At 37.3% G+C, this 57,671-nt stretch carries 58 protein-coding genes and 1 tRNA gene (1 of these 59 running past the window's edge); 58 read left to right on the top strand and 1 reads right to left on the bottom strand.

Going from position 1 to position 57,671, the window contains the following annotated elements; genetic code table 11:
* From CD003_RS21290 to rsmI, 9 genes are all read left to right on the top strand, one after another.
* Positions 1-184, top strand: the 3' portion of a protein-coding gene (locus tag CD003_RS21290; RefSeq protein WP_373558595.1) for a sigma factor G inhibitor Gin. The gene continues 23 nt to the left of window position 1, outside the view; the window shows 184 of its 207 coding nt (coding positions 24-207); its start codon lies off the left edge, out of view; the stop codon is at positions 182-184.
* A 164-nt stretch (positions 185-348) separates the two neighbouring features.
* Complete coding sequence (locus CD003_RS21285; RefSeq protein ID WP_096203273.1) at positions 349-1,785, top strand: aminotransferase class I/II-fold pyridoxal phosphate-dependent enzyme; 1,437 nt, start codon at positions 349-351, stop codon at positions 1,783-1,785.
* A gap of 24 nt (positions 1,786-1,809) precedes the next feature.
* Positions 1,810-2,454 (top strand): dTMP kinase, encoded by a 645-nt coding sequence (gene tmk, locus CD003_RS21280; RefSeq protein ID WP_096203272.1) that lies wholly within the window; start codon positions 1,810-1,812, stop codon positions 2,452-2,454.
* Positions 2,454-2,783 carry a cyclic-di-AMP receptor gene (locus CD003_RS21275; protein ID WP_096203271.1) on the top strand — a complete coding sequence of 110 codons (330 nt, stop codon included), beginning with the start codon at positions 2,454-2,456 and terminating at the stop codon, positions 2,781-2,783. Before tmk ends, CD003_RS21275 begins: the two co-directional genes overlap by 1 nt.
* Positions 2,784-2,803: 20 nt before the next feature.
* The gene (gene holB, locus CD003_RS21270) at positions 2,804-3,790 is read left to right on the top strand and encodes a DNA polymerase III subunit delta' (RefSeq protein ID WP_096203270.1); all 987 of its coding nucleotides are present in this window, start codon (positions 2,804-2,806) and stop codon (positions 3,788-3,790) included.
* A gap of 6 nt (positions 3,791-3,796) precedes the next feature.
* Positions 3,797-4,624, top strand: a complete 828-nt coding sequence (locus tag CD003_RS21265) for a PSP1 domain-containing protein (protein ID WP_096203269.1) — start codon at positions 3,797-3,799, stop codon at positions 4,622-4,624.
* Between the two features lie 15 nt (positions 4,625-4,639).
* Entirely contained in the window at positions 4,640-4,993 is a 354-nt protein-coding gene (gene yabA, locus CD003_RS21260; protein ID WP_096203268.1) for a DNA replication initiation control protein YabA, read from the top strand.
* 143 nt (positions 4,994-5,136) lie between these two features.
* Positions 5,137-5,910 (top strand): tRNA1(Val) (adenine(37)-N6)-methyltransferase, encoded by a 774-nt coding sequence (locus CD003_RS21255; RefSeq protein ID WP_096203267.1) that lies wholly within the window; start codon positions 5,137-5,139, stop codon positions 5,908-5,910.
* Positions 5,888-6,760, top strand: coding sequence for a 16S rRNA (cytidine(1402)-2'-O)-methyltransferase (gene rsmI / locus CD003_RS21250; RefSeq protein WP_096203266.1), 873 nt, complete (start codon positions 5,888-5,890; stop codon positions 6,758-6,760). Before CD003_RS21255 ends, rsmI begins: the two co-directional genes overlap by 23 nt.
* Positions 6,761-6,850: 90 nt before the next feature.
* Here the strand turns inward: rsmI and CD003_RS21245 are convergent, their stop codons facing one another.
* Positions 6,851-7,135: an AbrB/MazE/SpoVT family DNA-binding domain-containing protein gene (locus CD003_RS21245; protein ID WP_096203265.1), complete on the bottom strand. Its 285-nt coding sequence runs from the start codon at positions 7,133-7,135 to the stop codon at positions 6,851-6,853.
* 204 nt (positions 7,136-7,339) lie between these two features.
* Here CD003_RS21245 and CD003_RS21240 point away from each other — a divergent pair, with 204 nt between their 5' ends.
* The 49 genes from CD003_RS21240 (at position 7,340) to lysS (ending at position 57,242) form a co-directional block, all read left to right on the top strand.
* Entirely contained in the window at positions 7,340-8,305 is a 966-nt protein-coding gene (locus CD003_RS21240; RefSeq protein WP_096203264.1) for a DNA double-strand break repair nuclease NurA, read from the top strand.
* A 24-nt stretch (positions 8,306-8,329) separates the two neighbouring features.
* Positions 8,330-10,165, top strand: coding sequence for an ATP-binding protein (locus CD003_RS21235; RefSeq protein WP_096203263.1), 1,836 nt, complete (start codon positions 8,330-8,332; stop codon positions 10,163-10,165).
* 422 nt (positions 10,166-10,587) lie between these two features.
* Positions 10,588-12,570, top strand: coding sequence for a methionine--tRNA ligase (gene metG / locus CD003_RS21230; RefSeq protein WP_096203262.1), 1,983 nt, complete (start codon positions 10,588-10,590; stop codon positions 12,568-12,570).
* 84 nt (positions 12,571-12,654) lie between these two features.
* Positions 12,655-13,419 (top strand): TatD family hydrolase, encoded by a 765-nt coding sequence (locus CD003_RS21225; protein ID WP_096203261.1) that lies wholly within the window; start codon positions 12,655-12,657, stop codon positions 13,417-13,419.
* Positions 13,420-13,947: 528 nt separating this feature from the next.
* Positions 13,948-15,159: a G5 and 3D domain-containing protein gene (locus CD003_RS21220; RefSeq protein ID WP_096203260.1), complete on the top strand. Its 1,212-nt coding sequence runs from the start codon at positions 13,948-13,950 to the stop codon at positions 15,157-15,159.
* Between the two features lie 271 nt (positions 15,160-15,430).
* Positions 15,431-15,994 carry a ribonuclease M5 gene (rnmV, locus tag CD003_RS21215; RefSeq protein WP_096203259.1) on the top strand — a complete coding sequence of 188 codons (564 nt, stop codon included), beginning with the start codon at positions 15,431-15,433 and terminating at the stop codon, positions 15,992-15,994.
* Positions 15,987-16,871, top strand: coding sequence for a 16S rRNA (adenine(1518)-N(6)/adenine(1519)-N(6))-dimethyltransferase RsmA (gene rsmA / locus CD003_RS21210; RefSeq protein ID WP_096203258.1), 885 nt, complete (start codon positions 15,987-15,989; stop codon positions 16,869-16,871). The genes rnmV and rsmA overlap by 8 nt, the downstream gene beginning before the upstream one ends.
* 92 nt (positions 16,872-16,963) lie before the next feature.
* Positions 16,964-17,833, top strand: coding sequence for a sporulation peptidase YabG (gene yabG / locus CD003_RS21205; RefSeq protein WP_096203257.1), 870 nt, complete (start codon positions 16,964-16,966; stop codon positions 17,831-17,833).
* A gap of 232 nt (positions 17,834-18,065) precedes the next feature.
* Positions 18,066-18,332, top strand: coding sequence for a biofilm formation stimulator Veg (gene veg, locus CD003_RS21200; protein ID WP_096203256.1), 267 nt, complete (start codon positions 18,066-18,068; stop codon positions 18,330-18,332).
* Between the two features lie 114 nt (positions 18,333-18,446).
* Positions 18,447-18,626, top strand: a complete 180-nt coding sequence (locus CD003_RS21195; RefSeq protein ID WP_096203255.1) for a small, acid-soluble spore protein, alpha/beta type — start codon at positions 18,447-18,449, stop codon at positions 18,624-18,626.
* Positions 18,627-18,841: 215 nt separating this feature from the next.
* Positions 18,842-19,705: a 4-(cytidine 5'-diphospho)-2-C-methyl-D-erythritol kinase gene (gene ispE, locus CD003_RS21190; RefSeq protein ID WP_096203254.1), complete on the top strand. Its 864-nt coding sequence runs from the start codon at positions 18,842-18,844 to the stop codon at positions 19,703-19,705.
* Between the two features lie 61 nt (positions 19,706-19,766).
* Positions 19,767-20,636 carry a pur operon repressor gene (gene purR, locus CD003_RS21185; RefSeq protein ID WP_096203253.1) on the top strand — a complete coding sequence of 290 codons (870 nt, stop codon included), beginning with the start codon at positions 19,767-19,769 and terminating at the stop codon, positions 20,634-20,636.
* Positions 20,614-20,988, top strand: a complete 375-nt coding sequence (ridA, locus tag CD003_RS21180; protein WP_096203252.1) for a 2-iminobutanoate/2-iminopropanoate deaminase — start codon at positions 20,614-20,616, stop codon at positions 20,986-20,988. Before purR ends, ridA begins: the two co-directional genes overlap by 23 nt.
* A gap of 298 nt (positions 20,989-21,286) precedes the next feature.
* Complete coding sequence (gene spoVG / locus CD003_RS21175; protein ID WP_096203251.1) at positions 21,287-21,580, top strand: septation regulator SpoVG; 294 nt, start codon at positions 21,287-21,289, stop codon at positions 21,578-21,580.
* 270 nt (positions 21,581-21,850) lie between these two features.
* Positions 21,851-23,233, top strand: coding sequence for a bifunctional UDP-N-acetylglucosamine diphosphorylase/glucosamine-1-phosphate N-acetyltransferase GlmU (gene glmU, locus CD003_RS21170; RefSeq protein WP_096203250.1), 1,383 nt, complete (start codon positions 21,851-21,853; stop codon positions 23,231-23,233).
* A 15-nt stretch (positions 23,234-23,248) separates the two neighbouring features.
* On the top strand, positions 23,249-24,202 hold the full coding sequence (locus CD003_RS21165; protein WP_096203275.1) for a ribose-phosphate diphosphokinase: 954 nt from the start codon (positions 23,249-23,251) through the stop codon (positions 24,200-24,202).
* Between the two features lie 121 nt (positions 24,203-24,323).
* The gene (locus tag CD003_RS21160; RefSeq protein ID WP_096203249.1) at positions 24,324-24,947 is read left to right on the top strand and encodes a 50S ribosomal protein L25/general stress protein Ctc; all 624 of its coding nucleotides are present in this window, start codon (positions 24,324-24,326) and stop codon (positions 24,945-24,947) included.
* 204 nt (positions 24,948-25,151) lie between these two features.
* Positions 25,152-25,709 carry an aminoacyl-tRNA hydrolase gene (gene pth, locus CD003_RS21155; protein ID WP_096203248.1) on the top strand — a complete coding sequence of 186 codons (558 nt, stop codon included), beginning with the start codon at positions 25,152-25,154 and terminating at the stop codon, positions 25,707-25,709.
* Between the two features lie 141 nt (positions 25,710-25,850).
* Positions 25,851-26,081 carry an anti-sigma-F factor Fin family protein gene (locus CD003_RS21150; protein ID WP_096203247.1) on the top strand — a complete coding sequence of 77 codons (231 nt, stop codon included), beginning with the start codon at positions 25,851-25,853 and terminating at the stop codon, positions 26,079-26,081.
* A 220-nt stretch (positions 26,082-26,301) separates the two neighbouring features.
* The gene (gene mfd, locus CD003_RS21145; protein ID WP_096203246.1) at positions 26,302-29,847 is read left to right on the top strand and encodes a transcription-repair coupling factor; all 3,546 of its coding nucleotides are present in this window, start codon (positions 26,302-26,304) and stop codon (positions 29,845-29,847) included.
* Between the two features lie 279 nt (positions 29,848-30,126).
* Entirely contained in the window at positions 30,127-30,666 is a 540-nt protein-coding gene (gene spoVT, locus CD003_RS21140; RefSeq protein WP_096203245.1) for a stage V sporulation protein T, read from the top strand.
* Positions 30,667-30,802: 136 nt separating this feature from the next.
* Positions 30,803-32,404 (top strand): putative polysaccharide biosynthesis protein, encoded by a 1,602-nt coding sequence (locus CD003_RS21135; protein WP_179295665.1) that lies wholly within the window; start codon positions 30,803-30,805, stop codon positions 32,402-32,404.
* A gap of 2 nt (positions 32,405-32,406) precedes the next feature.
* A complete protein-coding gene (gene mazG / locus CD003_RS21130) occupies positions 32,407-33,876 on the top strand; it encodes a nucleoside triphosphate pyrophosphohydrolase (protein ID WP_096203243.1) in 1,470 nt (489 codons plus the stop codon).
* Between the two features lie 10 nt (positions 33,877-33,886).
* Complete coding sequence (locus CD003_RS21125; protein WP_096203242.1) at positions 33,887-34,156, top strand: RNA-binding S4 domain-containing protein; 270 nt, start codon at positions 33,887-33,889, stop codon at positions 34,154-34,156.
* 226 nt (positions 34,157-34,382) lie between these two features.
* The gene (gene yabP, locus CD003_RS21120) at positions 34,383-34,688 is read left to right on the top strand and encodes a sporulation protein YabP (RefSeq protein ID WP_096203241.1); all 306 of its coding nucleotides are present in this window, start codon (positions 34,383-34,385) and stop codon (positions 34,686-34,688) included.
* Entirely contained in the window at positions 34,685-35,284 is a 600-nt protein-coding gene (gene yabQ, locus CD003_RS21115; protein ID WP_096203240.1) for a spore cortex biosynthesis protein YabQ, read from the top strand. The genes yabP and yabQ overlap by 4 nt, the downstream gene beginning before the upstream one ends.
* A complete protein-coding gene (locus CD003_RS21110) occupies positions 35,284-35,664 on the top strand; it encodes an FtsB family cell division protein (RefSeq protein WP_096203239.1) in 381 nt (126 codons plus the stop codon). Before yabQ ends, CD003_RS21110 begins: the two co-directional genes overlap by 1 nt.
* Before the next feature lie 81 nt (positions 35,665-35,745).
* On the top strand, positions 35,746-36,240 hold the full coding sequence (locus tag CD003_RS21105; protein ID WP_096203238.1) for a S1 domain-containing RNA-binding protein: 495 nt from the start codon (positions 35,746-35,748) through the stop codon (positions 36,238-36,240).
* Positions 36,241-36,366: 126 nt separating this feature from the next.
* A tRNA-Met gene (locus tag CD003_RS21100) sits at positions 36,367-36,443 on the top strand.
* 312 nt (positions 36,444-36,755) lie between these two features.
* Positions 36,756-39,245, top strand: coding sequence for a stage II sporulation protein E (gene spoIIE, locus CD003_RS21095; RefSeq protein WP_096203237.1), 2,490 nt, complete (start codon positions 36,756-36,758; stop codon positions 39,243-39,245).
* A gap of 286 nt (positions 39,246-39,531) precedes the next feature.
* Positions 39,532-40,275, top strand: a complete 744-nt coding sequence (locus CD003_RS21090) for a VWA domain-containing protein (protein ID WP_096203236.1) — start codon at positions 39,532-39,534, stop codon at positions 40,273-40,275.
* A complete protein-coding gene (locus CD003_RS21085; protein WP_096203235.1) occupies positions 40,244-41,203 on the top strand; it encodes a protein kinase domain-containing protein in 960 nt (319 codons plus the stop codon). The genes CD003_RS21090 and CD003_RS21085 overlap by 32 nt, the downstream gene beginning before the upstream one ends.
* 58 nt (positions 41,204-41,261) lie before the next feature.
* Positions 41,262-42,014, top strand: coding sequence for a threonine/serine exporter family protein (locus CD003_RS21080; RefSeq protein ID WP_096203234.1), 753 nt, complete (start codon positions 41,262-41,264; stop codon positions 42,012-42,014).
* Between the two features lie 17 nt (positions 42,015-42,031).
* Positions 42,032-42,478, top strand: a complete 447-nt coding sequence (locus CD003_RS21075) for a threonine/serine exporter family protein (RefSeq protein WP_096203233.1) — start codon at positions 42,032-42,034, stop codon at positions 42,476-42,478.
* Entirely contained in the window at positions 42,462-43,865 is a 1,404-nt protein-coding gene (gene tilS / locus CD003_RS21070; protein WP_096203232.1) for a tRNA lysidine(34) synthetase TilS, read from the top strand. Before CD003_RS21075 ends, tilS begins: the two co-directional genes overlap by 17 nt.
* 50 nt (positions 43,866-43,915) lie before the next feature.
* Positions 43,916-44,458: a hypoxanthine phosphoribosyltransferase gene (gene hpt / locus CD003_RS21065; protein ID WP_096203231.1), complete on the top strand. Its 543-nt coding sequence runs from the start codon at positions 43,916-43,918 to the stop codon at positions 44,456-44,458.
* A 66-nt stretch (positions 44,459-44,524) separates the two neighbouring features.
* Positions 44,525-46,510, top strand: coding sequence for an ATP-dependent zinc metalloprotease FtsH (gene ftsH / locus CD003_RS21060; protein WP_096203230.1), 1,986 nt, complete (start codon positions 44,525-44,527; stop codon positions 46,508-46,510).
* A 96-nt stretch (positions 46,511-46,606) separates the two neighbouring features.
* Positions 46,607-47,374, top strand: a complete 768-nt coding sequence (locus CD003_RS21055) for a type III pantothenate kinase (protein ID WP_096203229.1) — start codon at positions 46,607-46,609, stop codon at positions 47,372-47,374.
* A gap of 365 nt (positions 47,375-47,739) precedes the next feature.
* Positions 47,740-48,606: an Hsp33 family molecular chaperone HslO gene (gene hslO, locus CD003_RS21050; RefSeq protein ID WP_096203228.1), complete on the top strand. Its 867-nt coding sequence runs from the start codon at positions 47,740-47,742 to the stop codon at positions 48,604-48,606.
* Between the two features lie 132 nt (positions 48,607-48,738).
* Positions 48,739-49,662 (top strand): cysteine synthase A, encoded by a 924-nt coding sequence (cysK, locus tag CD003_RS21045; RefSeq protein ID WP_096203227.1) that lies wholly within the window; start codon positions 48,739-48,741, stop codon positions 49,660-49,662.
* Positions 49,663-49,785: 123 nt separating this feature from the next.
* Positions 49,786-51,210 (top strand): anthranilate synthase component I family protein, encoded by a 1,425-nt coding sequence (locus CD003_RS21040; RefSeq protein WP_096203274.1) that lies wholly within the window; start codon positions 49,786-49,788, stop codon positions 51,208-51,210.
* Between the two features lie 24 nt (positions 51,211-51,234).
* Positions 51,235-51,831 (top strand): aminodeoxychorismate/anthranilate synthase component II, encoded by a 597-nt coding sequence (gene pabA, locus CD003_RS21035; protein WP_096203226.1) that lies wholly within the window; start codon positions 51,235-51,237, stop codon positions 51,829-51,831.
* Positions 51,816-52,676, top strand: coding sequence for an aminodeoxychorismate lyase (gene pabC, locus CD003_RS21030; protein WP_096203225.1), 861 nt, complete (start codon positions 51,816-51,818; stop codon positions 52,674-52,676). The genes pabA and pabC overlap by 16 nt, the downstream gene beginning before the upstream one ends.
* A gap of 16 nt (positions 52,677-52,692) precedes the next feature.
* The gene (gene folP / locus CD003_RS21025; protein ID WP_096203224.1) at positions 52,693-53,532 is read left to right on the top strand and encodes a dihydropteroate synthase; all 840 of its coding nucleotides are present in this window, start codon (positions 52,693-52,695) and stop codon (positions 53,530-53,532) included.
* A complete protein-coding gene (folB, locus tag CD003_RS21020) occupies positions 53,525-53,884 on the top strand; it encodes a dihydroneopterin aldolase (RefSeq protein ID WP_096203223.1) in 360 nt (119 codons plus the stop codon). The genes folP and folB overlap by 8 nt, the downstream gene beginning before the upstream one ends.
* Complete coding sequence (folK, locus tag CD003_RS21015; RefSeq protein WP_096203222.1) at positions 53,881-54,408, top strand: 2-amino-4-hydroxy-6-hydroxymethyldihydropteridine diphosphokinase; 528 nt, start codon at positions 53,881-53,883, stop codon at positions 54,406-54,408. The genes folB and folK overlap by 4 nt, the downstream gene beginning before the upstream one ends.
* Positions 54,360-54,566, top strand: a complete 207-nt coding sequence (locus tag CD003_RS21010) for a helix-turn-helix domain-containing protein (protein WP_096203221.1) — start codon at positions 54,360-54,362, stop codon at positions 54,564-54,566. Before folK ends, CD003_RS21010 begins: the two co-directional genes overlap by 49 nt.
* Positions 54,567-54,595: 29 nt before the next feature.
* Positions 54,596-55,597: a tRNA dihydrouridine synthase DusB gene (gene dusB, locus CD003_RS21005; protein ID WP_096203220.1), complete on the top strand. Its 1,002-nt coding sequence runs from the start codon at positions 54,596-54,598 to the stop codon at positions 55,595-55,597.
* Positions 55,598-55,739: 142 nt separating this feature from the next.
* On the top strand, positions 55,740-57,242 hold the full coding sequence (lysS, locus tag CD003_RS21000) for a lysine--tRNA ligase (RefSeq protein WP_096203219.1): 1,503 nt from the start codon (positions 55,740-55,742) through the stop codon (positions 57,240-57,242).
* Positions 57,243-57,671: the final 429 nt, after the last annotated feature.

The raw sequence follows: 57,671 nt of genomic DNA, 5'->3' as shown, positions 1-57,671 counted from the left end.
TGTCGCCGAAATTGGAGAAACTTGTTTAGTTTGTGAAGAGAAAAAAACATCAGGCATTCATTTATTTGAACACTTTATTTGTGAGTGCTGTGAAAGAAAAATGGTACTTACCGATACAAACGACGAATACTATCACTACTACTTAAAAAAACTTAGGAAAATAAAGCTACCAACGAGTGGTTAAAGCAAAAATAATTACTGCTTTAATCATCCGTTATATTCTAAAAAAGAGGTTGCCTTAAGATTATAAGGTAATCTCTTTTTTGTGTTAATTTCATTCGGTTGCGAAATCCTTTATAATTAACGTATTACTTGGATATGACAATTCTATCTATAAAGGAAGAGAATATGGATAATCATTTTATTACACCTCTATTTACGCGTATGGTTTCTCATAGTGAACATATCGATGTTGCTTCTTTGCATGTTCCAGGACATAAAAATGGAATGGCTTTTCCTACGCAATCAAGGAAATGGTTTGATAATATATTGAAGCTTGATCTGACAGAGCTTACAGGACTTGATGACCTACATGACCCAGAAGAGGTAATTAAAGAAGCTCAAGATTTAACAGCTGCCTTTTATGGAGCAGAGCAAAGTTTCTTTTTAGTAGGAGGCACAACAGTTGGTAACTTAGCGATGATATTAGCAGCTTGTCGTTCAGGGGATAAAGTGTTTGTCCAGAGAGATAGTCATAAATCAGTTATGAGCGGTTTAAAGCTTGCTGATGTAACACCTGTTTTCCTTACACCAGATTATAATAAGGAACTTGGCTTGACAACAGGTGTAAGTTACGAAACCATTTTGAGCGCGTTAAAAGAACATCCAGATGTTAAAGCTCTCATTCTAACGAACCCAACATATTACGGTGTGGCTACACCTTTGAAAGACATTATTTCGTTAGCACATACATACAAGGTGCCAGTATTAGTTGATGAAGCTCACGGTGCTCATTTTGGTATTGGAGGTCCATTCCCTGCATCAGCTTTATCACAAGGGGCAGATATTGTTGTTCAGTCTGCACATAAAACATTACCGGCAATGACGATGGCATCGTTTCTTCATTTCAATAGTGAGATTATTTCTAAAGAACGAGTAAGAATGTATTTACAAACGCTTCAATCTAGTAGTCCATCCTATCCATTAATGGCTTCATTAGATATTGCTAGGTCCTATATTGCAACATTAACTGATAATAAAAAAAAAGAAATACATGAGGCGATAGAGAAGTTTCAACAGGGATTGAAACAAATTCCACAAATTAAAGTGATAGAGTCTGAAGAGGTAATAATAGATCCATTGAAAATTACAGTGAAAAGTAATTGTGATGCTACAGGGTATGAATTACAGTCTTTATTAGAGAGTGTTGGCATATATTCTGAACTAGCAGATGATACGAAAGTTCTTTTTGTATTACCACTAGCTCCATTTGAAAGTGAAAGGCTACTTACAAAGGTTAAAGAATCCTTGGTACACTTAAAGCCTCTTACGAATAATATGAAAGATTCTTTTTTTACAAAAGATAACAGTAGAATAGGAATGTTAGTTATCCCTTACTCAAAAATGGATGAATACTCTACAAAGAAAATTCAATTAGATGATGCTTGTGGTGAAATTATTGCAGAGCATGTGGTGACATATCCACCAGGTATTCCTGTTCTCATGGCAGGAGAAGAAATTAGAGAAGTACATATAGAAGATATAAAGTATATGGCTAGTCGAGGAGCTCGATTTCAAGGACATTCACAAATACTTACAAAAGGAATTATCGTATTCGATGTGTAATAAGTAGAAAAGAGGTTTGTTTTTATGGGAAACGGAATGTTTATTACTGTTGAGGGCGGAGAAGGAGCTGGAAAGTCAACAGTACTAGTAAAGATTAAAGAATATCTTGAGGAACTAGGTTTAGATGTACTCGTTACACGTGAGCCTGGTGGAATAGAAATTGCAGAAAAGATAAGAGAAGTTATACTTGACGAAACGCACACAGCTATGGATGGAAAGACGGAAGCACTATTATATGCTGCCGCAAGGCGACAACATTTAGTAGAAAAAGTTATCCCTGCTATCAATCAGGGGAAAATTGTTCTTTGTGACCGTTTTATTGATAGTAGTCTTGCGTACCAAGGTTTTGCTAGAGGAATTGGGATAGAAGAAATACTAGTCATAAATCAATTTGCAATAGGTGAGAACCTACCGGATGTTACGTTATATTTTGATGTTGAACCGAAAAACGGTCTTTCTAGAATTCAGGAAGATAAAGAGCGTGAAGTGAATAGGTTAGATAAAGAAAAGCTTTCATTTCATTTAAAAGTCCAACAAGGTTATCAAGAGGTAATGAAAAAGTATCCAGAGCGTGTACTTAGAGTAGATGCAAATCAAGATTTAGAGTTAGTTATAAAGGATGCAATCAGAATAATTGAAAATCGAATAAAGTCAGTGGGAGGAGTTTGATGAAGCTAATCATTGCTGTAGTTCAAGACAAAGATAGTAACAGGCTCTCAGAAGCACTTGTTCATACAAACTATCGAGCGACAAAGCTATCAAGTACAGGTGGTTTCTTAAAGGCAGGTAATACAACTTTTCTGATTGGTACAGAGGATGATAATGTTAGTGATGTGTTAGAAATTATTAAAGACAATTGTCAAAGCAGAGAACAGCTTGTGGCACCAATCTCACCGATGGGTGGAAATGCTGATTCTTATGTACCATATCCTGTAGAGGTGCAAATTGGTGGTGCAACGGTATTTGTTCTACCAGTAGAGCAGTTTGAACAATTTTAAGTGGTTAAGGTGTGAAGAGGATGAGTTGGAATGAGCTTGCAGAGACGCAAGAAAAAGTAGTAACGATATTAAAGAACAGTATTGAAAAGAACCGGATAGCTCATGCTTATGTATTTGAAGGGCAAAGGGGTTCAGGAAAAAAGAAAGTTGCCTATCAATTGGCGAAAAGTTACTTTTGTGAACAAAAACACGGATTAGACCCATGTCAAGAATGTGTGGACTGTAAGCGTATTTCATCTAAAAATCACCCTGATGTTCATGTTATCGAGCCTGAAGGTCAATCGATAAAAAAATCGCAAGTGGAGTTATTACAAAAGGAATTTTCCTATCGTGGAATGGAATCGAAGAAGAAGTTTTATATTATTGAGCATGCAGATAAAATGACTGCGAGTGCTGCCAATAGCCTACTAAAGTTTCTAGAAGAACCAACAGCACCAACAGTCGCTGTTCTACTAACAGAAAGTCTCCATCAGCTATTAGATACGGTATTATCTAGAAGTCAGATCCTATCCTTTACACCTTTATCTCCAATGGACCTCTACAAAAGGCTAGTAAATGATGGTGTTTCTTCCTCTGTAGCAAGTCTATTATCAGCAATAACAACGGATTTAAATGAAGCAGAGCGTTTTTCTGAAAATGACTGGGTTGTACAAGCAAGAAATCTAGTGATACAATTGACGGAGGAGATTCAAAATCGTCCACACCAAGTGTTATTTACACTTCAAGATAAATGGCTAGACCTTTTTAAAGGAAAGGAACAGTTAGATTTAGGCTTAGATTTATTACTCTTATGGTATAGAGATTTATTATATACTCATATAAATGAAGATAATGATTTGGTTTATATTGATCAGAAAGAGCGATTAGTAAATGACAGTCTCTATAGTTCACAAGGAAGAATCAGCAGACAAATGACTGCCATATTGGAAGCTAAGAGACATCTGAGTGCAAATGTAAATCCACAACTATTAATGGAAAAGTTGTTGCTCAGATTACAGGAGGGATAATCAATTGTGCATCACGTTGTAGGTGTTCGATTTAAGAAAGCAGGAAAGATTTATTATTTTTCTCCTGGCGAATTTGACTTGCCTAAGGGTGAATGGGTCATTGTTGAAACATCTCGTGGCATTGAATATGGAAAAGTTGTCATTGAGAAGAAGGAAGTTGGCGAAAACGATGTCGTCCTTCCGTTAAAGCAAGTGATTCGTATCGCTGATAGCAAGGATAAATTAGTGGTAGAGGAAAATAAAGAGGCAGCGCAAAAAGCGTTTGACGTATGTATAGAAAAGATCTCTGAACATAAATTGGATATGAAGCTAGTAGATGTTGAATATACGTTTGACCGAAACAAGGTTCTTTTCTACTTCACCGCAGATGGTAGAATAGACTTTCGTGACCTTGTAAAAGATTTAGCATCTATTTTCCGAACAAGGATTGAGCTTCGACAAATTGGTGTTCGTGATGAGGCAAAAATGCTTGGCGGAATTGGACCATGTGGTCGAGTTCTTTGCTGCTCGTCATTTCTAGGAGATTTTGAGCCAGTTTCAATTAAAATGGCAAAGGATCAAAACCTATCATTAAATCCGGCGAAAATTTCAGGATTATGTGGGCGATTGATGTGTTGTTTGAAGTATGAAAATGACCATTATGAGTCTGCAAAGAAGGCCTTACCTGACCTCGGCAAGGACATTCATACATCTCAGGGTAGAGGTCGAGTGGTTGGCTTGAATATACTAGAGAGCTTGATTCAAGTGGATTTGTACGAACAAGAGCGAGTTGTTGAGTTCACCCTTGAAGAATTAGTAAATGAAGGGGCAGTTCCGATGCAAGCCACAGAATAATGAGGTGGAGCTAACGTGGACAAGCAGGAAATCTTTTCACAAGTAAGTCATATAGAAGAGCGTATTGGTGACTTACACAATGAGTTGAGAGGATTAAAAGAACAATTAGCAATGCTAATTGAAGAGAATCACTATTTAAAAATTGAGAATGAAAATTTAAGAAATCGAATGGATAGTAAAGGTCCAGAAATTGAATCCGAAACAAAAGAAGACACGAGCAAGGAGCCTGAGAAGAAAAATATCGGCGAAGGATATGATAATCTTGCTCGCTTATATCAAGAAGGCTTTCATATTTGTAATACTCATTATGGTAGTATTCGCTCTGAAGGGGATTGTCTCTTTTGCTTATCTTTCTTAAATCAAAAATAAAGAGCTATAACCTGTTCCTAAATAGCCTAAGCATGCTCGGTCTTTTCCATCGTGAAAAGACCGTTTTTCTTATAGAGTAAACAGTAAAAGGGCTTTTTAAAGGGTATAATAATAGTAATATTACATAGAAAGAGGCTTTAAATATGGTTATGCTAGAAAATGGGGAGCGGATGGACTTCTTATTAGATGAAAAAATGAAAATTATTCAGAGCTCTAATGTTTTTTCTTTTTCAGTTGATGCAGTTCTACTAGCTAGATTCGCTTATGTTCCAATTAGAAAAGGAAAAATTATTGACTTATGTACTGGGAACGGTGTGATTCCGTTAATTTTAAGTACTCGAAGTAAGGCAAATATTTATGGGGTTGAGATTCAAGAGCGGTTATTTGATATGGCTAGGCGTAGTGTCGAAGTAAATGAATTAGGTGACCAATTAGAGATGGTGAGAGCAGACTTAAATGAGTTGCCAAAGGTAATTACGTCACAGCAGTTTGACGTAGTAACTTGTAATCCTCCTTATTTTGAAACGACATCGGAAAAAGACCAAAATGAAAATCCCCATTTTGCGATTGCTAGGCATGAAATATATTGTACGCTAGAAGATGTTATTCGTGTTAGTAGCAAGCTTCTACGACAAAAGGGAAAATTAGCTATCGTCCATCGTCCGGAACGTCTAACTGATATTATGTTATATATGAGAAAATATAAAATTGAACCTAAACGAATTCAGCTCGTTCATCCAAGGGTAGATAAGGATGCGAATATGGTTTTAGTTGAAGGAAGTAAGGATGGACAAGCAGGTGTTACTTGTTTACCACCGATATATGTGTATGGCAAAGATCAAGCCTATACAGAAGAATTTAAACAGATTTACTATGGAGAAAGTGGTGTACATAATGTGGCAACAAAAGAGCTTTGACCAGACGTCCGAAAGTGGGGTACTTTATCTCGTACCAACCCCGATTGGGAATCTTGAAGATATGACCTTTCGAGCAATTCGACTAATGAAAGAAGTAGATATGATAGCTGCGGAGGATACAAGGCAAACGATTAAGCTATGTAACCATTTTGAGATTGAAACTAAGCTTGTTAGCTATCATGAACATAATAAAGAGACAAGTGGTTCGAACTTATTAAAGTTATTAAAAGAGGGAAAAAATATTGCATTAGTAAGTGATGCAGGGATGCCTGCAATTTCCGACCCAGGGTATGATATTGTCGTTAGCTGTTTAGAGGAAAAGATCAAAGTTATTCCACTTCCAGGTGCAAATGCGGCACTAACAGCTCTTGTCGCATCAGGATTACCGACTGATCACTTTTACTTCTTTGGATTCTTACATCGACAAAAAAAGGAAAAGAATAAAGAACTAGAGAAGCTGAAGATGTTAGATGTTCCAATTATATTCTATGAAGCACCACATCGATTAAAAGATACTCTTCAACGAATTAGTGAAGTTCTTGGCAATCGTCAAATCTCTGTTTGTCGAGAGTTAACAAAAAGGCATGAAGAATTTATTAGAGGTACAGTTGAAGATGTTCTACAGTGGTGTGAAGATGGGATGCTTAAAGGCGAGTTTTGCTTAATTGTTGAAGGAGCCTCTGAAGCTGAATTAAAAGTAGAAGATTGGTGGGCTGAACTAACAGTTGATGCACATATTCAACAATACATAGATGAGAAAGAGATGAGTTCAAAGGATGCAATAAAGTTAGTGGCGAAAGAAAGAGGCTTACCAAAGCGAGAAGTTTATGCAATCTATCATAAAGAGTAATCGTTGTTTACAAGCAGCCTTTTCGGGATAAGCTTATAAAAAAAGACTTCGGCAATAAAGCCAAAGTCTTTTCCACTATATACGTATCAATTATTTTGCTTTTTCTACGTAGTTTTGAAGCTCACTTAAGATTTTTTCTGCACCATCTGGGCTTAAGATGATTTTTCCACCAACTAGAGAAAGGTTATCATCAGAAACTTCTCCAGTTACTTGACATGTCATGTTTGGCTTATATTTCTTTAAGATAATGCGATCATTATCTACATAGATTTCTAAAGCATCCTTTTCTGCAATATCAAGTGTACGGCGAAGCTCAATTGGAATTACTACTCGACCTAATTCATCAACTTTACGAACAATACCTGTAGATTTCATTTACAATTCTCCTCCTAAAAATGGGGTGATTTTTATTTGTTTGTGTCATTATTCGACAATTTTTTCTACTAAACTAAGAATACCAGCGTTTCCAAAACAAGTCAATTAAATTTTTCAAAATGATTCCACTAGATTCATAGTAATATCTACCAATTATCAAACTTCGTTGAACTAACAAGGTTTTTAAAAAGAGGGTGATAGCGTATGTTAGAAGTTTCCAAGGATTTAATTGAAAGGTTAGTAAAAATTGATAAAAGCTTGAAAGAAAAATATCCATATTCAAAACAAGAAAGACATGTAATTCGACAAAATCTTTTACAAGGAGACGTGAATTTTCGACAAATGAGACGGCTTGAAAAAGTCGAATTGTCGAATATGCTCGAAATGAAAGAGGTAGCTGCAGTTGACGGCTCTGTAAACCAAACCAAGGGGGAGTCTCCGCATGTTATTTACTTTTTCCAAGCACTAGCGAAGACAATCTCAGGAAAAGAGTATTGGCTTACCGATTTATATACCCCATTATTGCAAGAAGAATCAGTAGAAGAAAAAAAAGAAGTAACGGAAAAGAATATTCGCTCTCAAAAAATGTCGTCAATTGAATTGAAGATAGCAGAACAGTTAATGAAGAAAGAGGATGTAAAAATTGTAATGATGGATGGCTCTCTTTTGCATTATAGTATTGATGCTGAAGAAGATTGGAAAAGTTTAAGGCAAGAGGCCCTTAATAGGCGAGTGCTGTTAGTAGGAGTGACGGAAGAGGTCGGAACGTCTTTTCTAAAAGACTTGCCTTTATTCGAAAGTAAATCATCTTTTAATCATTTAAATGATCGGGATATTTTATTTGGAGTATTAGAACAAGGAGAAATGCTCTATGTAGAGGATGCTCAACGAAAAGCAGGACTTCGAACAGCATGGTTACGTCCCTCGTCAAGCCCAGCTGTAGTAGGAATTGATATACTAGATGAACAAATGGAGCACCTAAATCAAATCGCAGACTTTGTTTTTACAATGACACCAAGGGAAGGTAGAGGAATTCCTCTTTGGCTTGATATTGTCGATCGAGATGTGAGAATTACAGATAAAATTGTAGAGGCTTTAGTAGAGCAATATATTTCCCCGGAATTAAAGCAACGCTTCTTTCAGCCGAAAAAGAAGGAACGAATCTACTAATTATAATAAATAGGAGGGGTTTGAATGCAGGTTGTAGGGATTACTACACAGCATGAAGTATATGTAGCGTCTAGAGAGAGAAAGTTTAGAATAAATGAGATTGTGCTAATAGAAGATGATACCTTACATAAACCAAAAGGAGAGGTAGTTGAAACCTTCTCATATAATCGCTTTATACCGATGGGCTTTGATAAAGGTATTGTTGATGCTCAAGTATTACAAACACTTGAACAGATTGGTTACGATATTGGAGCCGATGAGATAAATCTTGCAAAAGTTAGGCTCTTTGCTGAAGCGGTTCAACCAATACAAACAGGTGTGGAAGTACGAAACCCTTCATTTGACGAAGTGAAGGACTTACTAGTGAAATCAAATCCAGAAGAAGGATTAGTACTAGGGGAGATTCGTAGTACGGACCATTTAGTTGACACACTCCCACCACATCTTTCTTCTTTAATGGAGGTATTTGAAAAAGAAGAACTTCGCCAGCAAAATGGAGCACCTTTTATTTTCGATATTAAGGCAATGCAACAATATCCTCATGTTGGGATATTTGGTGGCTCTGGTTCAGGGAAATCGTTTGGACTACGAGTGATGCTTGAGGAATTAATGAAACTTAGCATTCCTACATTAGTATTTGATCCCCATTTTGAGATGAGTTTTTCTCATGCTGCTGAAGGAGAGCAATTTTCAAAGAGCTATAAAGGAGATTATCAGGTCGTTCAAATCGGACGAGATGTAGGGGTAGACTTTTCTGCTTTAAGTACAAGAGATGTTGAGAGGCTTTTAAGTGCAGCTGGTTCATTATCAGAATCAATGATTAACGTTATTCAAAGCATGCATAAGCGGAGGGATAGCTATCAATCATTTGGTGATAGAGTGGCGAATCTTGCTGATGCACTTGAAGAAGGGAAGCAAAAGCTAGATTCGTATTTACGCGATGGAAATGGGTTAACTAGAGAAGATATTGATAGATACCAATCGTATCGACAATTGTTAGAGCATTATGGAAGCCTGCCGTTAACATCAGTAAAAGGAATTCAGTGGCGTCTCAATCGCCTTGCACAAGCAGGTCTGTTCCAATACAATATCAAAGCAATTGAACAAGGGCTACATAATGGAAAACTAGTCGTTGTTCAAGGGTCAGTTTGGTTGTTACAAGTTTTTTCGAGTTATGTTATTGGTTCACTCTATTCAAAGAGAAGGGCTTATAAGGATGCAAAGCTTCAAAATGAACAGGGACAGTTCTTCCCACCGTTTGTTATCGTCACTGATGAAGCTCATAATTTTGCACCAAAGGGATATGATGCTCCGGCTAAATCAGTATTAAAAGAGATTGCTCAGGAAGGAAGAAAGTACGGAGCTTTCTTAATCTTTGCGACTCAACGTCCAACTCTTTTAGATGAGACTATTACTGCCCAATTAAACTCAAAATTTGTTTTCAGAACAGTTAGGGGGACGGACATTCAGACAATTAAAGAAGAAACTGACTTAACGCATGAAGAGGGTAAACGTTTACCTTATCTTCAGTCAGGTGATGTGTTTGTGTCTTCGGCAATTTTTGGTCGTACGATTCCAGTACGAATTCGAATGGCTCACTCAACTAGTCCTCATGTAGATAATCCATTCGATGAACTACAAAGAATGAAGAATCAAGGTGACGATGATTTAGTTGAAGCTTTAGAGAGTGTGTTTCCTCTATATGAAACGGCGCTAATGAATTGTGTAATTGACATTAATGAAAAAACAAATGCTGAATTTGATGTCTCGTCACTTAAGGAAACGCTAGACCGCCTTGCAAAAGAAGGGAAAATTAAAAAGCAGCAAACTCCATTTGCGACGATGTATGATCGTACTTGACAATTAGATAATCTATTCGGTATATTTTGGTGTTAGAAGTGGTATGATGGTAAATGATGAAAGTTGATAATTTATATCCGATGAAGGGATAAGTACATGTTATGTTCTATTGCGCAGTGTGACTGCCACAGAGAGCTGGGGAAGCTGAAAACCAGTATAGGACAAGCTTAGAAAATGGTCCACGAGGAATTTGCTTTCGAGTTGATGTCAATAAGGGAGCAACGTGATTCTAGCGTTAATAGAAGAGTCTCGATTGAGACTTACTGAGTCTTATCTTTGCAAAGAGATAGGAGAAGTAGGGTGGTAACACGTGAGGTAAACTCTCGTCCCTTGTTGGATGAGGGTTTTTTCTGTTGTTTGAGAGGTGATGTAATAGCAACCTCGAAGCACAATTTTACATACTATTTAGGAGGATTTGAAAGATGGCAAAGGATAACAAAACGTTCTACATTACAACCCCAATTTATTACCCAAGTGACAAGCTTCATATTGGTCATGCGTACACGACTGTAGCAGGAGATGCAATGGCGCGCTATAAGCGTCTTCGTGGTTATGATGTTATGTATTTAACAGGTACTGATGAGCATGGTCAAAAAATTCAAAAGAAGGCAGCAGAAAATGGGAAGACTCCACAAGCCTTTGTTGATGAAATTGTAGCAGGAATTCAAGACCTTTGGAAAAAGCTTGATATCTCTTATGATGACTTCATTCGTACAACAGAAGACAGACATAAACTAGTTGTAGAAAAAATCTTTCAACAGTTACTAGACCAAGGTGATATTTATTTAGATGAATATGAAGGTTGGTATTCTGTTCCTGATGAAACTTTTTATACAGAACTTCAGTTAGTTGATCCAATAAAAGAAGATGGAAAAATTGTTGGTGGAAAAAGTCCAGATAGTGGTCACCCAGTAGAAAAAGTCCGTGAGCAATCTTACTTCTTCCGCATGAGTAAATATGCTGACCGTCTATTAAAGTACTACGAAGAAAACCCTGAATTCATCCAGCCTGAATCTCGCAAAAATGAAATGATTAATAACTTCATTAAGCCTGGGTTAGAGGACTTAGCTGTTTCACGTACATCATTTGAATGGGGTGTGAAAGTTCCAAGTAATCCAAAGCACGTTGTTTACGTATGGATTGATGCCTTATCAAACTATATTACTGCTCTAGGTTACGGGACTGATAACCAGCAAAAGTATGAAAAGTATTGGCCTGCAGATGTACATTTAGTAGGGAAAGAAATTGTTCGCTTCCATACGATTTATTGGCCAATTATGTTAATGGCACTAGACCTACCACTTCCGAAAAAAGTATTTGGACATGGTTGGCTATTAATGAAGGATGGAAAAATGTCGAAGTCTAAAGGAAACGTTGTCGACCCAGTTCCACTAATTAATCGTTATGGGTTAGATGCTCTTCGTTACTACTTATTACGTGAAGTTCCATTTGGTTCTGATGGTGTGTTCACACCAGAAAGCTTTGTTGAGCGTGTAAACTTTGACTTAGCAAACGACCTTGGAAACCTATTAAATAGAACAGTTGCTATGGTTAACAAATATTTTGATGGTACACTCCCTGGCTACTTAAAGGATGGAACTCCATTTGATGAGAGTCTTGTTGATTTAGTGGATGCAACAGTAGAAAAAGTTGAGAATGCTATGGAAGAAATGGAGTTCTCGGTTGCATTAACAGCCATTTGGCAGCTAGTAAGTCGAACGAATAAATATATCGATGAAACACAACCATGGGTATTAGCAAAAAATGAGGACGAGAAGGAACAATTAGGTGCAGTTATGTACCATTTAGCAGAATCATTACGTTATATCTCAATCCTAATCCAACCATTTATGACGGAAACGCCAACGAAAATTTGGGAGCAGTTAGGAATCAATAAGGATTTAACAGAGTGGGAGACACTTCAAACTTTCGGTCAACTTCCTCAAGGAACAACAGTTCAAAAGGGTACTCCTATTTTCCCACGTCTTGATGTGGAAGAGGAAGTTGCACATATTGTAAAAGAAATGGGTGGCGTTTTAGCTTCAGAAGAGGAAGAATCGAAAGAGGAAGTCCCAGAAGTGGATGAAATTACAATTGACGATTTTATGAAGGTTGATTTACGTGTTGCGGAAGTTATTGCAGCAGAAGCAGTGAAGAAGGCAGACAAGCTGTTAAAAATCCAGCTTGATTTAGGCTATGAAAAGAGACAAGTCGTTTCTGGTATTGCAAAATACTATTCACCAGAAGAACTAGTTGGGAAAAAAGTCATCTGTGTTACGAACTTAAAGCCTGTGAAGCTAAGAGGAGAACTATCACAAGGGATGATTTTAGCAGCATCTAAAGATGGTGAATTAACACTAGCAACAATCGCTCAAGCATTACCGAATGGTTCGCAAGTTAAATAATAATAAATGTGGCGTCCGCTATGAAGTTCATGGCGGCGCTTTCCATTAAAAAAGTATACTACTATACAATTGGAGGAATGAAGGATGCTTTTTGATACACATGTTCATTTGAATGCTGACCAGTTTACTGATGATGTAGAAGAAGTTATTGAACGAGCAAAAGAACAAGGAGTTTCCAATATGGTTGTCGTTGGTTTTGATGAGAAAACGATCAACGGAGCTCTAAGGCTTGCTGAAACATATGATTTTATTTATGCAGCTGTTGGTTGGCATCCAGTAGATGCTATTGATATGACTGAGGAACACCTTTCTTGGTTGGAGGAACTCGCATCACATCCAAAAGTGGTGGCATTGGGAGAAATGGGATTAGATTATCATTGGGACAAGTCACCAAAGGATATCCAGAAAGAAGTATTCCGTAAACAAATACAGCTTGCAAAGAAAGTAAAATTACCAATTATCATACATAACCGCGAAGCAAACCAGGATATTGTCGAAATTTTGAAGGAAGAGGATGCTGCAGAGGTTGGTGGAATTATGCATTGCTTTGGTGGAAGTGTAGAAACAGCTGAGCAGTGTATCAATATGAATTTCCTTATCTCATTTGGTGGACCTGTAACTTTTAAAAATGCGAAAAAACCAAAAGAAGTTGCAACAGCATTGCCGCTAGACAAATTATTGATTGAAACAGACTGTCCATATTTAGCTCCACATCCATATAGAGGAAAGCGGAATGAACCGGCTTATGTAAAAATAGTTGCAGAGCAAATTGCTGAATTAAAAGGAATTTCACTTGAAGAAGTAGCAGAAGCAACAACAGCAAATGGTAAAAGATTATTTGGGATTTGAGAGTTTGTTCAAAAAAGTCGGTTGATATCTTTTGAACAGACTCGAAGCAATGAGTGAACAGCTGTATTTTTATAAAGCCTAACTAAGAATGATTTATTCCTAGTTAGGCGCACAGTGAGTGGAGCGATTGCACTCATTTCTGGTGAAATCCGCTTAAAGATTTATTCCTCCACCTTTTACCTCCTTCTTTGAATTTATTTTATAAAAATGAGTGTCATATTTTCATTCTTTACACGTACTTTTATTATCAAGGTTTGTTACAGAACATATTTTTTTTGTCCATTATTTAAACAGAACTCGATAAGGGATTTTGTCTAATAGAGAGGAGGCTTGTCTTTTTTCAATTTTATTCGTTTTTGTTCTACACAGGGTTGGGATTGCATAGATTGGACGTGTCGATAAGTTTTTATTTCTTTTTACCAAATCTTTAGTAATATTAGGTGAAAAGGTTGACAAACCAATTTTATAGTAGTTGACAAAAGGAGGTGAAGTGTTTATAATTCGGTCCTTGAGGAGGAGGAATAAAACATGATACCCAGGATAGGAAAACTTTTCTCCCAATTAAGCAATGGGAAAAAGGTATTCATGTCCATCTTCAGTCTTATCCTTGTCGTTGGAGTACTTGCGTTTGCTGTATTTGAGACGACCAAAGCAACAGTGACAGTTGTCATTGATGGTGAAGAAACAGAGATAAAGACACACGCAGCTACAGTGGCTGATGTGTTGATGGAACATGATTGGACAATTAGTGAACATGATAAATTTGAGCCTTCGTTAGAAACAAAAATTACTGGTAATATGACTATAAACTGGAAACAAGCGAAACAAGTCTATTTATCTAACAATGGAGTCGATCATGAAGAATGGACGACAGCCGATTCAGTTAAAGAATTTATAAACGAAAAAAACATAACGCTTAATGAACACGATAAAATTATACCTAGTTTAGATGCCGAAATTCAGTCTGACATGACAATTACGTATGAATCTGCTTTTCAAGTACGACTCAACAGTGACGATGAAGAACGTGAAGTTTGGACAACTTCGACTACGGTCGCTGACTTTTTAGAAAGAGAGTCTATTGCCTTAGGTGAATTAGATAGAGTTGAACCAGCAAAAGATAGTTTAGTTGCTGAAGAGATCGATGTAAATGTAATACGAGTGGAAAAAGTCACCGATGTAGTGGAAGAGTCAGTTGCATATGCAACAGTAACGAGAAGAGATAACTCGTTAGATAGTGGAAAAGAAAAAGTAGTGGAGTCAGGTCAAGAAGGACGAGTGGAAAAACATTATGAAGTGATTCTTGAGAACGGAGAAGAAGTCTCAAGAGAGCTAGTGAAGTCACAAACGGTATCAGAAAGTAAAGACCGTATTGTCGCTGTAGGTACACGCCCAGTTGCAACAGTTTCTCGTGGTTCTAGCCCTTCGTCAACAAGCAGTGCACCAAGTGGAAAAACAATCACAATGACTGCAACTGCGTATACAGCAAATTGTACGGGGTGTAGTGGAATCACAGCAACAGGTATCAACTTAAACAATAACCGTAATAAAAAAGTAGTAGCAGTAGATCCGAGTGTGATCCCCTTAGGAACAAGAGTTCATGTTCAAGGATATGGTGAAGCAATTGCTGGAGATACTGGTGGAGCGATCCGAGGTAATAAAATTGATATTCACGTTCCAACAAAGGCAGAAGCAAATCGTTGGGGACGTAAACAGGTAAAAGTAACAATATTAGATTAGTCCTATACTTAGAAGTAGTTTTCTAGATTACGCTAAGTCAGTATCTTTAGCCCGCTATGAGGAACCTCATAGCGGGCTTTAGGGTGTGGTATAAACACATTACTTGAATAGACTGTTAAACTTTTTTGACTAATTTACTACATATAAAGTTACACTAAGAAAACAGATATAGTGTGAGGGTAGTATTCGGAAAAACTTTCCTTTAATCACAAGACGTTTTATACTAACAGAAGCATTTAGTAATAATTGAGAGTAGGTAAGCGGAGGAAATATGAAAATTAAAGAAGTTATCGTTGTTGAAGGTAGAGATGATACAGTAGCGATACAGCGTGCTGTGCAAGCTGATACAATTGAAACAAATGGCTCTTCGATTGGAGAAAAAGTGTTAGTGCAAGTGGAGCTTGCTCAAGAGAGAAGAGGGGTTATTATTTTCACCGACCCAGATTATCCCGGTGAGAGGATTCGCCGTATCGTTAGTGAACGGGTTCCTGGCTGTAAGCATGCTTTTATCCCGAAAAGGGATGCTATTTCAAAAAATGGAGATGATTTAGGTGTAGAAAATGCCTCTCCAGAAGCAATTCGACAAGCATTACATAATGCGAAGCAAGAAATTATGGATGACATAGAAGAAGAAATTTCATGGCAAGATTTAATTGATGCGGGACTTATAGGTGGTACGATGGCTAAAGCAAGAAGGGACCGCTTAGGGCTTCTTTTAAAGGTTGGCTACTGCAATGGTAAACAGCTTTACAAACGACTACTAAAATTCCAAGTAACGAAAGATGAATTCGCAGCATCGTTTGCACAGGTGTTGGAGGAGGAACAGAATGACTAAAGATATAGCTACACCAATTCGAACAAAAGCGATACTTGAAAAGTACAAGTTTAAATTTAAGAAAAGCTTAGGACAAAACTTTCTAATTGATTTAAATATATTAGACAAAATAGTTACGAGTGCTGGTGTAACGGAATCAACGGGTGCGATTGAAATAGGTCCGGGGATTGGTGCACTAACAGAGCAGTTAGCAAAGCGAGCAAAGAAAGTCGTTGCTTATGAAATAGACCAAAGGCTTTTACCAGTTTTAAAGGATACATTGAGTCCATATGATAATGTGAAAATCATTCACTCAGATGTGTTAAAAGCAGATGTACGAAAAATGATTGAAGAGGAATTTGCTGATATAGATGAAGTGAGAGTCGTAGCTAATCTTCCATATTATGTAACAACACCAATACTGATGAAACTACTTGAAGAGAAGCTACCGATTAAGGCAATCTCTGTTATGATTCAGAAGGAAGTCGCGGAACGGATTGCAGCAAAGCCAGGAACGAAAGATTATGGCTCATTATCAATTGCTGTTCAATATTATGCACAAGCTGAAACGGCTTTAAATGTCCCTCAGACAGTGTTTATTCCTCAACCTAATGTAGATTCTGCTGTTCTGCGTTTGACGTTAAGGGACAAGCCTGCAGTCGATTTAATTGATGAAGCCTTTTTCTTCAAAGTTATTCGAGCAAGCTTTGCCCAACGCCGAAAAACTCTTTTTAATAACTTAGTTAATAATCTAGGAACGAAAGAGGACAAAGAAACGATAGAGCAAGCATTGCAAGAAGCGAATGTTGACCCAAAACGTCGTGGAGAGACATTATCAATGGAGGAGTTTGCATCGATTAGTAACTTGTTGCACAGTTCATTATCAGATAGAGCTTGAATGAATTAACAATAAATTATCAGTTTTAACAACTCTAATAGGCACTGTTTCGTTCCTCTTCGCATAGGCTAATATGTGAGGAGGAATTTTTTATGAATCTAAAAGTAGGTGATATTGTAGCCCGTCCTTCCTATAACTGCGATTTATTGTTTCGAGTCGTAGATATAAAGAATGACTATGTTGAGCTATTTGGTGAAGATGTACGATTAATTGCAGATGCACCATTAACAGATGTTATTCTAATAGATGAGCAAGAATGTAAGAAAAGAAAAGAAAAAGCAAAAAGTATTGAAGAAAACTGTTATAAGTTGTTCCGCCAGGATTATCGCTTAATAAAACAGCGAGGGGAATACGAAGTAACATCAGGATATCAAACAGAGAGTTCCTTTTTTGAGCTTCGTGGTCGTGTTCTTCATGTAGATGGGGACCCTGTCTATTTAAGGAAATGCACGGAGTTATACGAAAAGCTCGGTGTACCTGTATATGGTGTACACATGAGTGAAAAGGAGATGCCTGGGCAAATTGAATCGTTACTAGAGATGGTGCGTCCAGACATATTAGTTGTTACGGGTCATGACGCCTACCAAAAGTCTAGAGGTGGCGTAAAAGATATGAAGGCGTACCGTAACTCCAAACACTTTATTGAATCCGTACGTATAGCAAGAAAGGTTGTCCCTCAACTTGATGACCTAGTTATTTTTGCAGGAGCCTGCCAATCAAATTTTGAGAGTTTGATTAAATCTGGGGCTAATTTTGCAAGTTCACCTGATAGAATAAATATTCATGCACTTGATCCAGTTTATATTGTAGCAAAAGTGAGCTTAACGTCCTTTATGGATCGTATTCGTATTTGGGATTTACTGCGGAATACAATTACAGGGGAAAAAGGAATCGGTGGAATTGAAACGAAAGGGGTATTACGTCGAGGGATGCCATTAAAAGATGAAGAAAGCGAAGAGTAATAGTTGTATAAAAATAAGCGTGGGAAAATTCCTACGCTTATTTTTTCATGCCTATACATATTTTGTCGAATTTTAGGAAAGATAAGTATATACATAGCATGAATGTAGAAAATATTTCTTTTTAGCTTTATATCATTGACAAGAATCTCGTCCAGTTGATATAATTTTAAATTTATTTGACAAAAAATGTTGCAACATGCTATAATTCATTATAGTGAGGTGGGGTGTATAAATGGCAAAGACGTTGCTCGAAATTAAAAGTGAGTTAGACTCGAATGTGGGTAAACGGATTATGATTAAAGCAAACGGTGGCCGTCGCAAAACTGTGGAACGTACAGGCTTCCTAGAAGAAACATACCCTTCAGTGTTTATTATCAAGCTTGATGAACAGCAAAATTCATTTGAGCGTGTTTCGTATAGTTATGCAGATATCCTAACAGAAACTGTTGAATTGACTCTATGCGAGGAGTTAGAAAGTAGCGCTTCGGTCAAGCTTTAACAGAAAGACGTGACATAAATTGGCTTTCCGCTATTTTCTGTGGGAAGCTATATTTTTTTTGAACTAGAAAACAATAAGGGTGTCGTAACAATCTTACTAAGGGGTTGTTTTCTAATGAGCAGAAGACAAGGAGTCATGTCATACCAGATGAAAGAAGAGCTTGCGAAAGAGTTAGGCTTTTATGACACTGTTCAAAAAGAAGGATGGGGTGGCATTCGTTCTCGTGATGCTGGAAACATGGTAAAGCGAGCAATTGAAATCGCACAAGAAAACCTTGCCAATCAACAAAAATAAACTCATTGTTACGACGGCCGAAGCTTAACGCTTCGGTTTTTTGCTGTCAAAAAAAGCTTATGAGCTAGTGATAAAAATAAACAGATGAAACCCTTATGTAAAAGAATTCTTACCTTTGTCAGTTTTCCTGTTATAATTTTTTGTATTAACTGGTATGTTTGAGGTACAAATGATAAAATAACGTAAGCAAATGGACAGTAGAAGGTGAGTATGACGTGAAAATCTCAGTGAAAGCACCAGCAAAGATTAATTTATCACTTGATGTTCTTCATAAGAGACCGGATGGCTATCATGAAGTAGAAATGATTATGACAACAGTAGATTTAGCTGACCGCATTGAGTTAATTGATCTTGAGAAGGATAAAATTATAGTAGATGTTTCTGAAGGCTTCGTTCCCAATGATGAGCGAAATTTAGCATATCAAGCAGCAGCAAAGCTTAAGCAGAAATACAATATTACTCGTGGAGTATCAATTTATATTTCAAAGAAAATACCTGTGGCAGCGGGGCTAGCAGGTGGCAGTAGTGACGCTGCGGCGACATTGCGTGGTTTAAATAAGCTGTGGAACCTGAATCTATCATTAGACGAACTAGCTCAAATAGGAACAGAAATCGGTTCGGATGTTGCTTTTTGCGTATATGGTGGCACAGCTCTAGCAACTGGTCGTGGAGAGATTATAAAAGCAATCCCATCCCCACCGCCGTGTTGGGTTATATTAGCAAAGCCTCCAATTGGAGTTTCAACGGCTGAAGTATATCGCCGGCTAGATCTAAATAATGTGGAGCGTCGCAATGTGCAGGAAATGGTGTCTGCGATAGAGTCTAATAACTTCAAAGGGATTTGTGGTAGCTTACATAATGTACTTGAAGATGTAACTTTTAAACTTCATCCAGATGTTGAACACATTAAAGAAAGCATGAAGCGTTTCGGTGCAGATGGTGTATTAATGAGTGGAAGTGGGCCAACCGTATTTGGTCTTGTTCGCAAAGAGTCCCGAGTGCATAGAATCTACAACGGGCTTCGAGGCTTCTGTAGTGATGTTTATGCAGTACGTCTAATTAGTAAGTCGAACTCTTGATAAAATCCGTACAAAAATGTTATATTACTTGTAAATATTCGGTTTTTTCATGGAGGTTCTAATGAAAAAAATAAGACGTAGTGGACGTTTAGTTGATATGACTAATTATTTATTACAAAATCCACATAAATTAATATCATTAACACATTTTTCTGAACGTTATCAGTCTGCGAAGTCATCAATTAGTGAGGATTTAGCGATTGTGAAGGATGTTTTTGAAAGTCAAAGCATTGGTTCGTTACTAACGATTCCAGGTGCAAGTGGCGGTGTGAAATATATACCAATGGTCAATCGAGAAGAAGCCGAACGATTAATTGACCAAGTTTGTGAGAAGCTATCTGTTGCAGATAGACTACTACCAGGTGGTTATCTTTACATGATGGATGTATTAGGTAACCCTCGACTAATGAATGAGGTCGGTCGATTGTTTGCTGCTCTCTTCGCTAAGCATAAAATTGACGCAGTAATGACGGTAGCCACAAAGGGAATACCGATTGCCTATGCAGTAGGTAATTATTTAGATGTTCCTGTTAGTATTGTTCGTCGTGACCACCGAGTGACTGAAGGCTCAATGGTTAGCATTAACTACGTCTCTGGTTCATCAAAACGGATTCAAACAATGTCGCTAGCAAGAAGAAGTCTTGAAGAGGGTTCCAATGTGTTAATTGTCGATGACTTCATGAAGGCTGGAGGAACTGTTCGAGGAATGATGGATCTTCTAGTGGAGTTTAATGCAAATGTAGTGGGAATCGGTGTATTAGCAGAATCGATTGATGTCGAGGAACGGCTTGTCAATGAGTATGTATCCATTACTCGCTTATCAGAGGTAAACATCAAAGATAAACAAATCAAAGTCGAGCGTGGTAATTATCTAGATAAATTAATCTTTGAAGATGAGGTGGAAGGTAATGAAGATAGTACAAACGAATGAAGCGCCTGCAGCAATTGGTCCATATTCTCAAGGGATGATCGTCAACAACATGTTCTATAGCTCTGGACAAATTCCATTAACAAAGGACATGGAATTAGTTGATGGCGATATTAAGGAACAAACACATCAAGTGTTTAAAAACCTACAAGCTGTGTTAACAGAAGCGGGTGCATCACTTGAAACAGTTGTAAAAGCAACAGTATTCATTAAAGATATGAACCACTTCCCAGAATTAAACGAAGTATATGGTGAGTACTTCAGTGAACACAAACCTGCTCGCTCGTGTGTTGAAGTAGCTAGATTACCAAAGGACGTATTAGTAGAAATTGAAGTAATTGCACTAGTTAAATAAAAACAGAGGGCAAAGCCCTCTGTTTTTTATTTATGAATTATGAGTTATGGGTTATGAATTTTGGAAACCGGAAGTGAATGGGAGTTGGGCTTTATGATTTATGGAGGGCAATTTGTTAAGCACCTGTGGGGGGACCTATAAACAATTAATAACTCATAATTTGATTTGTGTCTATTTTGTGAACTGTTTAAATAAACTAAAAATTTATACAAATTTATTTTAGATAAAGAAGGGATTTCCAAATAATTAACGAATTATACCTGTATGAATTATTTTCTTATTAAAGGTGGTGACATACATGCAAGTGACAGATGTAAGACTACGTCGTGTTAATACGGAAGGCCGTATGCGTGCAATTGCTTCAATTACAATTGACAACGAATTTGTTGTACATGATATTCGAGTGATTGATGGTAACAATGGATTATTCGTTGCAATGCCAAGTAAGCGTACTCCAGATGGTGAGTTCAGAGACATTGCACATCCAATCTCTTCTCAAACGCGTGAAAAGATTCAGTCAGCAGTACTTGCTGAATATGAGCGTGCTGGTGAGATGGAAGAAATAGAATACGAAGAAGCAGGAGCTTCTTAAGTTAATAAAGTAAAATAACGGTTACCTCATACTGGAGGTAATCGTTATTTTTTTTGAACGAAAAAAATTTCTTTTACCTAAGGGATTATGATATATGTTGCATGAGACAAGTGTATAAAAGCATAGGCTAAAATAGTTTTTCTCAGCAATGTTTGTGACAAGTTTCAACGAGTTTTCAAATATTCAACATATATCGACAACCAATGTCTTGAAATGGTAGCGTTTTTAGAGTATATTCTTAAGGGAAAAAGGAACTGCTGGAGGGTAAAAATGAGCAATCGTTATGCAGTTATTCTAGCCGCAGGGCAAGGAACTAGGATGAAGTCAAAGCTTTATAAAGTGTTGCATCCCGTTTGTGGAAAGCCAATGGTTCAACATGTGGTCGATCAAGTATCAAGTCTTAAACTAGAAAAGCTAGTTACGATCGTTGGACACGGTGCAGAAAAAGTAAGGGAACAATTAGGTGATGATGTAATTTATGCATTACAGGAGGAGCAGTTAGGAACAGGCCACGCAGTTATGCAGGCAGAAGCTACTCTTGGTGATAAAGAAGGTATCACCATTGTTTTATGTGGAGACACACCTTTAATTACTGCTGAAACGATGCAGGCACTCCTTACACAACATGAAGAGGAACAAGCGAAGGTAACGGTTCTAACGGCGCATGCTGAGGACCCTACTGGATATGGTAGAATTGTACGGAATGATAATGGATTAGTCGAACGTATTGTTGAGCACAAAGATGCTACGGATGAAGAGCGGTTGATTCAAGAAATTAATACAGGTACGTATTGTTTTGATAATTCAGCGTTGTTCCAGTCATTAAAGAAGGTAGGAAACGACAACGTACAAGGTGAGTATTACTTACCAGATGTAATTGAAATCTTACAACAGCAAGGTGAAAACATAGCTGCATTTCAAACACCTATTTTTGATGAAACCCTTGGTGTAAATGATCGAGTTGCTTTGTCTGAGGCTGAACGAATTATGAAGAGTCGAATTAATCAGCATTGGATGAGACAGGGAGTCACAATTGTTGATCCTACGAGCACTTATATTTCCTCTGATGCGGTTATTGGTCAAGATACAGTAATCTATCCTGGAACAATCATTGAAGGGACATCACAAATTGGTGACGATTGTATGATTGGGCCACATACAGAAATAATAAGTAGTACAATAGGAAATGAAACAACGATTAAACAATCAGTTGTTCATGATAGTGAAATTGGAAATAGCGTTTCAATCGGACCATTCAGTCATATTCGCCCTTTATCGGACATTGGCAATGATGTTAAGATCGGTAACTTTGTTGAAGTAAAGAAATCAACATTTGGTCACGGCAGCAAAGCATCCCACTTAAGTTATATTGGTGATGCGGAGATTGGTGAAAATGTTAATTTAGGCTGTGGTTCCATCACAGTGAATTATGATGGGCAAAATAAACACCTTACTAAGGTAGGTAGTGGTTCTTTCATTGGATGTAATTCTAATCTGGTTGCACCTGTGACTGTTGGTGAGAATGCGTATATTGCTGCCGGTTCGACAATAACTGAAGATGTACCAGGTGAAGCACTTTCAATTGCTCGTGCTAGACAAACGACAAAAGAGAATTATGTTCAAAAATTAAAAGATAAAATGAATGAAAACTAGTTGGAGGTAAAATTAATAATGGCTAAATATGGTGACCCTCATTTAAAGGTATTCACATTAAACTCAAATCCGGAATTGGCACATGAAATTACAGAACATATTGGTGTAACAATGGGAAAAAGCTCTGTTGCACGTTTTAGTGATGGAGAGGTACAAATTAATATCGAAGAAAGTATCCGTGGTTGTGACGTTTATCTAGTGCAATCTACTTCAGCACCAGCAAATGAGCATATTATGGAACTATTAATTATGATCGATGCTTTAAAACGTGCATCAGCAAGAACAATTAACATTGTTCTTCCTTACTATGGATATGCTCGTCAAGACCGTAAGGCACGTTCTCGTGAGCCTATCACGGCTAAATTAGTAGCAAACCTGTTAGAAACAGCTGGAGCTACTCGTGTTCTTACAGTTGATTTACATGCAACTCAAATCCAAGGGTTCTTCGATATTCCGGTTGATCAGTTAATGGGGGTTCCGATTTTAGCTGATTATTTTAAAGAGAAACAATTAGATGATCTTGTTATCGTATCTCCAGACCACGGTGGTGTTATCCGTGCTCGTAAAATGGCAGATCGCTTAAAAGCTCCAATTGCAATTATTGATAAGCGCCGTCCTAAGCCAAATGTGGCAGAGGTAATGAATATCGTTGGTAATATTGAAGGAAAAACTGCGATTATTATTGATGATATTATCGATACAGCAGGAACAATTACATTAGCAGCTAATGCTCTAGTTGAACACGGTGCTAAAGAAGTGTATGCATGCTGTACGCATCCTGTATTATCAGGCCCTGCTCTTGAAAGAATTGAAAACTCTAAGATTAAGGAACTTGTAGTAACAAATACAATTCGTTTATCTGAAGAGCAACAAACGTCAAAAATTACGTCGTTATCTGTAGGTCCATTAATGGCAGAAGCAATTATTCGTGTACATGAACAATCTTCAGTAAGTACATTATTTGATTAATATATAATTTATATTGATAGGTGATATATGGAACGCTTACAATTTTATTACTTTTATGTTTGAAAGAGTTGTTTTAGGGAAACCTTATAGAGAACAACAAAAACGATAGAGGTGATTGTAAGTGACAGCAACGTTACAAGCAAAACGTCGTCCTGATATGAAGAATTCTACAACACGTGAGTTTCGATTGAATGGACAAGTACCGGCTATTCTTTATGGGAAGAAAACAGAAAGCAAACCAATTGCAGTTGATAGTATTGAATTTTTAAAAACAATTCGCGAAAATGGGCGTAACGGAATTATCTCTTTATCTGTTGATTCGGATAATGAACGTCATCAAGTGATTGTTAATGAGTGGCAAACAGATCCGTTAAAAGGTGAATTCCTTCATATTGACTTTTTTGAGGTAGATATGAAATCTGAAATGGATGCTGAAGTTCCTGTAAGATTAGATGGTGATGCCCCTGGTGCGAAAGATGGGGGAATTGTCTCTCAATTGATGCATTCTATCTCTGTACGCTGTCTTCCAACGGATATACCGGAAGAAGTTGTTGTCGACATTTCTAACTTAAATATTGGTGACTCAATCCAGATTCGAGATATGGTAAATACTCAAAAGGTAGATATCACAAACGACCCTGAGGAAACGATTGTTACCGTTTTAGTTGCATCAGCTGAAAAAGAACCAGAACAACAGCCAGAAGGTGAAGCTGTAGAAGCTGAACAAGAGGCTGAAGCTGACTAAATAGAGTAAATAAGTAAATAGATAGAGGTATAACCTGCATATATGGGGTTATGCCTCTTTTGTATGACAAGTACACATAATTATGAGTTACGAATTATGAATTGCAAATGGCATACTATATTCATTTATAATTGGTAACTTGTATTGTGTATAATAGAAGTAGTCAATAACTGTGTACGAACAATAGAATGGGAGGAAGAAATAGTGAAATTAATAGTTGGGCTTGGAAACCCAGGGGATAAATATGCTCACACAAGACATAACGTAGGCTTTGATGTGATTGATTATTTGGCAGATGTGCTTCGGATTGACTTAAATCAATCTAAGTTTAAAGGTATATATGGTACGGGAATCATTAATGGAGAAAAGGTCTTCCTTCTTAAGCCTTTAACTTACATGAATTTATCGGGAGAGTCTGTAAAACCTTTGCTTGATTACTTTCAGATTGATATTGAGGACTTAGTTGTTGTCTATGATGATTTAGACTTACCGGTTGGGAAGATTCGCTTGAGACAGAAGGGTAGTCATGGCGGTCACAACGGAATACGATCACTTATAGCGCATTTTGGCACGAGTGAATTTAAACGAATTCGTGTGGGTGTTGATCGACCACAGCCGGGCGAGAGTGTTGCAAATTATGTACTAGGAACTTACCGTAGTGATGAAAAAGCCGATATACAAACAGCAATTGAGCAGTCTGCTAAAGCATGTGAGGCTTGGCTCTCTGAAGATTTTCTTAAAGTGATGAATAAATTTAACTAACAAATAGAAAAAGTAGGTATAAAATACATTCAAATTCATAAATACATATGTATAGTACTTTGCAAAAACCTAACATGAATAGATTCCCTTTTCAAGGATATACTAGCCATTAAACTTGTCACATTTAAGGGGGCATCTATAATGGCTATAAATTATCATTGTCGCCATTGTGGTCTAGAAATGGGTACTTTAGAGGCTACGGGATTATCTTCAGATTCTTTAGGTTTCCATCATTTAGACGAGCAGGAACGACAAGAGATGATTCGTTATGATAATGAGGGCAATGTTCATGTGAATGTCATTTGTGAAGATTGTGAAGAGGCATTAAATAGAAATCCTGATTATCATCAGTTCCACACATTTATCCAATAGGCATTTCGTATGTCATAAGGGAATTCGCTTTGGTACGTATACCTACCAAAGCATTTTTCTATTTTTTTTCGTATGAAAAATAAATAACTTTTCCATATTGTTATAGGGGGGACTATAGTAAGAACCCCTTTAAATGAGAAAGTAAGAAAATTAAAAGAGGAATGAAGTAAGTTTAATAGAAGTTACTTTGTAGGATGAGATAGACTTAGGGGGAACATCGATGTTAGATTTACAACACTATTTACTAAAAAGTGAAGAAATTAAAGCGGTTACAAGTGGAATCGAAGCGAATTTAAGTGAACAGTTAATTGCTGGTTTAACAGGATCGGCAAGAACACTAATGATAGCAACTATATACAAGGAAACTAAGCGAACACAGCTAGTCGTTACTCATAATTTATATCAAGCACAAAAATTATATGAAGATTTAACAGATTTAATTGAAGAGGAACATGTGTTTCTTTATTCAGTAAATGAGTTAATCTCCTCTGAAATTGCGATTGCTAGTCCTGAGATGAAAGCTCAGAGGGTGGAAGTTTTAAATCTTTTAGTTAATGAGTTTTCAGGAATTGTTATTGTTCCAATGGCTGGATTACGTCGGTTAATTCCACCAAAAGAAATATGGAAGGCAAGTCAAATTAAGTTTGAGGTTGGGCAAGAAATTGAAGTTGAAAAACTATTAACTACTCTTGTAGCAGTAGGATTCCAGCGTGTCGATATGGTAGCGTCACCTGGTGACTTTAGTATTCGTGGCGGAATTCTTGATATTTATCCTTTAACTGAAGAGATGCCACTACGGATCGAGTTGTTTGACACAGAAATCGATTCAATTCGTTATTTTAGTGTGGACGACCAACGTTCTCAGGGAGAGGTTCAGAACGTAACAATTGGACCTGCAAATGAAGTAATTCTTTTTCCTGAACACTACAAAAGTGGGGCACAAAAGCTAGAAGAAGGCTTAGCCGCAAGCTTGAAGAAGCTAAAGAATAAAAAAGTTAAAGAAAAGATGACCGAGCATATTTCGTATGAAATACAACAATTAAAATCACAAACATCTTTTCAAAGTATGTATAAATACATGTCTCTTTACTATGAACAAAAAACAAGTATTCTCGATTACATTAGTAGTAACTGTGTAATTATTGTAGATGAAATTAGCCGAGTACAAGAGATGGCAACAAGTCTTGATAAGGAAGAAGCAGAATGGAATACAGCATTACTAGAACAGGGCGAGGTTATATCTGATTTAACAATGTCACAAGAATATGAGGAATTAATGCAAAATGCAAACAAACCTCGTATCTATTTAACCTTGTTTTTACGTCATGTTCCATCAACTTCACCTCAAAATATTGTGAACATACAGTGTAAATCGATGCAAAACTTCCACGGTCAATTACACCTATTAAAGAGTGAAACCGAGCGTTGGCAAAAAGCTGGTTTCACAGTGCTTTTCTTTGCGGCAACTGATGACCGTGCCAAGCGTTTAAGTCATGTATTAGAAGATTATGAGATTCAAGCTTCTGTTGTTAGTAGAGGGACCGAATTGGTTTCAGGTAATCTTCAAATTATGATTGGGGCGCTTCATAGTGGTTTTGAGCTACCGATGGAAAAACTAGTTGTAATTACAGAAGAAGAAATTTTTACGCAAAAGGTTAAGCGACAGCAAAGAAGACAAAAAATTTCCAATGCAGAAAGAATTAAGAGCTATTCTGAGTTACAGGTTGGAGATTTAGTTGTCCACTCAAACCATGGGATTGGTAAGTATCTAGGAATAGAAACATTAGAAATTAACGGTATTCATAAAGATTACTTGCATGTACGCTATGCAGGGAATGATAAGCTTTACGTGCCTGTCGAACAAATCGATCAGGTTCAAAAATACGTTGGTTCAGAAGATAAGGATCCAAAGATTTATGCACTTGGGGGAAATGATTGGAAGAAGATTAAAAAGAAAGTCCAGTCAACCGTAGAAGATATTGCCGATGACCTTATCAAACTTTATGCAGAAAGAGAAGCAAGTAAGGGCTATTCATACTCTATAGACGGTGTCGAGCAAGGAGAATTTGAATCTTCCTTCCCTTATCAAGAAACAGAGGACCAAATAAGAGCGATTACAGAAATTAAAGAAGACATGGAGAAGGAACGACCGATGGATCGTCTTCTTTGTGGAGATGTTGGGTACGGAAAGACAGAAGTGGCGATTCGTGCTGCCTTTAAGGCAATTATGGATGGAAAACAAGTAGCTATTCTCGTACCAACAACGATACTTGCTCAACAACATTATGAAACAATTAGAGAAAGGTTTTCTGATTACCCGATTAATGTAGGAGTAATGAGTCGTTTTAAAACAAGAAAAGAACAAACTGAGACGATGAAGGGGCTAAAGACTGGAGCAGTCGATTTAGTCGTTGGAACACATAGAATTCTCTCTAAAGATTTAGAGTTTAAAGATTTAGGATTACTTATCGTTGATGAAGAACAACGATTTGGTGTGACACATAAAGAGAAAATCAAGCAAATGAAAGCGAATATCGACGTACTTACATTAACAGCTACACCAATTCCGCGAACACTTCATATGTCTATGCTTGGTGTTCGTGATTTATCGGTTATTGAAACACCACCTGAAAATCGTTTCCCTGTTCAAACATATGTAGTAGAATACAATGCATCATTAGTAAGGGAAGCAATCGAGAGAGAATTATCGAGGGGTGGACAAGTGTATTTCTTATACAATCGTGTCGAAAACATCTCTCAGATGGCTGAGCAAATTTCAATGCTTGTCCCTGATGCAAAGGTGTCGTTTGCACATGGTCAGATGAACGAACGAGAGCTCGAAGCAATCATGATTGATTTTCTAGAAGGAACAAGTGATGTTCTTGTAACGACAACGATTATTGAAACAGGTGTCGATATTCCTAATGTAAATACATTAATAATTTACGATGCAGATAGAATGGGTCTTTCTCAGTTGTATCAGATCCGTGGACGGGTTGGGCGTTCAAACCGAGTAGCTTATGCTTACTTTACGTATCAGCGTGACAAAGTATTAACTGAAGTAGCGGAAAAACGTTTACAGGCAATTAAAGAATTTACAGAGCTTGGTTCAGGGTTCAAAATTGCGATGAGAGATTTATCAATTCGAGGAGCCGGAAACTTACTTGGTGCTCAGCAGCATGGATATATCGAATCTGTAGGATTCGACTTATATTCTCAAATGCTTAAAGAAGCAATCGAAGAAAGAAAAGGTGATAAACCAAAAGAGCCTGAATTCTCATCTGAAATCGAAATTAATGTTGATGCGTATATTCCGGAAAGCTATATCCAGGATTCAAAGCAAAAAATCGAAATGTACAAACGCTTCAAAGGTATTGAAACATTGAAGGATAAGGCTGACCTACAAGATGAAATTATTGACCGATTTGGTGAATATCCAAAGGAAGTTGGTTACTTGTTTAGTGTAACAACAATTAAATTACTAGCGAATGAGGAGAAAGTTGAATCGATCTCATGTACAAAAGATGAGTGTTCTTTATTAATTTCAGAAGAACAAAGTCAAAAGCTTGATGGAGCAAAATTATTTGAGCTTGCAAACAAGCTAGGTCGTAATGTCACTCTAGGAACTTCTGGAAACAAATTAAAAACTGTGATTAAAACAAAAGGACTGACAGATGAAAAGCTGTTAGATTTAATTGAAAAAGTACTTTCTAACCTTCATAAAGTAAAGAAAAAAGAAAGTTCAACAGAAAAAATTGAGAAATAATGTGTAACTTTCTCCGCCTTAACGAACGTATGTTTCATATACTGTGAAGCCCTCTATGAGTAGTGATCGATATTTGTATAGAAAGAGTATTTTTTCCTCATAAAATATACTTGGTAGATATAGTAAGTTGATGTGTTCAAGCAATTTCTTAAATTGGTGAATAGTTCTTCCTTATGGAAAGATAATATAGACAAGACGCACCGTAGTTGTCGTAAGGTAGCTTACATCAACAAATTTACCATTAGTTACTACATCATAAGAAAGTGAGGCATCACAGGTATGAAAGCAACTGGTATTGTACGTCGAATCGACGATTTAGGACGCGTTGTTATCCCAAAGGAAATTAGAAGGACGTTGCGTATTCGCGAAGGTGACCCATTAGAAATCTTCGTAGACCGCGATGGAGAAGTTATTCTTAAGAAGTATTCTCCCATTTCTGAGCTTGGTGATTTTGCAAAAGAATACGCAGAAGCTCTATATGACAGTTTAGGTCACGTAGTCTTAATTGCCGACCGTGATACATATATTGCTGTATCAGGTGGCTCAAAGAAAGATTACTCTAACAAGAGTATTGGAGAAATTGTAGAAACAGTGCTAGAAGAAAGAAAATCGAAAGTTGAATCATCAGAAGGCGAATATAATATCGTCGGCGAGAATAAAGAAGATTTAAAAGGTTATGTTGTAGCGCCAATCATTGCAAATGGTGACCCTATTGGGGCTGTAGTTATGCTTAACAAAGAACAATCCATATCAGGTGAAGTCGAACAAAAGCTAGCAGAAACAGCCGCAGGCTTCCTAGCAAGACAAATGGAACACTAATACTATCATTACTGTTTATTGAGGAAGGGGAACTTAACCCCCTTCTTCTTTTTTATGATTAATTTATAACTCGTAATTCATAATTTATCATTGCCTTGTTATAATGCTACTAGTGTTTTGTTATTGGGGGATGGTCATGGAAACGGGGAATGAACATGTAAAGCGGATTTGGCAAGGAGCGATATTGCTTTCAATTGCAGCGATTATTACAAAGGTATTAAGTGCTGCTTATCGTATTCCATACCAAAATATTGCTGGAGATATTGGGTTTTATGTTTACCAACAGGTCTATCCCTTTTATGGGATTGCTCTAATTTTGTCTATTTATGGGTTCCCGGTTGTGATTTCAAAGATTTTGTCTGAACATGGGAAAGATAGAGAACAACAACGTATTGTCGTTGTTATTTCATTCTATGTATTGATGTTCGTATCGCTAGTATCCTTTGCATTAGTTTATTTTGGTGCAGGTGCGGTTGCACAATTTATGGGAGATAAACAATTAAAGTTTCCACTTCAGGTTACAGCTTTCTCTTTTCTTATGATTCCCTTTCTATCAGTCCTTAGAGGTTATCACCAGGGAAATGAAAATATGAAGCCTACTGCTGTATCTCAGGTAGGTGAACAGTTTGCACGAGTATTGCTAATTATCGTATTTGCTTATTACTTTATTTCTTATGGGCCATATGCTGCGGGTACAGGAGCTGCCTTAGGATCGGTACTTGGTGCTTTGATTGGGATCATGGTATTATTTGTATACTTTCTAAAATCAGAAAAGCTTTCGTATTTTCGTTTACATACCAATTGGAGATTAATTAGAGAAATAACTAGTCGGCTTTTCAAGGATAGTTTACTCATTTGCTTTAGTGCACTTGTATTTGTATTTTTTCAATTAATCGATGCCTTGACATTAATTCGAATCCTCCAAGACGGAGGTTGGACGGTAGAAGGAGCGAAAATAACAAAAGGTATTTTTGACCGTGGACAACCATTGCTTCAACTAGGAACAGTGATTGCTACAGCCTTTTCTTTAGCTCTTGTTCCTATGATATCGAAGGCAAAAGCAAAGAGGGATAATGATACTGTTAAGAAGCAATCAGAACTAGCTCTTCGCTTAACCTTTATTGTGAGTTTAAGTGCAGCTGTCGGTTTAGCAATTGTTATTGGTCCAACGAATGCGATGTTATTTACAGACCGCTCTGATTCTAATGTATTAGCGGTACTAGGCTTTACGATACTGTTTAGTTCAATCGTAATGACAACAGCAGCAATTTTACAAGGGTATGGTCATATGAAAGCCCCTGCTTTTCATGTTGTGATCGGTCTTATTGTAAAGCTCATCTGTAATCTTTTATTTGTTTCTCATTTAGGGACGATGGGTGCTGCTATTGGTACCGTCGCTGGATTTTTTATAATAGCCGTGTTAAATCTACGTTATTTACAGCGTATACATACTATTTTTACAGGATATAAAGCTATCTATATTAGGGTTGTACTCTCAGTACTAATTATGTCAGTCGTTACATACTTGTGGAAAAATGGAATGGAAACATTTGTGATTCCGATGGAAGCTACAAGGTTTCAGGAAACAGTTCTTGCTCTAAGTAGTGTGTCAGTCGGTGCCATTGTTTTTCTATTTTGTATCTTACGGTTTGAAATCTTTGCACCTGATGAAATGTCAGTTATTCCTAAAGGAGAAAAACTCAATTCGTTACAAAACATATTAAAGAAGGAGCGATAACTATGAACAAGATATCAATTTTTGGCCTTGGTGCAGGTGATTTGGAGCAAATGCCATTAGGAATTTATAAAAAAATTCTACAGGCAAAGCCTCTATATCTCCGTACAAAACATCACCCTGCTGTTACAGAACTTGAGAAGGAAGGGCTTAGATACAAATCGTTTGATGATGTGTACGAAGCAAATGAGCAATTTGGTGATGTGTATCGTACGATTGCCGATTCTCTATTTGAGGCTGCACAAGAAGGAGATGTATCCTATGCTGTGCCAGGTCATCCTCTTGTTGCTGAACAGACCGTTCAATTTTTACTGCAAGAAAGTGAAGAAAATCAAATTCAAGTTGAAGTTGAAGTTGTCGGTGGACAAAGCTTTTTAGACCCAATGTATACGGCATTAAAAATTGATCCAATCGACGGGTGTCAGGTTGTTGATGGAACAATGCTACGACGTGAAGCGCTACAAGTTCGTCAGCATATCATTATCTGTCAGGTATATGATGCATTTATTGCTTCTGAAGTGAAACTAACATTAATGCAGCTACTGCCTGACGATTATGAAGTCGTAGTTGCAACTGCTGTTGGATCTGCAGAAGAAAGCTTAGTGACAGTTCCATTGTACGAATTAGATAGAGTTGCAACGTTGAATAATTTAACAGCTGTCTATGTACCACCTGTTGAGGATGAAACTGTTCTATACCAAGACTTTTCTATGTTACGCTCCGTCATTGCGACACTTCGTGGACCAAATGGCTGTCCTTGGGATATTAAACAAACTCATAAGTCGTTAAAGCCATATTTAATTGAAGAGGCTTATGAAGTAATAGAAGCAATTGACGAAGAAGATGATGATCATTTAGCTGAAGAGCTAGGGGATGTATTACTGCAAGTCATGCTTCATGCTCAAATTGGCGAAGATGAAGGTTGGTTTACTATTGATGACGTTATTGAAACGTTAACTGAAAAAATGATTCGTAGGCACCCTCATGTATTTGGTACTGGACAAGCTGAAGATGCCGATGAAGTAGTGAAAAACTGGGAACAGATTAAACAAGAAGAAAGAGGGGAAGAAGCAAAATATGATTCAATCTTAGCTAATATCCCGACAAGTTTTCCAGCTCTAATGCGTGCCTTTAAATTACAAAAGAAGGCTGCCAAGGTTGGCTTTGATTGGGATGAAGCTGCACCAATGTGGATGAAGCTACAAGAAGAAATAAGTGAATTTTTTGCAGAAATAAAGAACAATGACAAGACAAAAATGACAAAAGAATTTGGCGATATTCTTTTCGTTCTTGTTAATCTTGCACGTTTCTACAATATACAACCGGAAGAAGCTTTACACGGAACAAATGAAAAATTCTATAATCGTTTTCAAATAATTGAGCAAGAACTTCAGAATAGAGGGCTTGAGTTTTCAGATGTAACGTTAGAAGAGTTAGATGAAATCTGGGAAAAATCAAAAAAAGACTATCGATAGGGTGATATTAATGAGATTAGATAAATTTTTAAAGGTATCTAGACTTATAAAGCGAAGAACATTAGCAAAGGAAGTTTCAGACCAAGGAAGGATTACAATTAACGGAGTAGTTGCAAAAGCAGGTACGAATGTAAAAGTAGGCGATGAACTTCAAGTACGCTTCGGAAATAAAATTGTAACAGTCACAGTTGACTTATTAAAAGAAACAACAAAGAAAGACGAAGCAAGCTCAATGTTCACAATCGTCAAAGAAGAACGCATTAATCAAGAACCGTTTTAAAGGGATAATTGTTAATTGCAAATGGCAAATTGCAAATTAGGTTTAAAAAATGGCTTACTTACTTTAGTAGCCATTGGCAATTCTTAATTCGCAATTCGCTCTTCCGCCAATTCATAACTCATAACTCATAACTCATAATTCATAATTGCCCTTAAAAAAGGCTTGTTCTATATTTTCTCGTTTCTCATATACATGTCCTAAAGGCATTGATTAGGAGGAGAGAAGTATGGATTATGAATTTGGTACACCGATGGGAAGAGAGAGACAAACAAAGGAACATGACATTACACTTAGAAACCGAAAGACACTTGATATTACTGGGGTTAAGCAAGTAGAGAGCTTTGATAATGAAGAGTTTTTATTAGAAACTGAGATGGGATTTTTATCAGTTCGGGGTCGTAATCTTCATATGAAGAACTTAAATGTTGAGCTAGGGAATGTATCAATTGAAGGGAAAGTATACGACTTAATTTATTTAGATGATAACCAAAATGAAAAGTCAAAAGGTCTATTCGGGAAGTTATTCAAGTGACGTTAACGGTACAACTAAATACGATGCTTTCAATGGTAGCCATGGGAATTTGGGTTGGTGCAGCCATCGATACCTATGGGCGCTTTGCAAAAGAAAGACGATCGTTCCATTGGATGACTGCATTAAATGATTTACTCTTTTGGATTGTTCAAGGGCTCCTTGTATTTTATGTTCTCTTAAATGTGAATCAAGGAGAAATGAGGTTCTATATACTGTTAGCACTTATTTGTGGGTTTGCTGCCTATCGTGCTCTCTTTCAACGTCATTATCAGATGTTGTTAGAGAGGGTGATAGCTGGAATTATCTCTTTATATCGGTTCATGCGTTCAGTTTTTATCGTTATGCTTTATAATCCGTTAAAATCCTTATTGAAACTCCTTTATACGTTATGTATGATGTTAGTAACGCTTCTATTGACAATTTTAGTTACTTTGTTCAAGATTTTCTATAAACCTCTCAGGTGGATTGGAATTTTTTTATACAAGCTATGTAGAATATATAAAGTAGTAGGAGCGATACGAAAAAATAAGTATGTCCAAAAGGGTAAAAAAATTATAGACTACTTGTTTAGAAGGAGTAATAGGGGTGATGAGTAATGGTCACAGAACGCAAACAGAAAGTAAGGGAACTAGATTCACCGTACATGAAGCAGCAAGAAATACACTCTAATGAAAAAAAACGTAAGCGGAAAGGGTTAGTTCGCCGTTTGACAGTACTGGGAGTTGCCTCATTCGTAATCGGAATATTTACCCTCATGACAATTCATACTCAAGCTAAAACTTTGGACGAGAAGCGAGAGCAAAGGTTGGCTCTGGAGCAAAATTTAAAACTGTTAGAAGATGAGCAACATGTATTACTTGAGGAAATAGAGAATTATAATAGTTTAGAATATATTGCTGAAGTGGCAAGAAGAGATTACTATCTTTCTAAGCCAGGAGAAACAATTTTTAAATTGCCACAAGCTCCAACGGATTGACACTTATTTTTCAATTCGGGTATAATGAAAAAAATTATATAATAATTACTTTTAGTTTTTCTAAGGAGGAGCAATTTTTTCATGTCAATCGAAGTAGGCAGCAAGTTGCAAGGTAAGGTAACTGGTATTACCAATTTCGGAGCTTTTGTTGAGCTGCCAGGTGGTACAACTGGTCTTGTTCATATTAGTGAAGTTGCGGACAACTATGTTAAGGACATTAATGAATTTTTAAAAGTAGGAGACGAAGTAGAAGTTAAAGTCGTCAATGTTGAAAAAGACGGCAAGATTGGACTTTCTATTCGTAAAGCGAAAGACCGTCCTGCTGAAGTAACGCGTGCCCCTCGCCCCCAAGGTAGTCGCCCCCCACAAGGAGGCCGCCCGCAAGGAGGACGTCCACAAGGTGGTGGAGGTCCAAGAGGAGGTAGCCGAGGTGGAGGTCGTCATAGCCAACCGGTGAAAGTGATGTCATTCGAAGATAAAATGAATCGCTTCTTAAAGGACAGTGAAGAGCGCTTAACAACATTAAAGCGTCAAACTGAAACTAAGCGTGGTGGTAGAGGCGCACGTCGAGGGTAAGACTTGCTGCTACTTGCAAATATAGAATGTGAAGAAAGACAAGCGAATTCGCTTGTCTTTCGTTTATTTTAATAAAATGATTATTGACACTATTGTCGTCCTATTGTATTCTAATAATTATCTTATGGCGGTGTAGCTCAGCTGGCTAGAGCGTACGGTTCATACCCGTGAGGTCGTGGGTTCGACTCCCTCCGCCGCTACCATACACATACTAACAAACCATATTCCAATAGGAGTATGGTTTTTTTGACCTATTTATTTGTACTTCCCATTATTCATTAATCCTTTTAATTCATAACTCATAAATCATAATTCATAATTAACACATATCCGATTCATCTGCTTATGATTCTTCATCTTTCTCTGCTAATCGTGAGTAAGGCTGGAAACTTCTGAGAGATTATACCGAAACTAGTCGAACACTTTTTTGTAATCGACTTCTTATTTTGACAAAAATTTAAAGCATACTCTGTTTATAATGAAACCACTAAAAAAATTCGGTGGGGTGTTAAAGGATGATTCGTAAAGTAACGAAAGATGTAATGGAACCTGTTCGTGATTGGTCTTATGTAGAGCGAATCAATTCGCTTGCTGGAAACGGTGTTGAACGAATCAAACAAGGGGCTAATCTTTTGTTCTTCCAGTGGGGGTTACTCATTTTTATTGTCGGGATTTTACTTGGACGAGCTATGATTCTTTCTGAAATTACGCCCTTTGTGTTGCCTTTTGTTGCAGCAGTTTATGTACTGAAAAGGGAAAAAGCAGGAATTGCAGCATTAGCTTTGTTTGCAGGAGCTCTTACAACCGTTTATGATACTGCTTGGTTTGTATTAGCAGCACTTCTTGTATATTTTATTTGTCAAAAGGTAGTGGAAGCCTTTAGTGATGATGTTGTCAAGCTCCTTCCATATACGGTCTTTACGGCAAGCGTACTTTCGAGAATTGTCCTTACATATGTGCTTGTTGGAGAGGTGAGTCAGTATGCCTGGATGATGGCTGGGGTAGAAGCTGGGTTAAGTTTTATCTTAACGATGATCTTCTTGCAAAGTGTACCGTTAATTACTGTGAAGAAAATACAACAACCGCTAAAAAATGAGGAAATTGTTTGTTTAATTATATTGCTAGCTTCTGTAATGACTGGAACAGTGGGCTGGATGATATATGATATGTCCGTTGAGCATATTATGGCTCGCTATCTTGTACTTATGTTTGCCTTTGTAGCAGGTGCTGCAATCGGTTCTACTGTTGGGGTGGTGACTGGGCTAATTTTAAGCTTAGCGAGTGTAGCAAGTCTCTATCAAATGAGCTTATTAGCCTTTGCAGGTCTTCTTGGTGGTTTATTAAAAGATGGACGAAAAATCGGTGTCAGTCTCGGTTTATTAATTGGAACGATGCTGATTGGACTTTATGGTGAAGGTGCAGACCATATTATGGTGACGGTTTCAGAGTCATTGGCAGCTATCGCTGTTTTTCTATTAACACCTAAGTCTTGGATTAGCAAACTATCAAGGTTTATTCCAGGAACAGTTGAGCATTCAAAAGAGCAACAGCAATATTTACGAAAAATACGTGATGTAACAGCAGGTCGAGTTGACCAATTTTCAAAACTATTTCAAACACTATCAAATAGTTTTTCAGCAACATCAATGAATATTGACCACGATGATAAGGAAAAAGAAATTGATTACTTCTTAAGTAATGTGACAGAAAAAACATGTCAAACATGCTTTAAAAAACAAAAGTGCTGGGTAACTGACTTTAGTACAACATATGAGTCAATGCAAACTCTTATGATAGAAACTGAAAAAAATGGTGAGGTAACTAGTAAAGTTCTAGTAAATGAATGGAAGAAGCATTGTGTAAAAGCAGAACGAGTCATACAAGTCATACAACAGGAGCTTGGACATTTTCAAGCAAATAAAAAATTAAAGAAGCAAGTACTTGAAAGCAGAAGGCTAGTAGCTGACCAGCTACTAGGAGTATCAAGAGTTATGGGTGATTTCGCCAAAGAGATACAAAAAGAAAAAGAATGCCACTATGTTCAGGAAGAACAAATGATCGAGGCCCTTCGAGGTGTTGGTTTAGAGGTAGGGCACTTAGATATTTATCGTTTAGAAGCAGGCAATATTGAAATTGAAATGAGTATTGCCGATGATGGTGGTCATGGTCAAGCAGAAAAAGTCATAGCTCCAATGTTATCAGATATTTTACAAGAAACGGTTATTGTCAAAAATGCAGAAAGCGGATTTTATCCTAATGGATATAGTCATGTAACATTTGGTTCAGCCAAACGCTTTGTCGTAGATACGGGAGTTGCAAACGTAGCCAAAGGAGGAGCGTGGGTTTCTGGTGATAGCTATTCTACAATTGAAGTAGGTTCGGGGAAATTCGCCATTGCCATTAGCGATGGGATGGGCAACGGTGAACGTGCACACTTAGAGAGCAATGAAACTCTTCAGTTATTACAAAAGGTACTTCAATCAGGGATTGAGGAAACGGTAGCGATTAAATCAGTTAACTCAGTTCTCTCTCTTCGAACAACAGATGAAATATTTTCGACATTAGATTTAGCAATGATTGACTTACAGGATGCTACAGCAAAGTTCTTAAAAATTGGTTCAATCCCAAGTTTTATCAAACGAGGGGATACGGTTTCCAAAGTAGAAGCAGGAAATTTACCGATGGGGATTATTCAAGAATTTGATGTAGATGTTGTTCATGAAGAACTAAAGCCAGGAGACCTATTAATCATGATGAGTGACGGTATATTTGAGGCACCAAAGCATATAGAGAACAAAGAAGTTTGGATTAAGCGTATCATTTCAGAGGTTACTACTGATGACCCACAAGAGGTGGCTGATGTAATCCTAGAAAGAGTAATACGTAATGGTAGTGGGCAAATAGACGATGACATGACGATTATCGTTTCAAAAGTAATGAGAAACACACCAAAGTGGGCGGCTATCCCAATGTATAAGCCAAGCCGTATTAAGAAAGCACAATAGAATTATTAGGATAAAATTGAACTGCACCTTAATTGTTAGAATAACAATTGGAGGTGCAGTTTTTTGTATACTAAAAATCTGATATATAGAAGATATGGAAGTGAATTCGAGGAAGGGAAATGACTTGCTCACAAAGATAACAACAAAAACACTTGTTGTTATCTTTAAAAATATGATAGTCAGTTCGCTCATTGTTTTAAGGAAAGTAGCTTTACGTTTTCTTAATGTATAAACTCTATCAAAATGGTGAAGGATGGTAACATTCATACATTTGGAGGGGATAATTATGGGTAAAGGAACGTTAAAGCAGATTCTATTACTAACTGATGGTTGTTCAAATCAAGGAGAAGACCCAGTTGCTCTTGCCGCTTTGGCGAAAGAACAAGGGATTACGGTTAATGTTATTGGTGTGGTTGAGGATAGTCAAAGTTCAATGAGTCAACGTGGAGTAGAAGAAGTAGAAGCAATTGCAATGGCAGGCGGTGGAGTCAGTCAAGTAGTCTATGCCAAACAATTAGCCCAAACAGTTCAAATGGTAACAAGAAAAGCAATGACACAAACACTTCAGGGTGTTGTTAATAAAGAGCTTCAACAAATTTTAGGGAAAAATCAAGAAATGGAAGACTTATCCCCTGATAAACGAGGAGAGGTAATGGAAGTAGTAGATGAGTTGGGAGAGACAATTAATCTAGAGGTTCTTATTCTAGTAGATACTAGTGCTAGTATGAAGAATAAGTTGCCGATGGTACAAGAGGCCTTAACGGATCTTTCAATAAGTTTAACATCCCGTATGGGTGACAACCGCTTCTCATTATACAGCTTCCCAGGTAAGAGAAAAGAAATAGACCGTTTACTAGATTGGACACCAAAGCTAAATTCATTAACGGGTATTTTCCATAAACTATCATCAGGAGGAATTACTCCAACGGGTCCAGCTTTACAGGCGGCGTTAAATCATTTTGCGAAAAATAGCTCGAGAAGGAGTTTGATTTCTCGTGATGAAGAATTACTCGAAGAATCTGGAATGTAACCTACCAATAGGAACACGTATTGTAGGTAAATGGCATACCAAATCATATAGAATAGTCAAAAAACTAGGCTCAGGAGCGACTGGAAACGTCTATTTAGCCGATTCTGCGCATGGTCAAGTGGCCTTAAAAATTGGCGTTGATAATATGTCAATCACATCTGAAGTCAATGTTCTTAAACACTTTTTAAAGGTCCAAGGTCAAGTTCTTGGACCTTCTTTGTTAGATGTAGACGATCTTGTAACAAATAGTGGTACAATACCCTTTTATGTGATGGAATATTTAAAAGGAATCGAATTAATTCCCTTTATCAGGAATAAGGGTGAAGAGTGGATTGGTATTTTAATGGTTCAGTTATTAGGAGACTTAGATCGTCTTCATCGTGCGGGCTGGGTTTTTGGAGATTTGAAGCCAGAAAATTTACTCGTTGTTGGACCTCCGTCTAGGACTCGTTGGCTTGATGTTGGTGGAACGACCTTATTAGGTCGCTCAATAAAGGAATATACGGAGTTTTATGACCGGGGATATTGGGGATTAGGTACAAGAAAGGCAGAGCCTAGCTATGATTTATTTGCAGTAGCCATGATTATGATTAATTGTAGCTACCCTTCCCGATTTGAAAAAAAAGGTGAGAAAGCAATTGTTCAACTAAAGCAAGCAGTAGAAGAAAAAGATGAGTTACGTCTTTATCAAAATGTTATTTTAAAAGCGTTAACTGGTAAATACGATGAAGCACAATCGATGAGACAAGAGTTAGTAGAAGCAATAAGTAATCGCTCAAGCTATAAACCAAGGCACACTCCTAAAACTAGAAAAGCCCATAAACAAAAAAAAGAAAAGAAAAAATCTTCGTATGCAGTAGAAATCTTTCTAATCACCTCTTTTATTCTATTGGCATTTGTCCTATACTTGTTTGGACAATTAATGTAATAAAGGGAAGTATTAGCTTTTATCTAGTAATGGCTTGACTAGCTTGGGAGGATTTTAAATGGGAAAAGCAGATCAAATGATGGATATATGCTTGCTAGCTGGAGAAATCATGTTGATGTACGGGGCAGAGACATATAGAGTAGAAGAAACTCTTGAACGGATGGCGAAAGCAGCAGGTATGAAAAACGTACATAGTTTTGTTACAACAACAGGTATATTTCTTTCATTTGAATGTGGAGATACTGATGTAATGCAAATGATACGTGTAGACGATCGCTTTCAAGACTTGAATAAAGTTTCTCTTGTGAATCAAGTATCACGTGAGTTTGTTATTGGCGATATCAATGCAGATGAGGCTTACGAGAAGCTTGACGATATTGCAAAATCACCTATGCACTACCCTGTTTGGCTTATGCATATTGCTTCTGGTTTTGCAGGGGCTGGTTTTTCCTATTTATTTGGCGGTAGTATTAGAGATACACTTCCTGCTTTTATTGCTGGATACATTGTCTCTGTTAGCATCTTTAAATTTCAAGAGTATTTAAAGGTGAAGTTCTTTGCTGAGTTTATGTCGGCCTTTATAGGTGGGGCGGTCGCCATTGGATTAGTCTACTTTGGGGTCGGAGCAAATTTAGACCAAATCATCATTGGAACTCTCATGCCCCTTGTTCCTGGAGTTCCATTAACAAATGCGGTTCGTGACCTAATGTCTGGTGATTTAGTAGCCGGTGTCAGTCGTGGAGCAGAGGCTGTTATTACCTCACTGTCGATTGCTACAGGTATTGCATTAGCAATCGGACTACTATTGTAAAAGCTTGAGGTGTTACAATGTTAATTGAATTAATTTTTTGTTATGTAGCAACTGTTGGTTTTGGAATCATCTTCAATGTTCCAACTCGAGCTGTTTTTATTGGAGGAGTAATTGGCTCAATCTCTTGGTTTATCATTCGAACGCTACCCGATTATGGGATATCAACAATTTTTGCTACAGCTGTTGCTGCTCTTACAAGTGCTGCAATTGCCCATTTTTTAGCAAAGAGATATAGAATCCCAGGAACGACTTTTAGCATTCCAGGAATTATCCCACTAGTACCCGGGAGCAAGGCATATTTTACGATGCTAGCCTTTGTAGAAGGAGATTATTTGCTTGGATTAGAGTTAGGGATTGAAACGATGCTTCAAGCAGGTGCTATTGCCGCAGGGCTTGTATTTGCTCTATCCTTGTTTTCATTTCGCAAGGGAGGAATAGGACAACGATATGAACCAAACCGTTAATCAATTTATTAGCAATCATCATTTATTATCAGACCATTCAACGGTTATTGTCGGTGTTTCTGGAGGTCCTGACTCTCTTGCACTGCTTCACTTTCTCTGGAATGAGAGAACGAAAAGAAAGCTCCGTATCATTGCAGCTCATATCGATCATATGTTTAGAGGAGAGACCTCTTATGCGGACTATCAATTTGTTGAACAGTTCTGCCTTGAGAGAAAAATTGAATTTGAAGGAATACAAGTTGATGTAAAAGCATATCAAAAAGAAAAACAACTTAGCAGTCAAATGGCCGCCAGAGAGTGTAGGTATCAATTCTTTTCTGATGTTATGATAAAGTATCAAGGAGACTACTTAGCCCTCGCTCATCATGGTGATGATCAAGTAGAAACGATGTTGATGAAGCAAGTAAGAGGTACGTATGGATTTGGATCAGCGGGTATTCCTGTAAGTCGTCCATTTGCTACTGGTGAAATCATTCGCCCTTTTTTAGAAATAACAAAAAAAGAAATTGAAGAATATTGTGAGCGGTTTTTACTAAATCCTAGAATTGACGAGACGAATAAAACTGATGCATACATAAGGAACCGTTTTCGAAATCATATTCTTCCTATACTTAAAGAGGAGAATCCCAAAGTCCATCTCCAATTTCAAAAAAAGAGCGAATGGATTACAGAAGATGAACATTTTTTAGAGGAGTTAACAGTTAAAGAGAAACAGAGAATAATTTTAAAAGAAGTGCCTGACCAAGTCTCTGTTTGTGTACAATCCTTTAACGATATTGCGATCCCTTTACAAAGAAGGGTGATTCATCTAATATTAAGATATCTTTACGGGAAAAATTCACCAATTGTTGTTACGTCAATACATATTGAAGCAGTATCCCAACTTCTTAAGGAGAAAAATGTTTCTGGACGAGTTGATCTCCCTAATGGATTACAAGTGAAGCGTTCCTATGGAAACTGTCTGTTTTCGCTTGTACCAGATGATGACATACAAGAATATGAAGAAATTCTTACGGTTCCTGGCATGGTTCATCTTAATTTGGGGAAAATTAGCGTTGAGGTCCTAGAACAATTACCGGAAAGAAATAGTAATGAGCTTTGTTTTGTCTGTGATATGGAGCAAATAGAACTTCCATTAACAATACGGACGAAGAAACCAGGTGATCGTATCAAACAAGTCGGTATGTCGGGTACGAAGAAAATCAACAGAATTTTTATTGATAAAAAGGTTGGTAAGATGGAGCGAGCGATGTGGCCAATTATTGTTGATAATTCTGGTAGAATACTTTGGGTACCACTACTAAGTCGCTCATCTACAGCAGTAGTAACTGAACAAACGAAAAAGTATTTAGTATTAAGGTTTGAGCCTAAAAGTACTAATTGCTAATAGCAACATGACTTCTCAGCCATATAAACAGGAGGGTAATTTAAACTACCATGAAAGAAGATATTAAAGAAGTATTAATCTCAGAAGAAGAAATTCAGGCAAAGGTTTTAGACATTGGACGACAAATAACAGAGGAATATAAGGATTCATTTCCTTTAGTTATTGGAGTATTAAAGGGTGCAATGCCTTTTATGGCAGATTTATCAAAACGAATTGATACGCATCTTGAAATGGACTTTATGGATGTATCTAGCTACGGTGACGGAATGGTCTCATCTGGTGAAGTGAAAATTATTAAAGATTTAGACACTTCTGTTGAAGGACGTGACGTACTTATTGTAGAAGATATTATAGATAGTGGATTAACACTTAGTTATTTAGTTAAGCTATTCCATTATCGCAAGGCAAAAACAGTAAAAATCGTAACATTGCTTGACAAACCAGATGGGCGTAAAGTTGATTTGGTTCCTGATATTGCTGGTTTTACAGTACCGGATGCATTTGTTGTAGGTTACGGGTTAGACTATGCAGAGCGATATAGAAATCTACCGTATATCGGTGTGCTGAAGCCTGAGGTATATGAGGGTAAATAGTTTGAATAAAGTGCCATTTATGATACTATAATTTAAGTTGTGAATGAACGTGGGAGGAGGTACGGAATGAATCGGATTTTTCGTAATACAATCTTTTATTTGTTAATCTTTTTAGTCATTGTTGGGATAGTGAGTTTCTTTACTGGAGACCAGGTAGAAACGGAACAACTGACTCTTGATCAGTTCCAATCCCATTTAGAAAATAATCAAGTAACATCTATTGCTATGAAGCCAGAGCGACAAGTATATTTAGTTACTGGTGAATTAACTACACTTGAAGAGGGTGACCGCTTCATAACCTACATTCCTAGGACGGAACAGGTAGTTGAAGACTTACTTGCTGCCACAGGACCAGGTGGTCAACCATTATCGTTTGATATGCAGCCTGCTGATGAAGCAAGTGGCTGGGTAACATTCTTTACGTCAATTATTCCGTTTATCATCATCTTCATCCTTTTCTTCTTCTTGTTAAGTCAAGCACAAGGTGGAGGAAGCCGTGTGATGAACTTTGGTAAGAGTAAAGCCAAGGTTGTTCAAGATGATAAGAAGAAAGCAAAATTTAACGACGTAGCGGGTGCTGATGAAGAGAAGCAAGAACTTGTAGAGGTAGTAGAATTCTTAAAAGATCCTCGTAAATTCTCAGCCATTGGTGCACGAATTCCTAAAGGGGTACTTTTAGAGGGTCCTCCTGGTACAGGTAAAACATTACTTGCACGTGCTGTAGCTGGAGAAGCTGGTGTTCCATTCTTCTCAATCAGTGGTTCTGACTTTGTTGAAATGTTCGTAGGGGTCGGTGCTTCAAGGGTACGTGATTTATTTGAAAATGCTAAGAAGAATGCTCCTTGTATAATCTTTATTGATGAAATTGATGCAGTAGGTCGTCAACGTGGTGCTGGTCTTGGTGGTGGTCACGATGAGCGTGAACAAACATTAAACCAATTACTAGTTGAGATGGATGGTTTCAGTGCGAACGAAGGAATCATTATTATTGCGGCAACAAACCGTCGTGATATTTTAGACCCTGCATTATTACGTCCTGGTCGTTTTGACCGTCAAATTATGGTTGGTCGCCCTGATGTTATCGGTCGTGAAGCGATCATGAAAGTTCATGCTCGTAACAAACCATTAGGTGACGATGTAAACTTAAAAACGATTGCAACACGTACTCCTGGATTCTCAGGTGCTGACTTAGAAAATTTATTAAATGAGGCAGCCCTAGTTGCAGCAAGAAAAGATAAAAAAGAAGTAAATATGGTTGATATTGAAGAAGCGATTGACCGTGTAATTGCTGGACCTGCTAAGAGTAGTCGAGTGATTTCTCCTAAAGAAAGAAACATTGTTGCTTATCATGAAGCAGGACACACAGTTGTCGGTGTGAAACTTGAAAACGCAGATATGGTACATAAAGTAACCATTATTCCTCGTGGGCAAGCAGGAGGATACGCTGTTATGCTTCCTAAAGAAGATCGTTACTTTATGACTAAGCCAGAACTGCTTGATAAGATTATTGGTTTATTAGGTGGTCGGGTTGCTGAAGAAGTAATATTCGGTGAAGTAAGTACCGGAGCACATAATGACTTCCAAAGAGCAACTGGTATTGCCCGTAAAATGGTTACAGAGTTCGGGATGAGTGAAAAAATAGGACCAATGCAATTTGTATCTGGATCTGGTGGTCAGGTGTTCCTTGGTCGAGACATTCAAAACGAACAAAGCTATAGTGACCAGATTGCCTATGTAATTGACCTAGAAGTTCAAGCAATAATTAAAGAATGTTATGAGCGTTGTAAACAGATTTTAATTGAAAATAAAGATAGTCTTGAACTTGTAGCGAAAACTCTTCTAGATTTAGAAACTCTAGATGCGGAACAAATTAAGTCACTAATTAATGAAGGAAAACTTCCTGAGAATCATCATACAAACTTAGTGAAAGATGGTAAACAGGCTGAGGCTTCTGATGTTAAAGTGAACATTAATTCGAAAAAAGATGAAGAATCTTCATCTGAGGATCCTGAACAAGCATCCTCTTCAGATGAGAACAAAACGGATAAATAATTGTTAAGAAAATAGGATGTCTAAATAGACATCCTATTTTTTTTAAGTAATAATGAGATCGTTAAAAAGAAAATATAGAGCTGTGGTGAGAATAAGATGATTTTTGTCATTGATGTTGGAAATACGAATATAGTTTTGGGCGTGTATGATGGAGAAGAATTAAAATACCATTGGCGCATTGCTACTAGTAGAGAGAAGACAGAAGATGAATATGGAATGATCGTGAAGGATTTGTTTTCACATGAAGGAATTCAACTTTCTGATGTGAATGGAATTATTATTTCTTCTGTAGTTCCACCAATTATGTTTGGTCTCGAGAAAATGTGTAAAAAATACTTCCATACGACTCCTTTAGTTATAGGTCCAGGAATCAAAACAGGGCTTAACATTAAATATGATAACCCGAAAGAAGTAGGTGCTGACCGTATCGTAAATGCAGTTGCAGCCATCGACCAATACGGTGCTCCTCTCATTATTGTAGACTTTGGTACAGCGACTACATATTGCTTTATTAACGAAGAGAAGCAATATCTTGGTGGAGCTATTGCCCCTGGCATTGGTATCTCAACAGAGGCGCTATATACAAGAGCATCGAAGCTACCAAGAATTGAAATTACAAAACCAACTCAAGTTGTCGGTAAAAATACTGTCAATGCGATGCAAGCGGGTATTTTTTACGGGTATGTCGGGCAAGTAGACGGCATTGTTTCTCGTATGAAAGAGCAATCAGATGTTGAACCGACTGTAATTGCTACAGGTGGACTTGCCTCCTTAATTGCAAAAGAGTCAACAACAATCGATATAGTAGACCCGTTTCTAACATTACGAGGACTATTGATGATTTATATGAAAAACTGTGAATAATAAGAAGGACAAGCAAATTCCAATTTGATGAATTTGCTTTCTTCGTTTAAGAAGGGTATAAAAAAGTGTGGTTTTCCCTTTTTATTCTTCTTAAAGTAATGCGCGTAGCCGTTGCCTCTTTTTAAAAGCATGCTTCGAGTGGTTTTCTCGTAGCGTGCTCGCAACGTGCGAAGCCATTACCGCTTCTTGAATCATCTATTTGGTACTTTTTCAGTGACCTACGTTTAAGGGAGTAGTCTTATGACTAAGCCTCGTAACAATGAAGTAAAGTTATTGGTTTCTACAAGAAAGCGTATAAAGAACAAGTCAGTGTTACATTAGAGTTCTTTAGTTTTATTTTTTTGAGAAAAGAAAGGAAGATAAGTATGACAGATTATTTAGTAAAAGGAATTGCCTTTGATGGAAAGGTAAGAGCATATGCAGTAAAAACAACAAACATGATTAATGAGGCAGTACGTAGACATGGGGCGTGGCCGACAGCGGCAGCGGCATTAGGAAGAGCGATGACTGCGAGTACCATGATGGGCTGTATGTTAAAGGGTGACGATAAGCTTACAGTAAAAGTAGAAGGTGGAGGACCTGTTGGGGCTATTATTGCTGATAGTAATGCATTAGGTGAAACAAGAGGGTACTTAGGCAACCCACAGGTTCATTTTGACTTAAATGAACACGGAAAGCTAGATGTGGCTCGCGCAGTAGGGATAAATGGATATCTATCAGTTGTGAAAGATTTAGGAATGAGAGATCATTTTACAGGTAGTGTACCTCTAGTTTCAGGTGAACTAGGTGAAGACTTTACGTATTATTTTGTATCGTCTGAACAAACTCCTTCTTCTGTAGGAGTAGGTGTACTTGTGAATCCAGATAACTCTATATTAGCAGCCGGTGGGTTTATTATTCAGCTAATGCCTGGGGCGGATGATTTAGTTATTGAAACAATTGAACAGAGGTTGTCTACAATCCCTCCTATTTCAAAGCTAATTGAAACTGGTATGACACCTGAAGAAATATTATTTGCACTACTAGGAGAAGACAATGTAAAGATTTTAGATAAAATGAACGTCTCATTTTCTTGTAATTGTTCCAAAGAAAGAATTGCGAATGCAATCATTTCCCTTGGGGAGGCTGAAATAAAAGCAATGATAGAAGAAGATGGTGGAGCAGAAACGACATGTCACTTTTGTAATGAACAATACGTTTTTACAAAGGAAGAGCTAGAAGAGTTGCTTTAGAAAACTGATGTTTTGATAAAAAAGTTCACAATTGGAAAATTATTAAAAAATCTTATTGACTAATCTGAAAACCTCTGATACTATAATCTTAACAAAACCAATAAAATTACTCGGTATTAAGGGGGAGCAAAAATGACAGTTGCAAATTCAATCACTGAATTAATTGGTAAAACTCCGTTAGTAAAATTAAATCGTTTAAGTTCAGAGGACCATGCTGATATTTATTTAAAACTAGAATATATGAACCCAGGTAGTAGCGTTAAAGACCGTATCGCATTTGCGATGATCGAAGCTGCAGAAAAAAGTGGAGCTCTTAAGGAAGGCGATACAATTGTAGAACCTACGAGTGGAAACACTGGTATCGGGCTTGCAATGGTAGCAGCTGCAAAAGGATATCGTACAAAGCTTGTAATGCCTGAGACGATGAGTTTAGAGCGTCGTAACTTACTACGTGCTTATGGTGCAGAGCTTGTATTAACACCAGGACCAGAAGGAATGGGTGGAGCAATTCGCAAAGCTACTGAGCTATCTAAAGAAAATGGATACTTCATGCCGCAGCAATTTGAAAATGAAGCAAATCCAAAGATTCACCGTGAAACGACTGGGAAAGAGCTTTTAGAGCAAGTAGATGGACAAATTGACGCATTTGTTTCTGGTATTGGTACTGGTGGAACAATCACAGGTGCTGGTGGACTACTTAAAGAAAATTTCCCAGAATTAAAAGTTGTTGCAGTAGAACCTGCTGATTCTCCTGTATTATCAGGTGGAAATCCTGGACCACATAAAATCCAAGGTATTGGGGCTGGATTTGTTCCAAGTATCTTGAATACAGAAGTATATGATGAGGTTATTAAGGTAACAAATGATCAAGCGTTTGAATATGCTCGTCGTGCAGCGAAAGAAGAAGGAATTCTAGGTGGAATTTCATCAGGTGCAGCAATATATGCAGCACTTCAAGTGGCTGAGAAGCTAGGAAAAGGGAAGAAAGTAGTAGCAATCATTCCAAGTAATGGTGAGCGTTACTTAAGTACACCTTTATATCAATTTGACGAATAAAGCATAATAGAGCAATCTCTCAAAAATGAGGGATTGCTTTTTAAAATTGAAAGTTAATGATAGAATAACGGTAAGAAATGTGCTTTGGGGAGTGTGACAAGATTGCTTCAAAAGAATGACACAATGACGAACCCAACAAAGCGAAGCCTCCTAGTCAGGAGATTCTCTTTAGAAGAAATTGCTTGGTTTGAACGGTATAAATATTTATCAAAAAATGAACCTCATCACGTACTTTTAGAAAGTGGACGAGGTGGGCAATACAGCATTCTTGGAATGAAACCTTTTGCTGTTTTAAAGGGAAAAAATAATCGACTAGAAGTTATTCAGGAAGAGCAAAGTGAGGTAAAAGAAGGCGAACTTCTTTCACTAATGCGCGATTGGATGTCAGCATTTGACGCACCTACTATTAATGATATTCCTCCTTTTCAAGGTGGAGCGATTGGTTTTATTAGTTATGATCTTGTTAGACAAATCGAGTCACTACCTGAACAAAGTAAAGACGATTTAAACACATATGATTTATACTTTCTTGTCTTTGATGAATTCTTTGTTTACGACCATCATGAGAAAGAAATGTGGGCGATGTCATATACATTAAAGGAAGAAGAACAGGTAACGAAAGAACGCCTTTTTACCTTTGAAAAGGAATGGACGTCAACTTCCTCCGAGTGGCAGTGGAACTACGATTATGAGCTTGAAGAGGATGAGCTTCAAACTTCTTTTTCTGAAGGAGAATTCGGTGACGCAGTTGAAAGAATTAGAAATTACATTTCCGCTGGTGATGTGTTTCAAGTAAATCTTTCTGTTAGGCAAGCGAAGAAGTTACAAACAGAACCACTTCATATTTATGAGAAGCTGAGAGAGTTTAATCCATCACCTTATATGGCTTACCTACAAACACCAGAGTTTCAAATCGTATCTGGTTCGCCAGAGCTTCTTGTAAAAAAGCAAGGAGACGATGTTAGTACTCGTCCAATAGCTGGAACGCGGTCAAGAGGGAAGAATGATGAAGAGGATGAAAGACTGGCAAAGACGTTAATTGAGAACGAGAAAGAAAGAGCAGAGCATGTGATGCTCGTTGATCTTGAGCGTAATGATTTAGGTCGGGTTTGTGAATATGGTACAGTAGAAGTAAATGAGCTTATGGTGATTGAAAAATACTCACATGTAATGCACATTGTATCAAATGTTCGTGGGAAATTAGCGCGCGGAAACGATTTATACGATATAATTAAAGCGACCTTCCCCGGTGGAACAATTACTGGTGCACCGAAAGTGAGAACTATGGAAATCATTGAAGAACTAGAACCGGTGAGAAGGGGAATCTATACAGGCTCAATTGGTTGGATCGGATTTAATGGCGATATGGAACTTAATATAGTCATAAGGACGTTGCTTGCACAGCAAGGAATGGCCTATATCCAAGCGGGTGCTGGTGTTGTTATTGATTCCAATCCAGTTGCTGAATTTAAAGAATCATTAAAGAAGGCAAGAGCTGTATGGAAAGCAAAGGAATTAAGTGAAGATGAGCTTAGAAAAGAAAAGTGAAGATGAGCTGAGGAGGAAATTGAAATGATATTAATGATTGATAACTATGATTCTTTTACGTACAATCTGGTTCAATATTTAGGTGAAATGGGTCAGGAACTTGTTGTAAAGCGAAATGACCAAATTACAATTGCTGAAATTGAGGAGTTAGCTCCGACGTATTTAATGATTTCGCCAGGCCCTTGTAGCCCTAATGAAGCAGGAATTAGTATGGAAGCAATTCGTTATTTCGCCGGCAAAATTCCGATTTTTGGTGTTTGTCTTGGGCATCAATCAATTGCACAAGTATTTGGTGGAGATGTTGTTCGTGCTGATGAATTAATGCACGGTAAAACATCTGAAATTACTCATGATGAAAAGACTATTTTTCAAGGGATTGAATCACCATTTACAGCAACGAGGTATCATTCATTAATTGTTAAAAGAGAAACACTTCCAGATTGCTTTGAAATAACGGCTGAAACAAGTAAAGGGGATATTATGGCCATTCGCCATAAATCCCTATCAATAGAAGGAGTTCAATTCCATCCTGAGTCCATTATGACGACAGATGGAAAGAAGCTCTTGCGCAATTTCATTGAACAGTATGGGGAGAAGAACGTATCATGTACATCTATCTAAATGGAAATATTGTCTCGGAAGAACAGGCAACAATTTCACCCTTTGACCATGGATTTATGTACGGACTAGGCGTCTTTGAAACATTTCGTATTTACAATGGTCATCCATTTTTATTGGATGACCATTTTCTTCGTTTGCAAAACAGTTTAGAACAGTTAGGAATAGCATGGGACTACTCAAAACAGGATGTCTTAACTATCCTACAGGATTTGCTGAATGTAAATGGTTTACAAAATGCCTATGTTCGTTGGAATGTCTCGGCAGGTCCTAGTATCTTAGGTCTTCACACAGAAAAGTACACTCAACCTACTACGACTGTGTATATGAAATCAATTCTGGATAACATGGCAACAGTAAAAAAAGGCCAAGTCCTTAATATAAGACGTAACACTCCAGAAGGTCAAAATAGACTTAAATCTCACCACTATTTAAACTCAATTCTAGGTAAAAGAGAAATTGGTGACGCTACAGATGTAGAGGGCATTTTCCTTACAAAAGAAGGGTTTCTAGCTGAAGGGATCGTTTCTAATTTATTTTGGTTAAAAGAAAATAAAGTGTACACTCCGTCCTTAGATACTGGAATATTGGACGGGATTACAAGACGATTTGTTCTGGCTATATTAGAGAAAAATGGTTTTCGGTGTATTGTGGGAGAATTCCCTGTAGAGAACCTTTTAGAAGCGGATGAGGCATTCGTTACTAATTCAATTCAGGAAGTAATTAGCCTTTCTCATATAAATGAAAAAAAGCTTCCTACTAAAGAAAATTCAATAGGTAACATGTTACAAATGGAGTATAGAGAGTATCGGGAAAAGCTATGGAGTAAGGGAGAAATAATGGTTTAAAAAAGAGGTGTAGGCAATGATTATTACTAAAGCAGTAAATAACAAAGATAATCAATATAACTTTAATCAAAGGACTCATATCATGGGCATCTTGAATGCAACGCCAGATTCATTCTCCGATGGTGGCCAGTTTAATGAGGTAGACGTAGCCGTAAGACATGCAAAAAAAATGGTACGTGATGGAGCGGATATTATTGACGTAGGTGGTGAATCTACTAGGCCGGGTTCAGATAAGGTCCAATTAGAGGAAGAGCTACGACGAGTAATTCCGATTATTAAAGCGATTTCAGAGCATGTTGATGTTCCTATCTCTATTGATACGTATAAAGCAGAGGTAGCGAAACAAGCAATTGAAGCGGGGGCATCAATTATTAATGATGTTTGGGGTGCAAAGGCAGATCCTGAAATGGCAAATGTCGCTGCACACTATGGTGTTCCGATTATTCTTATGCATAATCGTGAAAATAAGAACTATACCGATATAATTTCAGATATGCTAAACGATTTAGAAGAAAGTATTTCGCTATGTAAAGAAGCAGGAGTCGAAGAAAAAAACATTATTATAGATCCGGGCATTGGATTTGCCAAAACTTATGAAAATAATCTAGAAGTGATGCGAAGACTTGATGAACTACATGTATTAGGCTATCCAGTACTGTTGGCTACATCAAGAAAATCATTCATAGCAAAGGCACTTGATTTACCTGTTGATGAAAGAGTAGAAGGAACAGGAGCATCGATTTGCCTTGGAATCTCAAAAGGGTGTCAAATTATTCGTGTACATGATGTACTAGAAATGAAAAGAATGGCAAAAATGATGGATGTTATGCTTGGGAAGGGGATGCAGCATGGATAAGATATATATGCACCAGCTACAATTCTACGGATATCACGGTGTTTTTTCTGAGGAAAAAACACTAGGACAACGTTATATGGTTGATTTAACTTTAAGCGTGGATTTACATGGTGCTGGCGTAACAGATGATTTAAGTAAGACTGTAAATTATGCGGATGTTTACCAATTAGTAAAGCAAATTGTTGAAGGGAAAGCATTTGATTTAATTGAAGCAGTAGCAGAGACAATTGCGAACTCCATTCTTTCTGAATTTGTTTTGATTAAAGAATGTACTGTAAAAGTGACAAAGCCAAACCCACCAATCCCAGGTCACTATGAATCAGTAGCTGTGGAGATTAGTCGTACAAGATGAACAACGAAGCGCTTATCTCGTTAGGGTCAAATATCGAAAAAAGAGACGGCTATTTACAGTTTGGGCTTAGAGAATTATCTGAACACGAACAAATTGAAGTGATGGAAGTATCTTCTATTTATGAAACTGCGCCTATTGGTTATACAGAACAAGAGCATTTCTTGAATTTAGTCGTTCAAGTAAAGACAAGCCTTTTGCCAATGGAACTGCTAAGAGTAGCTCAAAAAATTGAGAATGATGCAAATCGTAAAAGAGTGATTCGTTGGGGTCCCCGAACATTGGATCTTGACATTTTGCTCTATAATCAAGAGAATATTAAGGTGGATGATTTATCAATACCACATCCACGGATGAACGAAAGAGGATTTGTCATTATTCCTTTACAAGAAATCCAACCATCACTTTATTTTGTTCATCTTAATAAACCAATTAAGCTTGTCTATAAACAGCTTACAGATAAAGAAGGTGTAAGGCTATGGAAGAGGCGCTCTGGGGAAGGCGAATTCGGGCTTTTCGAAAATTGAAAGGCCATACGCAAGAGAGTTTTGCAAAAGCAATTGGAGTTTCCGTTTCTGTCTTAGGTGAGATTGAACGAGGTAATCGAGTACCAAAAGAAGAATTGGTAGACCAAATTGTCTCAGTATTAAATATTAGTAGGGAAGAACTACTATCGGATAAATAAGGAACGTCTTTTACGGAGGTGAAAAAATAATGTTAAAAATACGTGATGTTGCATTAAAGAATCCAGTAGTCCTTGCTCCGATGGCAGGTGTTTGTAATCCGGCATTCCGTTTAATTGCCGTTGAGTTTGGTGCAGGATTAGTCTGTGCAGAGATGGTAAGCGACAAAGCGATCTTGCATAAAAATGAAAAGTCATTAAATATGCTTTATGTTGATGAGAGAGAAAAGCCTCTTAGCCTACAAATTTTTGGTGGTGAAAAGTCAACATTAGTTGAAGCGGCAAAGTTCGTTGATAAAAATACAAATGCAGACATTATTGATATCAATATGGGTTGTCCTGTACCGAAAATTACAAAATGTGATGCGGGTGCAAGATGGTTATTAGACCCTAATAAAATATATGATATGGTATCAGCTGTTGTTGAAGCAGTAGACAAACCTGTAACAGTTAAGATGAGAATTGGTTGGGATGAGGAACATATTTATGCAGTCGAAAATGCACGTGCAGTTGAACGTGCAGGAGGTAGCGCTGTTGCTGTTCATGGACGTACGAGAGTGCAGATGTATGAAGGAACAGCAAATTGGGATATCCTTAAAGATGTAAAAGAAGCAGTTTCCATTCCTGTTATCGGAAATGGAGACGTAAAAACTCCAGAGGATGCAAGAAAAATGTTAGATACAACTGGTGTCGATGGTGTAATGATTGGTCGAGCGGCTTTAGGAAACCCATGGATGCTATATCGAACGGTCCATTATTTGGAAACGGGTAAGTTACATCCTGAGCCAGGAACACGTGAAAAAATTGATGTCTGTATGATTCACTTAGACCGATTAATTGATTTAAAAGGTGAGCATGTAGCTGTACGTGAAATGCGTAAACATGCGGCGTGGTATTTAAAAGGTATGAGAGGAAACTCTCATGTGAGAAATCAAATTAACTCATTTGAAACTCGTGATGATGTATATTCATCGTTATATGCATTTGTAGATGAAGTTGAAGCGAGAGCAGTTGTGACAACTGACGCTATCTAATCAACTAAATGAGTATTTAATGTTTGACTTTCTTATACTGTTTTTCTTATAATGCCTCTGAGAATTAGCTACTGCCAGTACGTATCACTGGCAGTTTTTCTACATAAATTTATTAAAATAAAATATTAATGGAGTTGATCAAATGAGTGAAGAGTTAGAGTTTAATGATCAGTTAACTGTACGAAGGGACAAGCTCAAAAATTTGCAAGAGCAAGGAGTCGATCCTTTTGGTGGTAAGTTTGAGCGTAGCCACACGGCAACTGAAATGCAAGAGCAATACGGTGAGATATCAAAAGAAGATTTGGAAGAACAAGGTAATATTGTAACGATTGCAGGAAGAATCATGACGAAGCGTGGGAAAGGTAAGGCGGGCTTTGCTCATATTCAAGATTTAACTGGTCAAGTTCAAATCTATGTTCGTAAAGATGCAGTCGGAGAAGAACAGTATGCTATTTTTAACTCAATTGATATTGGGGACATTGTTGGTGTTTCTGGGGAAGCATTTAAAACAAAAGTAGGAGAGCTATCTGTAAAGGTAACTGATTTTCAAATACTATCAAAATCATTACGTCCTTTACCAGATAAGTTCCATGGCTTAAAAGACATTGAACAAAGATATCGTCAACGTTATGTTGACCTAATTATGAATCCAGAAGTGCGTGATACATTTGTATTACGTAGTAAAATACTTCAATCAATGCGTCGCTATTTAGATAGCCGTGGATATTTAGAGGTAGAAACACCAACAATGCATTCAATTGCCGGTGGTGCTTCAGCTCGTCCGTTTATCACGCATCACAATGCGCTAGATATGACTCTATATATGCGTATTGCAATTGAGTTACATTTAAAGCGTCTTATTGTAGGTGGACTAGAGAAGGTCTATGAAATTGGACGTGTATTCCGTAATGAGGGAGTGTCAACAAGACATAATCCTGAATTTACAATGATTGAGCTTTATGAAGCGTATGCTGATTATAAAGATATCATGAGTTTAACTGAAAATCTTATCGCTCATATTTCTGAGGAAGTACTAGGTACAACAAAAGTTACTTATGGAGAATATGAGGTTGATTTAAAACCTGAGTGGACACGTCTTCATATGGTAGACGCAATCAAAGAACATTCTGGTGTAGACTTCTGGGCTGAAATGTCTGATGAAGAAGCAAGAGCTCTAGCAAAAGAACATAATGTCCCTGTAAAAGATACGATGACATATGGTCATGTAGTAAATGAATTCTTTGAGCATTTTGTTGAAGAAAAACTAATTCAACCAACATTTATTTATGGACATCCAACAGCAATTTCGCCACTGGCTAAGAAAAATCCAGAAGATGAACGTTTCACTGATCGTTTCGAGTTATTTATTGTAGGTCGTGAACATGCAAATGCTTTTACGGAGTTAAATGATCCTATCGACCAAAAGGGACGTTTTGAAGACCAATTGAAAGAGCGTGAGCAAGGTGATGATGAAGCTCATATGATGGATGAGGATTTCATTGAGGCGCTTGAATATGGTATGCCACCTACTGGGGGCCTAGGTATTGGGATTGACCGAATTGTGATGCTACTTACAAATTCTCCGTCCATTCGCGATGTACTCCTATTCCCTCAAATGAGACATAGAGAAACAACTGGAGAATAACATAAGAAAAAGGTTGTCCTAAATGAGGGCAACCTTTTTCTTATGAAATAATTTTTATTAGGTTTATTGTTTGAATAGATGGGAATGAATTGTAGTAGTTGCTTACTAAATTAGTAATTTTATTTAGTAGATTACATGAGGTGGAACCCGTAATTACTACCAAAACATGAAAGAACAATAATAAAATTAGTATTTCTTATTGCTTTTTGATTTTCAAGGTGATATATTAATTCTTGCCGAAAAAAAATTATTACTTTTTTTACGGAAAACTTATTATAAAATGTTGTTGACAAAAAAGATTTAACAATGTTATATTAGTTAAGTCGCCAACAAACGACAATATTTGTTCTTTGAAAACTGAACAAGACAAAAGCCAAGCGTAAAAGAGATGTAAACACATCTCGTTAATTTTCTCGATTTTTTAAAATC

The organism is Bacillus sp. FJAT-45350, assembly GCF_002335805.1.
Classification (GTDB): domain Bacteria; phylum Bacillota; class Bacilli; order Bacillales; family NISU01; genus FJAT-45350.
This window is presented reverse-complemented; position numbering and strand designations above follow the sequence as displayed.

Coding starts and splice junctions, on each gene's coding strand:
- CD003_RS21075 (WP_096203233.1), top strand. CDS start 42,032: ATGTTAATTGAATTAATTTTTTGTTATGTAGCAACTGTTGGTTTTGGA.
- hslO (WP_096203228.1), top strand. CDS start 47,740: ATGACAGATTATTTAGTAAAAGGAATTGCCTTTGATGGAAAGGTAAGA.
- CD003_RS21010 (WP_096203221.1), top strand. CDS start 54,360: ATGGAAGAGGCGCTCTGGGGAAGGCGAATTCGGGCTTTTCGAAAATTG.
- glmU (WP_096203250.1), top strand. CDS start 21,851: ATGAGCAATCGTTATGCAGTTATTCTAGCCGCAGGGCAAGGAACTAGG.
- yabP (WP_096203241.1), top strand. CDS start 34,383: ATGGATTATGAATTTGGTACACCGATGGGAAGAGAGAGACAAACAAAG.
- CD003_RS21255 (WP_096203267.1), top strand. CDS start 5,137: ATGGTTATGCTAGAAAATGGGGAGCGGATGGACTTCTTATTAGATGAA.
- CD003_RS21235 (WP_096203263.1), top strand. CDS start 8,330: ATGCAGGTTGTAGGGATTACTACACAGCATGAAGTATATGTAGCGTCT.
- dusB (WP_096203220.1), top strand. CDS start 54,596: ATGTTAAAAATACGTGATGTTGCATTAAAGAATCCAGTAGTCCTTGCT.
- yabG (WP_096203257.1), top strand. CDS start 16,964: ATGAATCTAAAAGTAGGTGATATTGTAGCCCGTCCTTCCTATAACTGC.
- CD003_RS21105 (WP_096203238.1), top strand. CDS start 35,746: ATGTCAATCGAAGTAGGCAGCAAGTTGCAAGGTAAGGTAACTGGTATT.
- pabC (WP_096203225.1), top strand. CDS start 51,816: ATGTACATCTATCTAAATGGAAATATTGTCTCGGAAGAACAGGCAACA.
- lysS (WP_096203219.1), top strand. CDS start 55,740: ATGAGTGAAGAGTTAGAGTTTAATGATCAGTTAACTGTACGAAGGGAC.
- CD003_RS21040 (WP_096203274.1), top strand. CDS start 49,786: ATGACGAACCCAACAAAGCGAAGCCTCCTAGTCAGGAGATTCTCTTTA.
- hpt (WP_096203231.1), top strand. CDS start 43,916: ATGAAAGAAGATATTAAAGAAGTATTAATCTCAGAAGAAGAAATTCAG.
- purR (WP_096203253.1), top strand. CDS start 19,767: ATGAAAAAAATAAGACGTAGTGGACGTTTAGTTGATATGACTAATTAT.
- CD003_RS21080 (WP_096203234.1), top strand. CDS start 41,262: ATGGGAAAAGCAGATCAAATGATGGATATATGCTTGCTAGCTGGAGAA.
- spoIIE (WP_096203237.1), top strand. CDS start 36,756: ATGATTCGTAAAGTAACGAAAGATGTAATGGAACCTGTTCGTGATTGG.
- CD003_RS21220 (WP_096203260.1), top strand. CDS start 13,948: ATGATACCCAGGATAGGAAAACTTTTCTCCCAATTAAGCAATGGGAAA.
- CD003_RS21110 (WP_096203239.1), top strand. CDS start 35,284: ATGGTCACAGAACGCAAACAGAAAGTAAGGGAACTAGATTCACCGTAC.
- rsmA (WP_096203258.1), top strand. CDS start 15,987: ATGACTAAAGATATAGCTACACCAATTCGAACAAAAGCGATACTTGAA.
- rnmV (WP_096203259.1), top strand. CDS start 15,431: ATGAAAATTAAAGAAGTTATCGTTGTTGAAGGTAGAGATGATACAGTA.
- CD003_RS21240 (WP_096203264.1), top strand. CDS start 7,340: ATGTTAGAAGTTTCCAAGGATTTAATTGAAAGGTTAGTAAAAATTGAT.
- holB (WP_096203270.1), top strand. CDS start 2,804: ATGAGTTGGAATGAGCTTGCAGAGACGCAAGAAAAAGTAGTAACGATA.
- folB (WP_096203223.1), top strand. CDS start 53,525: ATGGATAAGATATATATGCACCAGCTACAATTCTACGGATATCACGGT.
- CD003_RS21225 (WP_096203261.1), top strand. CDS start 12,655: ATGCTTTTTGATACACATGTTCATTTGAATGCTGACCAGTTTACTGAT.
- cysK (WP_096203227.1), top strand. CDS start 48,739: ATGACAGTTGCAAATTCAATCACTGAATTAATTGGTAAAACTCCGTTA.
- CD003_RS21055 (WP_096203229.1), top strand. CDS start 46,607: ATGATTTTTGTCATTGATGTTGGAAATACGAATATAGTTTTGGGCGTG.
- ftsH (WP_096203230.1), top strand. CDS start 44,525: ATGAATCGGATTTTTCGTAATACAATCTTTTATTTGTTAATCTTTTTA.
- CD003_RS21135 (WP_179295665.1), top strand. CDS start 30,803: ATGGAAACGGGGAATGAACATGTAAAGCGGATTTGGCAAGGAGCGATA.
- metG (WP_096203262.1), top strand. CDS start 10,588: ATGGCAAAGGATAACAAAACGTTCTACATTACAACCCCAATTTATTAC.
- mazG (WP_096203243.1), top strand. CDS start 32,407: ATGAACAAGATATCAATTTTTGGCCTTGGTGCAGGTGATTTGGAGCAA.
- CD003_RS21125 (WP_096203242.1), top strand. CDS start 33,887: ATGAGATTAGATAAATTTTTAAAGGTATCTAGACTTATAAAGCGAAGA.
- CD003_RS21245 (WP_096203265.1), bottom strand. CDS start 7,135: ATGAAATCTACAGGTATTGTTCGTAAAGTTGATGAATTAGGTCGAGTA.
- CD003_RS21090 (WP_096203236.1), top strand. CDS start 39,532: ATGGGTAAAGGAACGTTAAAGCAGATTCTATTACTAACTGATGGTTGT.
- folP (WP_096203224.1), top strand. CDS start 52,693: ATGATTATTACTAAAGCAGTAAATAACAAAGATAATCAATATAACTTT.
- CD003_RS21285 (WP_096203273.1), top strand. CDS start 349: ATGGATAATCATTTTATTACACCTCTATTTACGCGTATGGTTTCTCAT.
- pabA (WP_096203226.1), top strand. CDS start 51,235: ATGATATTAATGATTGATAACTATGATTCTTTTACGTACAATCTGGTT.
- ridA (WP_096203252.1), top strand. CDS start 20,614: ATGAAGATAGTACAAACGAATGAAGCGCCTGCAGCAATTGGTCCATAT.
- spoVG (WP_096203251.1), top strand. CDS start 21,287: ATGCAAGTGACAGATGTAAGACTACGTCGTGTTAATACGGAAGGCCGT.
- tilS (WP_096203232.1), top strand. CDS start 42,462: ATGAACCAAACCGTTAATCAATTTATTAGCAATCATCATTTATTATCA.
- folK (WP_096203222.1), top strand. CDS start 53,881: ATGAACAACGAAGCGCTTATCTCGTTAGGGTCAAATATCGAAAAAAGA.
- CD003_RS21275 (WP_096203271.1), top strand. CDS start 2,454: ATGAAGCTAATCATTGCTGTAGTTCAAGACAAAGATAGTAACAGGCTC.
- tmk (WP_096203272.1), top strand. CDS start 1,810: ATGGGAAACGGAATGTTTATTACTGTTGAGGGCGGAGAAGGAGCTGGA.
- rsmI (WP_096203266.1), top strand. CDS start 5,888: ATGTGGCAACAAAAGAGCTTTGACCAGACGTCCGAAAGTGGGGTACTT.
- veg (WP_096203256.1), top strand. CDS start 18,066: ATGGCAAAGACGTTGCTCGAAATTAAAAGTGAGTTAGACTCGAATGTG.
- CD003_RS21085 (WP_096203235.1), top strand. CDS start 40,244: ATGAAGAATTACTCGAAGAATCTGGAATGTAACCTACCAATAGGAACA.
- CD003_RS21150 (WP_096203247.1), top strand. CDS start 25,851: ATGGCTATAAATTATCATTGTCGCCATTGTGGTCTAGAAATGGGTACT.
- spoVT (WP_096203245.1), top strand. CDS start 30,127: ATGAAAGCAACTGGTATTGTACGTCGAATCGACGATTTAGGACGCGTT.
- CD003_RS21195 (WP_096203255.1), top strand. CDS start 18,447: ATGAGCAGAAGACAAGGAGTCATGTCATACCAGATGAAAGAAGAGCTT.
- mfd (WP_096203246.1), top strand. CDS start 26,302: ATGTTAGATTTACAACACTATTTACTAAAAAGTGAAGAAATTAAAGCG.